The organism is Desulfovibrio sp. An276 (assembly GCF_002159665.1).
GTDB lineage: Bacteria > Desulfobacterota > Desulfovibrionia > Desulfovibrionales > Desulfovibrionaceae > Desulfovibrio > Desulfovibrio faecigallinarum.
The window spans coordinates 1-57,671 of sequence record NZ_NFJC01000011.1 but is presented as its reverse complement, the minus strand read 5'-3'; the positions used below and the strand labels follow the sequence as shown (position 1 = coordinate 57,671).

The 57,671-nt window shown below is 56.7% G+C and carries 46 protein-coding genes, 1 tRNA gene, 1 pseudogene and 1 riboswitch (1 of these 49 running past the window's edge); of the genes and pseudogenes, 31 read left to right on the top strand and 17 right to left on the bottom strand.

Annotation, left to right across the window (positions count from 1 at the left end; genetic code table 11):
• The 3 genes from B5F76_RS06420 to B5F76_RS06410 all read right to left on the bottom strand — a co-directional run.
• Positions 1 to 381: the beginning of an ABC transporter substrate-binding protein gene (locus B5F76_RS06420; RefSeq protein ID WP_162608727.1), read on the bottom strand. Its footprint begins 648 nt before the window's first position; 381 of the gene's 1,029 nt are visible here — the first part of the coding sequence; the start codon lies at positions 379 to 381; the stop codon falls past the left edge of the window.
• A 113-nt stretch (positions 382 to 494) separates the two neighbouring features.
• Positions 495 to 1,019, bottom strand: a complete 525-nt coding sequence (locus B5F76_RS06415; protein ID WP_162608726.1) for a C-GCAxxG-C-C family protein — start codon at positions 1,017 to 1,019, stop codon at positions 495 to 497.
• Between the two features lie 147 nt (positions 1,020 to 1,166).
• The gene (locus tag B5F76_RS06410) at positions 1,167 to 2,063 is read right to left on the bottom strand and encodes a glycyl-radical enzyme activating protein (protein WP_087352478.1); all 897 of its coding nucleotides are present in this window, start codon (positions 2,061 to 2,063) and stop codon (positions 1,167 to 1,169) included.
• Positions 2,064 to 2,737: 674 nt separating this feature from the next.
• On the opposite strand from B5F76_RS06410, the gene B5F76_RS06405 reads away from it, so the two are divergent.
• Positions 2,738 to 5,140 (top strand): glycyl radical protein, encoded by a 2,403-nt coding sequence (locus tag B5F76_RS06405; protein WP_087352476.1) that lies wholly within the window; start codon positions 2,738 to 2,740, stop codon positions 5,138 to 5,140.
• Between the two features lie 96 nt (positions 5,141 to 5,236).
• Here the strand turns inward: B5F76_RS06405 and B5F76_RS15335 are convergent, their stop codons facing one another.
• Positions 5,237 to 5,392, bottom strand: a complete 156-nt coding sequence (locus B5F76_RS15335) for a hypothetical protein (RefSeq protein WP_239406978.1) — start codon at positions 5,390 to 5,392, stop codon at positions 5,237 to 5,239.
• Between the two features lie 18 nt (positions 5,393 to 5,410).
• On the opposite strand from B5F76_RS15335, the gene B5F76_RS15330 reads away from it, so the two are divergent.
• From B5F76_RS15330 to B5F76_RS06305, 20 genes are all read left to right on the top strand, one after another.
• A complete protein-coding gene (locus B5F76_RS15330; protein ID WP_239406977.1) occupies positions 5,411 to 5,566 on the top strand; it encodes a hypothetical protein in 156 nt (51 codons plus the stop codon).
• Between the two features lie 73 nt (positions 5,567 to 5,639).
• Positions 5,640 to 5,936 carry an ErpA-related iron-sulfur cluster insertion protein gene (locus B5F76_RS06400; protein ID WP_087352474.1) on the top strand — a complete coding sequence of 99 codons (297 nt, stop codon included), beginning with the start codon at positions 5,640 to 5,642 and terminating at the stop codon, positions 5,934 to 5,936.
• 234 nt (positions 5,937 to 6,170) lie between these two features.
• Positions 6,171 to 6,983, top strand: coding sequence for a tetratricopeptide repeat protein (locus B5F76_RS06395; RefSeq protein ID WP_087352472.1), 813 nt, complete (start codon positions 6,171 to 6,173; stop codon positions 6,981 to 6,983).
• Positions 6,976 to 7,599, top strand: coding sequence for a DUF4125 family protein (locus B5F76_RS06390; RefSeq protein WP_087352470.1), 624 nt, complete (start codon positions 6,976 to 6,978; stop codon positions 7,597 to 7,599). The genes B5F76_RS06395 and B5F76_RS06390 overlap by 8 nt, the downstream gene beginning before the upstream one ends.
• Positions 7,600 to 7,673: 74 nt before the next feature.
• Positions 7,674 to 8,498: a DUF169 domain-containing protein gene (locus B5F76_RS06385; RefSeq protein ID WP_087352468.1), complete on the top strand. Its 825-nt coding sequence runs from the start codon at positions 7,674 to 7,676 to the stop codon at positions 8,496 to 8,498.
• Positions 8,499 to 8,727: 229 nt separating this feature from the next.
• Positions 8,728 to 10,158 (top strand): helix-turn-helix transcriptional regulator, encoded by a 1,431-nt coding sequence (locus B5F76_RS06380; protein ID WP_162608724.1) that lies wholly within the window; start codon positions 8,728 to 8,730, stop codon positions 10,156 to 10,158.
• A 592-nt stretch (positions 10,159 to 10,750) separates the two neighbouring features.
• Positions 10,751 to 10,944, top strand: a riboswitch (cobalamin riboswitch).
• 133 nt (positions 10,945 to 11,077) lie between these two features.
• Positions 11,078 to 11,965 (top strand): sirohydrochlorin cobaltochelatase, encoded by an 888-nt coding sequence (locus B5F76_RS06375; RefSeq protein ID WP_087352464.1) that lies wholly within the window; start codon positions 11,078 to 11,080, stop codon positions 11,963 to 11,965.
• 233 nt (positions 11,966 to 12,198) lie between these two features.
• Positions 12,199 to 12,903 carry a precorrin-2 C(20)-methyltransferase gene (gene cobI, locus B5F76_RS06370; RefSeq protein WP_087352462.1) on the top strand — a complete coding sequence of 235 codons (705 nt, stop codon included), beginning with the start codon at positions 12,199 to 12,201 and terminating at the stop codon, positions 12,901 to 12,903.
• Positions 12,904 to 12,958: 55 nt separating this feature from the next.
• Positions 12,959 to 14,209, top strand: a complete 1,251-nt coding sequence (locus B5F76_RS06365) for a hypothetical protein (RefSeq protein WP_087352460.1) — start codon at positions 12,959 to 12,961, stop codon at positions 14,207 to 14,209.
• A 57-nt stretch (positions 14,210 to 14,266) separates the two neighbouring features.
• Positions 14,267 to 14,956 (top strand): precorrin-8X methylmutase, encoded by a 690-nt coding sequence (locus B5F76_RS06360; RefSeq protein WP_239406976.1) that lies wholly within the window; start codon positions 14,267 to 14,269, stop codon positions 14,954 to 14,956.
• Positions 14,957 to 14,961: 5 nt separating this feature from the next.
• A complete protein-coding gene (gene cbiD / locus B5F76_RS06355; RefSeq protein ID WP_087352458.1) occupies positions 14,962 to 16,281 on the top strand; it encodes a cobalt-precorrin-5B (C(1))-methyltransferase CbiD in 1,320 nt (439 codons plus the stop codon).
• Positions 16,282 to 16,362: 81 nt separating this feature from the next.
• Positions 16,363 to 17,643 (top strand): precorrin-6Y C5,15-methyltransferase (decarboxylating) subunit CbiT, encoded by a 1,281-nt coding sequence (gene cbiT / locus B5F76_RS06350; protein WP_087352456.1) that lies wholly within the window; start codon positions 16,363 to 16,365, stop codon positions 17,641 to 17,643.
• 32 nt (positions 17,644 to 17,675) lie between these two features.
• Positions 17,676 to 20,330 carry a precorrin-4 C(11)-methyltransferase gene (gene cobM, locus B5F76_RS06345; protein ID WP_087352454.1) on the top strand — a complete coding sequence of 885 codons (2,655 nt, stop codon included), beginning with the start codon at positions 17,676 to 17,678 and terminating at the stop codon, positions 20,328 to 20,330.
• Positions 20,323 to 22,392, top strand: a complete 2,070-nt coding sequence (locus tag B5F76_RS06340; RefSeq protein ID WP_162608723.1) for a cobyrinate a,c-diamide synthase — start codon at positions 20,323 to 20,325, stop codon at positions 22,390 to 22,392. The genes cobM and B5F76_RS06340 overlap by 8 nt, the downstream gene beginning before the upstream one ends.
• A gap of 102 nt (positions 22,393 to 22,494) precedes the next feature.
• Positions 22,495 to 25,209 carry a cobyric acid synthase gene (locus tag B5F76_RS06335; protein WP_087352446.1) on the top strand — a complete coding sequence of 905 codons (2,715 nt, stop codon included), beginning with the start codon at positions 22,495 to 22,497 and terminating at the stop codon, positions 25,207 to 25,209.
• Positions 25,206 to 26,204 (top strand): adenosylcobinamide-phosphate synthase CbiB, encoded by a 999-nt coding sequence (cbiB, locus tag B5F76_RS06330; protein ID WP_239406975.1) that lies wholly within the window; start codon positions 25,206 to 25,208, stop codon positions 26,202 to 26,204. Before B5F76_RS06335 ends, cbiB begins: the two co-directional genes overlap by 4 nt.
• A gap of 90 nt (positions 26,205 to 26,294) precedes the next feature.
• On the top strand, positions 26,295 to 27,494 hold the full coding sequence (locus B5F76_RS06325) for an MFS transporter (RefSeq protein ID WP_087352444.1): 1,200 nt from the start codon (positions 26,295 to 26,297) through the stop codon (positions 27,492 to 27,494).
• Positions 27,495 to 27,561: 67 nt separating this feature from the next.
• Positions 27,562 to 27,882 carry a cysteine-rich small domain-containing protein gene (locus B5F76_RS06320; RefSeq protein WP_087352441.1) on the top strand — a complete coding sequence of 107 codons (321 nt, stop codon included), beginning with the start codon at positions 27,562 to 27,564 and terminating at the stop codon, positions 27,880 to 27,882.
• Positions 27,883 to 28,896: 1,014 nt separating this feature from the next.
• Positions 28,897 to 30,363 (top strand): sigma-54 interaction domain-containing protein, encoded by a 1,467-nt coding sequence (locus B5F76_RS06310; RefSeq protein ID WP_087352437.1) that lies wholly within the window; start codon positions 28,897 to 28,899, stop codon positions 30,361 to 30,363.
• A gap of 133 nt (positions 30,364 to 30,496) precedes the next feature.
• Positions 30,497 to 31,822, top strand: a complete 1,326-nt coding sequence (locus B5F76_RS06305) for an NCS2 family permease (protein ID WP_087352435.1) — start codon at positions 30,497 to 30,499, stop codon at positions 31,820 to 31,822.
• A gap of 130 nt (positions 31,823 to 31,952) precedes the next feature.
• Here B5F76_RS06305 and B5F76_RS06300 read toward each other — a convergent pair whose 3' ends face one another.
• From B5F76_RS06300 to B5F76_RS06255, 10 genes are all read right to left on the bottom strand, one after another.
• A complete protein-coding gene (locus B5F76_RS06300) occupies positions 31,953 to 33,446 on the bottom strand; it encodes a sigma-54 interaction domain-containing protein (protein WP_087352433.1) in 1,494 nt (497 codons plus the stop codon).
• Positions 33,447 to 33,736: 290 nt separating this feature from the next.
• On the bottom strand, positions 33,737 to 34,858 hold the full coding sequence (locus B5F76_RS06295) for a glycosyltransferase (protein ID WP_162608722.1): 1,122 nt from the start codon (positions 34,856 to 34,858) through the stop codon (positions 33,737 to 33,739).
• Positions 34,859 to 34,993: 135 nt separating this feature from the next.
• Positions 34,994 to 36,874: an NAD(+) synthase gene (locus B5F76_RS06290; RefSeq protein WP_087352429.1), complete on the bottom strand. Its 1,881-nt coding sequence runs from the start codon at positions 36,872 to 36,874 to the stop codon at positions 34,994 to 34,996.
• A gap of 15 nt (positions 36,875 to 36,889) precedes the next feature.
• Positions 36,890 to 38,356, bottom strand: a complete 1,467-nt coding sequence (locus B5F76_RS06285) for a nicotinate phosphoribosyltransferase (protein WP_087352427.1) — start codon at positions 38,354 to 38,356, stop codon at positions 36,890 to 36,892.
• A 57-nt stretch (positions 38,357 to 38,413) separates the two neighbouring features.
• On the bottom strand, positions 38,414 to 38,953 hold the full coding sequence (locus B5F76_RS06280) for a cysteine hydrolase family protein (protein WP_087352425.1): 540 nt from the start codon (positions 38,951 to 38,953) through the stop codon (positions 38,414 to 38,416).
• A gap of 257 nt (positions 38,954 to 39,210) precedes the next feature.
• A complete protein-coding gene (locus tag B5F76_RS06275; RefSeq protein WP_204218343.1) occupies positions 39,211 to 40,254 on the bottom strand; it encodes an NAD(P)-dependent oxidoreductase in 1,044 nt (347 codons plus the stop codon).
• 86 nt (positions 40,255 to 40,340) lie between these two features.
• Positions 40,341 to 40,416 (bottom strand) — tRNA-Lys (locus tag B5F76_RS06270).
• 137 nt (positions 40,417 to 40,553) lie between these two features.
• On the bottom strand, positions 40,554 to 41,483 hold the full coding sequence (locus B5F76_RS06265) for a serine hydrolase (protein ID WP_087352423.1): 930 nt from the start codon (positions 41,481 to 41,483) through the stop codon (positions 40,554 to 40,556).
• A 96-nt stretch (positions 41,484 to 41,579) separates the two neighbouring features.
• Positions 41,580 to 42,500, bottom strand: coding sequence for a manganese-dependent inorganic pyrophosphatase (locus tag B5F76_RS06260; protein ID WP_087352421.1), 921 nt, complete (start codon positions 42,498 to 42,500; stop codon positions 41,580 to 41,582).
• 363 nt (positions 42,501 to 42,863) lie between these two features.
• Positions 42,864 to 43,925, bottom strand: a complete 1,062-nt coding sequence (locus B5F76_RS06255; RefSeq protein ID WP_087352419.1) for a tyrosine recombinase XerC — start codon at positions 43,923 to 43,925, stop codon at positions 42,864 to 42,866.
• A gap of 212 nt (positions 43,926 to 44,137) precedes the next feature.
• Between B5F76_RS06255 and B5F76_RS06245 the strand changes: the two genes are divergently transcribed.
• From B5F76_RS06245 to B5F76_RS06230, 4 genes are all read left to right on the top strand, one after another.
• Positions 44,138 to 45,094 (top strand): hypothetical protein, encoded by a 957-nt coding sequence (locus tag B5F76_RS06245; RefSeq protein ID WP_087352415.1) that lies wholly within the window; start codon positions 44,138 to 44,140, stop codon positions 45,092 to 45,094.
• Between the two features lie 400 nt (positions 45,095 to 45,494).
• Positions 45,495 to 47,306, top strand: a complete 1,812-nt coding sequence (locus B5F76_RS06240; RefSeq protein ID WP_087352413.1) for a lysophospholipid acyltransferase family protein — start codon at positions 45,495 to 45,497, stop codon at positions 47,304 to 47,306.
• Positions 47,307 to 47,555: 249 nt separating this feature from the next.
• A complete protein-coding gene (locus tag B5F76_RS06235) occupies positions 47,556 to 48,482 on the top strand; it encodes a UDP-2,3-diacylglucosamine diphosphatase (RefSeq protein WP_087352411.1) in 927 nt (308 codons plus the stop codon).
• A 9-nt stretch (positions 48,483 to 48,491) separates the two neighbouring features.
• On the top strand, positions 48,492 to 49,670 hold the full coding sequence (locus B5F76_RS06230; RefSeq protein ID WP_087352409.1) for an MGDG synthase family glycosyltransferase: 1,179 nt from the start codon (positions 48,492 to 48,494) through the stop codon (positions 49,668 to 49,670).
• 87 nt (positions 49,671 to 49,757) lie between these two features.
• Here B5F76_RS06230 and B5F76_RS06225 read toward each other — a convergent pair whose 3' ends face one another.
• The 3 genes from B5F76_RS06225 to B5F76_RS06215 all read right to left on the bottom strand — a co-directional run bounded on the left by B5F76_RS06225 (position 49,758) and on the right by B5F76_RS06215 (position 52,352).
• Positions 49,758 to 50,552, bottom strand: coding sequence for a MetQ/NlpA family ABC transporter substrate-binding protein (locus B5F76_RS06225; protein WP_087352407.1), 795 nt, complete (start codon positions 50,550 to 50,552; stop codon positions 49,758 to 49,760).
• Positions 50,553 to 50,662: 110 nt separating this feature from the next.
• A complete protein-coding gene (locus B5F76_RS06220; RefSeq protein ID WP_087352405.1) occupies positions 50,663 to 51,325 on the bottom strand; it encodes a methionine ABC transporter permease in 663 nt (220 codons plus the stop codon).
• Positions 51,318 to 52,352: a methionine ABC transporter ATP-binding protein gene (locus B5F76_RS06215; protein WP_087352403.1), complete on the bottom strand. Its 1,035-nt coding sequence runs from the start codon at positions 52,350 to 52,352 to the stop codon at positions 51,318 to 51,320. The genes B5F76_RS06220 and B5F76_RS06215 overlap by 8 nt, the downstream gene beginning before the upstream one ends.
• Positions 52,353 to 52,884: 532 nt before the next feature.
• On the opposite strand from B5F76_RS06215, the gene B5F76_RS06205 reads away from it, so the two are divergent.
• From B5F76_RS06205 to B5F76_RS15110, 6 genes and pseudogenes are all read left to right on the top strand, one after another.
• Positions 52,885 to 53,613: a precorrin-2 dehydrogenase/sirohydrochlorin ferrochelatase family protein gene (locus B5F76_RS06205; RefSeq protein ID WP_087352399.1), complete on the top strand. Its 729-nt coding sequence runs from the start codon at positions 52,885 to 52,887 to the stop codon at positions 53,611 to 53,613.
• A gap of 15 nt (positions 53,614 to 53,628) precedes the next feature.
• Positions 53,629 to 54,459 carry a cytochrome C assembly family protein gene (locus B5F76_RS06200; RefSeq protein WP_087352397.1) on the top strand — a complete coding sequence of 277 codons (831 nt, stop codon included), beginning with the start codon at positions 53,629 to 53,631 and terminating at the stop codon, positions 54,457 to 54,459.
• Between the two features lie 11 nt (positions 54,460 to 54,470).
• Positions 54,471 to 55,724, top strand: a pseudogene (gene hemA, locus B5F76_RS06195) (glutamyl-tRNA reductase); the annotation flags it as partial.
• 233 nt (positions 55,725 to 55,957) lie between these two features.
• Entirely contained in the window at positions 55,958 to 56,284 is a 327-nt protein-coding gene (locus B5F76_RS06190) for a hypothetical protein (RefSeq protein WP_087352393.1), read from the top strand.
• Entirely contained in the window at positions 56,274 to 57,392 is a 1,119-nt protein-coding gene (gene tilS, locus B5F76_RS06185) for a tRNA lysidine(34) synthetase TilS (protein ID WP_162608721.1), read from the top strand. The genes B5F76_RS06190 and tilS overlap by 11 nt, the downstream gene beginning before the upstream one ends.
• Before the next feature lie 83 nt (positions 57,393 to 57,475).
• Positions 57,476 to 57,671, top strand: a 196-nt coding sequence (locus B5F76_RS15110) for a hypothetical protein (RefSeq protein WP_204218342.1), incomplete at its 3' end; no start/stop codon positions are given.

Below are 57,671 nucleotides of genomic sequence, written 5' to 3'. Positions count from 1 at the left end.
CTCCAGGGTGGAAAATTCCCTGGCCCGCTGCGGGAGCGTCACGCAGGCGCTGCCCTCGGAGATGGTGCCGCCAAAAATGGTGAGCTTCGCGCCCTGGGCAACAAAGCTGCACGTGGGGATGACGCCATAGGGCAGGATGTCCATCTTGCCCAGGGTCAGGGCTACCATGGCGTCGTTGAAACCGGAAAACTGCGCAAGGGTGACGTTCAGGCCCTCGTCGCGGTAGTAGCCAAGCTTCCAGGCCAGCAGCACCATGGACGGTTTCAGGTTTGTACCCATCTGCCCCACGCGCAGATTCCAGGTTTTCTCCTGCGCAGGATCGCCTGCGGAGGCTGCCCCGGGCGTGCCCGGGGCAAGGCACGAGAGACCTGCGACAAGCAAGGCGGCACAAACAGCGAAAAAGAGGTACTTTTTTGATTTCATTGGCATTCTGGCGCACAAGGCTCCGCAGCCAGGCACGCCCCTCCCGTATACCCCCCGAAGGGGTCCGCTTCCTAATGACCTCCTATCTGACAGCAGGCGCCGGAAAACCATTCGCGCTCCACTATGGTCCCCAACATGGCAGCCGCGTCCGCACAATACAGAGCGCAACGTTCCTCACGCTCCGGGCTTCCGTCTGCCAAACCTTCCACAAGAGCACAGCAGATGGCACTGCCATGCTTTTTGACAAAGACATCGTGCAGTTCCCCTGCCAGTTTCTGGCAGCGATCGACTTTCGCATCTCCAGGCTTGTCCCGTCCGAACAGCATGCCCAGCACAAGGACACCACCGGCAAGGGCACCGCAGAGACTTCTGGAATTCTCCATGCCCACGCCAAAGCCGGAAGCCATGGCTACCAGGGGGCGCAGCTGCTTCTGGTCCGTAACATCTATAAAGGAGCGCACCACAGCCTCGGCACAGCGAAATCTGCCGGACTTGTACATTTTCTCCGCTCTGCCATGCAAAACTGTGGCAAAGTGATCCGGGATCGCGACATTCTCTTCGCGTAGCACAAGCTTGTTATCCTCTATGTACAGCATACTTCCTCCTTCACGCTGCCGGCACAGCCCCACCTTTTGCAACGCCATGGGCCGCTCCGGTTACGAGGGACAAGCCTTTCGCATCCAGAGCGGCCTGCGGGTGAGGAGTTCTCCCGACTACGTGGCATGTTTCTCTGTGCAATGCATCTATTTGATAAGTTCCACCTTGAGATTGTTTTTGGCAAAGCGTTCGAGGGCTGCGGAAAGCTCTTCCGGCTTGTAGGGCACCATGGTGGGAGCGGGCAGCTTGAGTGCCCCGTACTTGCTCAGCCCAAACGTGTGACAGGGCAGCACATCAACCTCGTATTTGCCGTGGGCATGCAGAAATTCCGCCATGGCAGCAATGTTCTTCTCCGTATCGTTGATGCCCGGCATAAGCGGAATTCTGATGTGCACATCCTTTTTTGAATTCAGGGCCGTTGCCAGATTCTCCAGAATAATCTTGTTGTCACGTCCGGTCAGACGCTTGTGTTCCTCGGGATCCATGTGCTTGCAGTCAAAGAGGAACATATCCACTCTGGGCAACACCTTGGCAAACATTTCATGCGAACAGACACCACAGGTATCAAGGCAGATATGGTAGCCGCGCCTGATGGAGGCATCCAGAAGTTCCAGCAAAAAATCCCCGGCTGCGGTTGGCTCGCCTCCGCCAAAGGTCACGCCACCGTCGGAATTGTTGTAGAACAGACTGTCGGAATCAACCACCTTCATGACTTCTTCCACAGTCATGTACTCGCCGGACATTTCGCGCGCCTTGGAAGGACACACCTTGGCGCATTCGCCACAGTTGGTACACTTTGCAAGATCCCTGTTGTACTTGCCGTCTTCATCCTGCTCGACAGCGCCGTTGGGACAGATCGCGGCACAGGCGCCACACGCGACACACAGATTGGTGAACACCATGAGCTGGGGCTTGAAGCTCTGGGATTCGGGATTGCTGCACCAGGGGCAGTGCAGGGGACAGCCCTTGAGAAAAACAGTGGTGCGCAGACCCGGGCCGTCCTTGGTGGACATGCGCTGAATATTGTAGACGATTCCTTTCATGGGTGCTCCTTTTCCATCTTCGTGTGCCGGCTGCAGGTGCTGACCGGTCTTTTTAGGGTATCATGCAATTTGCGTACCTGTTTTGAGAGCGCCTTCTGCAACCGCAGAATGTCATCCTGAGGCAGCCAGAGGCAAATGGCTGGCGCCTTTTGGAAGTACTCTTCCCCTTCTCCCAAAAAACTCAGGCAAACATGTGCATCATGCCCTGTAATCCTGCCTTGTACTTTCCGGTATGCGACAAGGACAAAAACAGCCCCAAAAACAGCGCATCATCCACCCTCGCCTGTTCCCTTCCATCAGGCAAAATGCACGGGACAAACGGGGACCCATTTGTGAAAAAGTATCCTATCTGTGCTGCCAAACAAAAACTTTGCTCGTTATTTTCGCTGGTTGGTCAGAGAACGTCGCACAGAAAAGACAGAAATATTGTCACCAAATCAACACATTTTGTCTGATTTGACACATTTTGTCTCCCCAAAAACAGCTCAGAGACAAGCAAAAACTCTGGAAAATTCCCATTTTTCGTAAATAATAGTTATTTTCAATTGGTTATTAAACTGTTCCCGGATTGGCAAGCTTCTTGCAACTTACCAGACAAGACAAGCTGCCATACGTCCACAATGGCAAATTCGCAGCATAGCATCCGACCCTATATTATACATATGGAGACCAATATGGCTTACGCAATCAACTGGGAAACCCTGGACGAACGCATCAACACCCAGAAGCAGGCCCTTCTAGATACCGATCAGAAGATGGATCCGGAGCGTCTGAAGTTCCTTGCCGAAACCTACGACGAGTGCAAGGGCGAAAGCGTATTCATCACCCGCGCCCGCCTCTTCGAGAAGGTCCTGACCAACAAGAAGATTTACCTTGACGGCAATCCCATTGTCGGCAGCCTGGCAGGCGGCATGGCCATGATCTATGCCTACCCCGAATGGCAGTGCAACTGGATCAAGGACGACCTGGATTCCGAAAAGCTCGCTCTGTCCTCTCTCGGTGAAGTCCGCTTCTCCGACGAGACCAAGGCCATTCTGAAGCAGGTCTACAAGACCTGGAAGGGCAAGACTACCTACGATCGCGCCAACAAGCTCTACAAGGAACTGTATGGCGGCAATGCCGAACTGCTCGTAAAGTGCGGCTGGATCTACCCTGTGAACGACAACTCTACGGGTTCCGGCGTTGCCAACTATCCTACGGTCCTCAACAAGGGTCTGCGCGGCATTCTGGAGGAAGTTGACGCTGCCTACAAGGCCCTGCCCAAGCACGCCACCAACTGGACCAAGATAGAATTCTACCGTGCCTGCAAGATTGCTCTGAATGCGGTCATCACCTACGCCCACCGTTACGCCGATCTGGCCGAAGAAACGGCCGCCAAGGAAACGGATCCCAAGATGAAGGCCGAGCTTCTGGAAATCGCCGAAGTCTGCCGCCGTGTTCCCGAGTATCCTGCCCGCAACTTCCGTGAAGCCGTGCAGTCCTTCTGGTTCACCCACTGCTGCATCGAAATCGAGCAGTGTGGCTGCGGTCACTCTCTTGGTCGCTACGGCCAGTACATGTATCCCTTCTACAAGAAGGACATTGACGAAGGCACCCTGACCAAGGAACAGGTCCTCTCCCTGCTGAAGTGCCAGTGGGTGAAGCATCTTGAAATCGCGGTCTACCAGGGCGATGCCTACGCCAAGGCCTTCTCCGGCCACACCGGCCAGACCATCTCCCTTGGTGGCTACACTGCCGATGGTGACGACGCTTCCAACGATCTGGAAATGCTGCTGATGGATACCCAGATCGCCATGCACAACATCCAGCCCACCCTGGCCCTCTTCTACACTCCGAAGATGAAGCCCGAATACCTCGAAAAGGCTGTGGACGTTGTGCGCGGCGGCTCCGGTCAGCCCCAGTTCATGAACATGGACGCAGCAGTGGCCCGCTCCCTGGTTCGCTTCGCCTCTCGTGGCATCACCCTGGACGAAGCCCGCACCAAGCCCGTCATCTTCGGCTGCGTGGGCACAGGCATGCAGGGTTGCGGCTCCTACGTGACCTTCGAAGGTCAGCCAAATCTGGCCAAGCTTGTGGAATTCACCATGTACAATGGCTACGATCCGCATACCCGCAAGCAGGTCTTCCCCGAAGTGAAGCCTGTCGAAGAATGCGATACCTTTGAGGAAGTCTACCAGGCCCTGCTGCAGCACATGGATCACGCCTATGACGCCCAGCGCAAGATAAGCGATCTCGGCAACAGTACCCGCGAACAGATTGTTCCCAACATCTTCCGCTCCTGCCTGCTTGACGGCTGCATCGAATCCGGCCTGTGCGAGGAAGCCGGCGGTCCCAAGTACTCCCAGTCCCTGTGCATCACTGCTACCGGTATTGACGCTGTCAACTCCCTCTACGCCATCAAGTACCTCATCTACGACACCAAGAAGCTGACCTGGGATATGCTCAAGGAAGCCCTGGCCGCCAACTTCGAGGGCCACGAAGACATCGAAAAGATGTGCTACGAGGCACCCAAGCACGGCAACGACATCGAGGATGTTGACCAGCTGACCCGCCGCTTCTTCCGTGACGTCGAGCGCACCTATCGCTCTCACGGCCCGGACTACTTCGGCTACGAAGCACACATGGATCCCTTCTCCCTGTCCTACCACAACTACTTCGCACCCATGACAGGTGCGCTGCCCAACGGCCGCAGAAAGGGCGTTGCCCTGACCGACGCCAGCGTGTCTGCAATGCCCGGCACAGATACCCATGGCAGCACGGCTCTCATCAAGTCCGCTGCCCAGGCCATTGATACAGTCCGGAACAACTGCAACCACATGAACATGAAGTTCCTGCCCGAGGCTCTCGAAGGCCCCAAGGGAACGCGCATGCTGCTCAATCTTGTCAAGACCTACTTCGACCTTGGGGGCGGCCATATCCAGTTCAACTGCGTTTCTTCCGAAACCCTCAAGGATGCCCAGGTCAAGCCGCAGAACTACAAGGATCTGGTTGTGCGCGTGGCTGGCTTCTCCTCCTACTTCACCCGTCTGTACAAGGGTGTGCAGGACGAAATCATCAAGCGTACCGAATACAATTAAACCCTGCTCTTTCTGAGTAGCATTCTTTCCTTCTGGCAACGATTGCGGGTTTTTTCCCTGAAATTTCCCGCAATCGTTCGTTCGTAACTTCAAACCTCAGGTGGAAAACTCCACCAGGAGATATCTATGCTCAAGATCGGTATAGAACCTGAAATCGTCGAGAGATTCAAGGCTCTCTTCGAGGAAGAAGACAATGATGAGGCTCTCTTTCGTATAAAGGAAGTCAAGGTAGGAGGTGGATGAAAAAGCCATCTCGAGCTTCGTGTAAGCTTGGATGAAGCAGAAGATCCCGATGAAGAAGTCTACATCAAGGTAGAAGGACTGCCCTTTGTGGTCTCCAATGATGTTATAGATTCCTACGGCGAAACTTTCGAAATTTATACTGACAAAGAGCATAACATTCCTGGCGTTCGAGCATTAAACTGATTCCCAAGCCAGTAACATAAATTTGTCGCTGGCCGGGGATCATGAACATCCAACCATTCTTCAAGGAGCACTCATGGTTTCCATCAAGATTGTTGATCCCGCCATTGTGGAAAAGTTCAGGCAGATCCTGGCCAGCGAAAACGATGAAGACGCAGTCTTCCGTATCAAGGAAACAAAGGTAGGCGGTGGCTGCAAAAGCCACATGGAACTTCTGGTAGGCATTGACGAAGTCGAGGACGAAGATCAGCAGCTGCAGGTTGACGGTCTGCCCTTCGTCATTTCAGAGGACGTCATTGACTCCTACGGTTCCTCCTATGAAATCTACACAGACACGGACAAGGGAATGCCCGCAGTTCGTGCTCTGGGCTAATCTGGCTGCTCCGGTCTGCCGGGGAAACCCGGCAGACCCTTTTTCTGTCATGGGCCATGTGAAAAGTGGCAGTCGTCTCTCCCGGCTGTCCTATCAGGCCTTGCCGATTCAGAGGCAAGGCCTACACGCGAGAAAAAACAGTGCCAACGAGCGTCAGGGCATACCCGACATTCCGGCAAGCTAAGGAGGACAGCGTTTTCTGGCCTTGTGCCAGACATCCATCGCTGACACAAAATGGACGCATCACAGCTTCTCAACAAGGCAGAGGAACTCATGTCTTCGGAGCACCCCGAGGAAGCTGCCGCCATATACGCAGATCTCTGCGCCATGGAGCATTTGACGGACGAAGAGCGCGCCAACAGTCTCTTTGGGCTCGGCACCTGCGAATTTCTTGCAGGCAAAGCCAGCAAGGCCGCAGCCTCTTTGCAGAGGTCCTGGGAAATTCTCTATGCTTCCGTCGGCATGCAGCATCCCTTCACAGCCAGGGTCATGGTCATGTTGTCCCGTGCCCTCTTTGCCATGGGCAGCATGGACACGGGCATGGAAGTAGGACGCAGTGCCCTGAAAACCCTTGAAAGCCTCTACGGGAAAAATCACGATCAGACAGCAACGGCAGCATTCTTTCTGGCTGGTGGTGCGCAGGCCTCCGAACGTCTGGCAGAATCGGAGGATCTGGTCCGTCAGGCCATGGATGCCTGGACCGAACTGCATGGCCGCAATTCTCTTCAGGTCGCCATGTGTCTTGATGCCCTTGGTGTCCTGCGCAACCTGTGTGGCGAACACCGCGAGGGGACTGACTTCCATACTGATGCACTGGAAATCAAGCTGGAGCTTTTGGGAGAACGTCTCGACACAGCACTTGCCTGTGGTGCCGTAGGAATAGCCGAGACAAAGCAGGAAAACTGGTCTGTTGCCAGCGAGCGCCTTGCCCAGGCTTTGCGCATACTGGAACAGTGCGGAGATGAAGCCAGACCGGACAGGGCAACCTTTCTCCAGTATATGGACGAATGCCGCAAACATCTGAGCGGAGGAGACAACAATGTCTAGCCGTACGCAACTTGTCCAGGACATCATTGGCATTGAATGGGACATGTTTTCCAATGTGCACAACACAGGTGGCAAGGCCAGCTGCCAGAATGATAGGGAAGACTTTGTCATCATGCGCAAGAGCCAGTTTTCCATCTGGGGGGACGACACGCTGGCCAGCTATCTTGCCGATCTTGTCAAGGCACAGCAGGATCGCCGCAACCTCATGAGCGAAAAATACGGCTTCATGATGGAATCAACCTTTCCGGACGAATTCGCAGGCATTGCGGACCAGCTGCCCACAGTCTCCCCGGCAAGCATGCAGCTGATTGAAGACATTGTTACCCAGCATGTACTCTGGAAGGAAGAGCTGAACAGCAAATACCCTGTACTTGGAACACTTGGACGTGCCGCACGTTCCACGGGAGACAGGATGGGCATGCCTTCTCTTGAGACCTACATGCGTGCCGAACTCAAGACCTACTCTCCTGCCACCATTGCTCTTGTACACGAGGATACAATGCAGCACAAAAAACAGGGGCGAAACGATGCCATGGCCACACTGCTTGCCCAAGTACAGCAGTGCGGCTTCTCGAGCCTTGAAGAAGCTGAAGAGTATCAGAAAAAAATGGTGTAGGCAGCTTTGCTCGGCCAGTCCCCAACGTGAGGTGAGCCATATTTTCTCCAGAAAACCGAACGCCGGAGTCTTTCATGACCTTTTCCTACGCAGAAATGGATGCACTGCTGTATGAGGAACTGAGGCTTTACCATCACCCGATAGCAGTAACCTTCCTCTGCACGCCAGAAGAAGTCGAAAACTACAAAAGGAACAACGAGTTTCTCGAACCAGTCAAACCACTCACCTTCTGCCAGTGGGAAATAGCCGCACGCATGCAGGGCAAAAACGTGCTCGGCACAGCGGAAAAACTTGCCTGTTCGAGTGCCCGCATTGGCTTTGGATGGCAGAAAATAGACGAGCAGGAAATAGCCTCGCACCTGAAATACTGCACTGACAGAGAGCAGACCATACGCTTTCTTGAAAGCAAGCCGCGTCTGCCAGCAAACAGCGTGCTTGCCGTTGCCGTCGGTCCACTGGGAAAGGCTGTCCTTCCGCCATCTGTTGTGCACATGTACTGCGATTCCATGCAGGCCTACCACCTTGCCTGCGACTACATGGCGGCAACGAATACACATCCCCTGCCGACACAGCTTTTGATGAGTTCATCCGCCTGTGGCGGCAGCATCTGGAGCTGGCAAAACACGGCCTTCAACTTCTGCACCCCCTGCTCCGGTTCCTACAACGCAGGCAAAACCGAACGCGGGGAAAGCAACGTCTTTATTCCCGGCGCGCGTATCGAAGCCGTTGTCAAACGACTTGCTACCCGTGTGCACACTGCCTCGTCTTCCATCACCCGTCCGGGAGACTGCTTCCCCGGCAGTGACATCTGCAAGAACTGTCCGCTTATCATTTTCAAAAAAGGCACATCCTGCTCGAATTGTCCCAAGACAAAACAAGCGGACAAAAGCCAAACGTGAAGCTGCATTTCTGTCCCTCCTCTCCAACCTGGATTAGCATGAGGAAGCAGTCTCCTTCTTTGGGCCCTGCCGCACACCTTCTTCGGATACATATCCTTGCGCAGGGCTTTTTTTTCACTTCTCTATTGGTGCATATCCATTAGACAGGTACGCCAGGTGTGTCTGTCTCTTTCCCTTTTCATTTCCTGCAGTCATCACTTTACCCGTTCATATGGGAACCGGAGGCCCTATGTCCAAGCTTGACTCTTGTCCCTGCACCGGCGCGAATCTGCCCCGTTATGTTCAGCCTATTCTGCTGGCTTTGCTGGCAAGGGAACCCATGTATGGCTACAGCCTGATTCAGACAATGTCCGATCTGAACCTTTTTTCCGGAGGAACGCCAGATGTCACGGGTATCTATCGCAAGCTGCGCGAAATGGAGCGCAGCGGCGTACTTGCTACAAAAACAGAAAACAGCGCCATAGGGCCATCCAGAAAAATCTATTCCGTGACAGAACTTGGCATGCAGTGCATTGAACGCTGGCAAAGCTCGCTTGCAAGCTCTGTAGAGCACCTGGAAAGTGTCATTGCCTTCATCCGGGAAACGGGAAAGTGCAGTGCTCCAGAAAAGGTAATCCGGCTGAACATGGCCCCGGCGCCTGCCTGCAGCTGTCGAAACTCCTGTGATCCGGACTTTGCGGCATTTGTGCAAACAGTAAAAAAAAGAGGTCTGGCAGGGCTCCCGGCTCGCAAAGAGGACATTCTGCGACTTTTGGCAGTTGATCCCGATTCTGCAGAAGCAGCCGAATTGGGACGTCAGGCCAGGGATGTGGCTACCCGTGTCAGCGGCAATGCCGCCACCATATGGGCCGCCATTGGCGTCGACTGCGTGCCCTGTACCATGAACTGTTCCTTCTGCGCCTTTGGTGACAAATGGGGAGTCATTACCAGACCACATGAATGGTCTCAGGAAGAAATAGTAAAGGAAGTCAAGCATTTTGTGGACGATGGAGCTGCCTGGATTATTTTGCGCACTACGGAGCACTACGGAGAAGAAAGACTGCGTGTGCTTATGCGCCAGGTCAGTACCATGCTGCCAGAGGGCTGCATTCTGGTTGCCAACACGAGCCAGCTCTCTCTTGATGCCCTGACATCGCTCAAGGAAACCGGTGTGCAGGGGATCTACCACGCCCTGAGGCTTGGCGAGGGCAGGGACACGCCCTTTGTAGCGGAAAAACGCCGCAAGGCGCTGGCTCGTATTCCAAGGGCCGGACTCGTGCTGGCACATCTGGTTGAGCCCTTGGGCATCGAACACAGCAACGAGGAAATTGCAGCCTGCTTCATGGCCGCCCAGGCCGCGGGAGCAGGCGTGTGCGGCGTTATGGCTCGCAACAACGTGCCAGGCACTCCCTTTGAAAAAAGTCCCACCCTGCCAGACAAGCGCCTGGCACAGGTTGCCGCTGTCACCCGCTTGTGCGGTGGATTGAAAATGCCCTGGATCTGCGTGCATCCTCCTGTGCCCCAGGCGCTTGCGTGGGGTGCCAATGTCGTTGTTGTCGAGACCGGTGCAGTGCCAAGAGACAGCGAAGAAGCCCATACCGAGTGGAAAAACTTTACCATTGCCGATGCTCGCAAACTGCTTGCCGCGCAGGGCTACAGCGTGCACAAGACTGTCTACTAGTATAGCGTTCTGAAAGTTCGTTAACTAGTCAAAAACTCCCTATAGGGAAGGGAAAATTGGATTTTTAGCATCCTTTGGCTGTTAACGAATCTCAAAATCGGAGTACTAGACTGTCTAAGACTCAGCCTCCCTCTTCCCAAAACCTGTTCCCCGATATGAGGCACTCCGGCCTTTTGGCAAGACAGGGTTCCTCATATCCGGGGCCTTGCGTTCTTTTGTGAAAAAGAGAACATGCTAACAATGTATACAAATGCGGACAATCTGTACGCCAAGCCATTCACTGCTGTACGACGTGTCATGAAAACAGAACACTTCCTTTTGACACACTTTGTCTCGCAAAATTTTCTCAACTATTTGTAATTACACAATATTTTATGATCACCTTTCTTTTGCCAGCAAAATGTGGCACACTCTGTGCCACTTCCTGTAGAGAGAACTCGACTTCCCTCTTCCGTGTTCGGAGTTGAACTTTGTGATTTTTTATGGATTACACAAGCTTGGCACCGTTGTTTGTGAAAATGGTACAAATCTTGAAATAGGTTTTCAGTAGAATTCCCTTGCGGGAGTTCTACTCAGGGAAGAAGTTTTTCTTCCTGTCTCGGAGTGGTCAGGTTCAGGCAGCATTTGGGCTGCCTTGGGAAGCCGGTGCAAGACCGGCACGGACCCGCCGCCGTAACCGGTGACGACACCAGCACCATGTCACTGCCGTTCATCCAAGAACAGTGGGAAGACGCTGGTGAAGACAGACCCGGAAGTCGGAAGACCGACCTGATCGCCCTTGCTGGCTGCACCCACGGGTTTCTGGGCCGCTGCACCTTCGTCGACTTTAGCCGTACGTAGACTACTGTAGCCAAGAAAGCGCATCGCGTTTTCACCTGCGGGTGCCTCATGTTCCCTTCATTTTTTTTGGAGAGTTTCCATGAGACATCTTGCTTCACTCCTTGTTTCTACCCTCCTCATCCTGTGCTGTGCCGCTGCAGTACAGGCAGCATCCGCAAGCGGCATCCTGCTCGTAGCCTTTGGCACCACCATGGAATCAGCCGAACCGGCGCTGCAGAGCATAGACAAGGCCTACCGGAAAGCCTATCCGGACAAGCCCATAGTCTGGGCGTACACATCAGACATTATTCGCAAAAAACTGAACAAGCAGGGAAGCAGGGTCCTGTCGGTCAAGCAGGCTCTGGACGAATGTGCAAGACTGGGCATTGTCGACCTGCGTGTTCAGAGCCTCCATGTTACCGGAGCGGAAGAATACGCCATGACTCAGCGCATGCTGGTGCGGGATCTGAGCAGATTCCCCAACCGTTTCGACCATGTCTGGCTGGGAGCGCCCCTGCTGGAATCCGGCCAGGACCTGCAGGATGTCATGGACGCGATTTTTGCCAGCTTTCCGAAAGAACGCAAGTCAAATGAAGCTGTCGTGCTCATGGGCCATGGCAACAACAGAGGCCCGGGCGATTTGGCCATTGCCCAGGTAGCGACAGCCTTCAATCAGAGAGATCCCCTGGTCTTCCTGGCCGCAGTCGAGGGCTCCAATACCTTTGACAGCATTATTCCCGAGCTCAAAAAGCGCAATGTCACAAAAGTGTACCTTCAGCCCTTCATGATCGTGGCAGGAGATCATGCCATCAACGATCTTGCAGGACCCGAGCCGGACTCCTGGGCTTCCCAGCTCAAGGCCGCCGGCATGCAGGTTGAAGCCCAGTTGACGGGACTGGGGTCTCTTGACGGCATTCAGAAGGTTTTTCTGCGCCATACAAGGGACACCAGGGATGACCTTGCCAATCCCAAAAAGACAGACGACTAGGCTCTGAAAGGAGTATTGCCTTCTCCAGGGTATCCGCGTTGTGCGGATACAGCGCAGGGAGTGGTGCCTTTTGGCTGAGCAACACATGCAAAACGCACCATCACCAACAGGCACCACCCCATATGCAATCATTTCCTGTCAGGCGCCTTCCTGGCATAGAGCCAAAGCCGGAAAACAAATCCCGGATTCGTTTCATACGTCACCCTTTACACCATTCTTTAGGAGAGACCTTCATGCAACCAGGCGTTTTTTATGGAATTGGCCTTGGCCCGGGAGATCCGGAACTTCTGACTCTCAAGGCAGCACGCATCCTGCGGTCCTGTGATGTTATCTTCACTGTGGTCTCTGCCAATGTCCAGGACAGCGTTTCCGAAAATATTGTGAAACCGCTGCAGCCCAGAGGCCGCATAGTGCGCCTGGTCTTCAGTATGTCCAAAGACAGGGAAAAACGCCGCCAACAGGTCCAGGATAACGCGGACACCATCGCAGCAGAACTGAAACAGGGACACTCCTGCGTCTTCACCACCCTGGGCGATGCTCTCTCCTACTCCACCTTTGGCTACGTGTTGCCCCTGCTGCGCAAGGCAATACCCGGACTCAGCATTGAAATTGTTCCAGGTATCACTTCCTGGAGTACCCTTGCGGCAAAAGCCGGCGAGGTTTTGGTAGAAAACAGGCAGAATCTGCGTATCATCCCGTCCTTTACAGAAGACATGGCCGAAAAGATTGTGCTTGAACCCGACACCACACATGTTCTGCTCAAGACCTATCGCAGCAGAAACGCTCTGCTTGCCAGGCTGCGCAGGGAAAAGGACATCGAGGTTGTCTACGGCGAAAAGCTGACCCAGGAAGGCGAATTCGTCTCCTCCTCCCTGGATGACATTGAAAAACGACCCGACACCTATCTTTCACTCATGATGATCAAGACAAAAAAATAGCCTCGTTGTCCCCTGACGGACATTGCCAACCGCTTTCAGTGCAAGAGGTTCGCCCATGCAAGCAGCTCTCACTCTTTCCAAGGAACAGGTACGCCCGCGCAGGCGTCATGGCGAGCGCAAACTGCCATGGAAGAACCCGTACTATTGCGTGTGGTTCGTGATAGCCCTGCTGCTTTCGGGATGGCTGACCGTCAATATGCCCAATTACAGGCCTCCTGCCAGAGCAACTGTCCAGACACAGACAGTAAAGGCCTCCCCTTCCCTGCAAACCAGCGATGCGCATCTTCAGCAGGCCAAAAGTGCCATGCACAGCCCCAAAAAGGAGCAGACTGCTCTCTCAAGGCTTGAGCACCGTGCCAGAATCTTTGGCAAGCTGTTCTTCTTTGTTGGCGTAGGCGCGCTGCTTGGCACAGTCATCGAAGGACGCTGCTGGTACAGGGTTTTCACCAACTCTCTTGGCCGTATTGCCCGTGCTGCCCGCCTGCCCAACATAGTTGGCATAGCCATGCCCACGGCCTTTGCCTCCTCTGCCGCTGCGGACAGCATGCTTGTTGCCAGCCACGGAAGGGGAGAAATTTCCAATACCGCCCTTATAGCGGGCGGTATGCTCAACAGCTTTTTCTCCCACCTCTCCCATTCCTTGCGTGTCATGTACCCAGTCATTGCAGCCATAGGTCTGCCTGGCGTCGTCTACTTTCTCATTCAGCTCGGAGGAGGAGCACTCACTGCCTTCGGCGTGCTTTTGTGGCACAGACTGATTGTTGCCAAAAAGGAAGGGATGCTGCAGGACACTTCTCCCGCATCCCTTCAGCTGGCCGGCGGCTCACATACTCCCCTTCCCTGGAACAAGACCCTGCACAAGGGTATCCTCCGGGCCCTGTCCCTCCTCTTCCGTCTTTCCTGCGTCTCCGTGCCCATGATTCTGGCCATGGAATGGATTATCCGTTCTGGCGCCCTGGATTTCTGGGATCAGATGATGCCCCAGATTGTCAGCCAGTTCATTCCGGAACAGCTTTTGACCATCATGGCTGCCCAGATAGGCGGTCTTATCCAGTCAGCCACTGTTTCCGCTGGCCTATTGGCCGAAAACCTCATCACCGGCCCCCAGGTGCTGCTTGCAATGCTCATCTCCAGCGCTGCCAGCAGCCCCATCCGCACCCTTCGTCGCAACCTGCCGACTGCCCTAGCCATTTTCCCGATGCGCACAGCTCTCATCATTGTCCTTGGCATGCAGCTGGCCCGCTTCATCATTGTGGTGACGGCAGCCATATTGCTCATGGTCTGGATGCAGATAAACATTGCCTAACGAACAAAACCAACGAGCGAAAAAATTATGTCCCTATCCTCTTCCCAACCGAAACACATGCTTTCTCCACAGATGGAACAGGCGCTTGCCCGCATCAGCTGGGACTTGCCCGGCATCGCAGTCGAAAAGGAGAGTTTTCGACGCATCGAGGAAGAATGCGCAGATGTGAAGCGCTCCATGTCGCCCGAGTGCTGGTTTGTGGCTCGCAGGCTCATACACACTACGGCAGACACCGGCATTGCCCCACTCCTGGCCTTCCGCAACGATGCCATCGCAAAGGGCGTGCAGGCCCTGAAAAGCGGCGCACGCATCCTGAGCGATTCGCGCATGATTCAGGCAGGTCTTTCCGTGCCCAAACTTGCACGCTGCAATGCCTCCTACTCCAGGGAGAGCATCGTCTGCCACATTGCCGATACGGACGTTGCGGAAAAAGCCAGGCAGACAGGCCGTACCCGTGCCCTGTGTGCCATGGAAAAGGCAAGAGACCTGGATGAATTGAACGGAGCAATCGTGCTGATAGGCAACGCACCTCTGGCGCTGGCGCAACTTGTGCGCTTCATTTTCGAAGGCGCAGTCGAGCCGGCACTCATCGTCGGCATGCCAGTAGGTTTCGTCAATGTCTGCGAATCCAAAGAACTTTTGGCATTGTGCCAGACGCCACACATTGTACTGGAAGGTCGGCGTGGAGGCTCTCCCCTGGCTGTTGCCACAGTGCATGCACTCATCGAAATCGCACTCAGGGACTAGATACCATGCAAAAGCAGGATGCTTCACCAACGCTGCAGAGCGCCGAATCAGCCGCCGACGGGCACAGGGGACTGGCTCCTGTCCCTGACGTCTGGGAGTACTGGGATGGTACGCCCCAGCCCAGAACAGATCTTCTGCGCTGGGGCTATACGACCGGCGCCTGCGCTGCCGGAGCACTTGTGGCCTCGTTGCTTTCAATGAACGACACAGGAGCCCTGGGACTTTCCCCGGATCAGCGGGCCAGTTCAGTTTCCCTGCTCTTTGGGGATGGCAGGGTGCGATCCCTGCCCCTTGGCCCTGAAATGGCAGAGTTTCCCGGCTTCAGTGTCATTCGCAAAAACGGAGGAGACGATCCGGACTGCACCCACGGCATCCTCATTGCCGCCCGCCTTCGTCGCGCAATGCCCAACGAGGCCATCGATTCAAAAGATGTGCTCTGTCGCGTGGGGGAAGCTGACATATACCTGCACGCCCTGTGCGGTGTGGGCCTTGTCACCCTGGACGGTCTTGACTGCGCAAAAGGGCACTGGGCCATCAACCCGGGTGTTGTGCGCATGATAGCTGCCAATCTTGAACGTGCAGGCTTGTCCGGGGGAACCTGGATTGCGGAAATCGCCATTCCCGACGGCGAGTCCCTGGCTTCCAGGACCCTCAACAAGACTCTTGGCGTCAAGGGTGGACTCTCCCTTCTGGGCACTACAGGACTTGTGCGCCCCTTCAGTCATGAAGCCTATATTGCCAGTGTGCGCCTTGCCCTGCGCTGTGCAGCCAAGCTTGCCAAGACTGCCTTCCTGTGCACAGGGACCAGGACCATGGCCGCAGCAAGGCAGTGGGTTGCCAACTCCGGCATGAAGGCCGTTCCTGCAGATCTTCCTGCAGAATGTTTTGTGTCCATAGCCGATTTTCTGGGCGACAGCCTGCGTGAGGCAAGTAAATGCCGCATGGAACGCGTCATTGTCTGCTGCATGCCGGGCAAGCTTTTGAAATACGCCGCAGGATACGACAATACGCACGCACACAAGGTCGCCCAGGCAATGGAGCTGCTGCTCAAGGCCATTGTGAACCTTTTTCCGGAACGCCAAAATCTGGAAAGGGAGCTGGCAGATCTCCCCAGCATGCGCGCCATGCTGCCCTTCTTCTCAAGGGAGGAGCAGACAAGACTCTTCACCAGTCTTGCCAAAGCCTCCCTGCAGAATTTCGCGGCTCTTGCGGCTGCCTCAGATACAAGAACCCCTCCTGCCTTTGCCATTCTTCTTACTGACTTCAACGGGACGCCCGAACACTTTTTTCCCGACACCCGCTTTTCCTCCCTGCTCCAGGACTGATATCCTGTCTGTCAGCAAACACCACTCAAGGTTCTATTTCCAGCCTCCATTGCCGTCATCCCATTCCCATCCGGATACCCTATGCCCCAAACACCCGTTTTTTGCCAATCCCATGCCAAAGGCACTCTGGACGTCTATTCCTGTGGCACCAAAGTTTCCCGCCACGTGCTCGACGCCTGTCAAAAGAGCGACCATGTCTTTGCGTCGGACAAGCTGCTGAGCGCCCTTGGCGACACAAATGCTGTTTGCCACAATCTCGCCCCCTCGCCGCGCAAGGCTCTGCAGTTCGCCATGGAACTGGCAGCCCAAGGATCCCATGTTGCTCTCCTTTCCACGGGCGATGCCCTCTACCATGGACTCGGCAGCACACTTCTGGATCTCCTTTCCAAGACCTTTCCGGACAAGCAAAGGGACGACCTTCCCTTTGCACTCAACTTCCACCCGGGAATCACAGCATTTCAGAGTCTGTGCCACAAGGCAGGCATAGTCTGGAGCGAGGCACAGCTTTTCAGTGCGCACCACAAGGACATCCAGCCTCTGCGCATACTGCAGGCCAAAACCGCCATCATCTATGCGGGCCTCCCCCTCACTGCTCCGCTCATTGCCCGCAGACTGTGCAACGCGGATCCCCGATCCGGATCACGCTCCTGCATAGTTGCAGAAAATATCGACACAAAGGACGAGCGCATTGTCCTTTGTACCCTGCAGGAGGCCTGCGACTGCCAGATGGGGCCCACCAGCATTCTGGTGCTGCTGCCCCATGGCGCACAACAGGTTTCCTTGCCACTGGGGCTTGCAGACGAACACTTTCACTTTGAAAACCACTGTCTGACCAACCGCTATGTCCGTCCGGTGGTTCTTTCCTGCCTGCGTCTGCCAAGCTTCGGTGTACTCTGGGATCTGGGTGCCGGTTCTGGCTCTGTAGGTCTGGAGGCTGCCCTGCTGCAACAGGATCTTGCTGTGCACGCGGTCGAACAGTTTCCTGATCGCTGCGCCAATATCAGGGCCAATGCCGAGCGCCTTGGCGTCCCCAACCTCACATTGCACGAAGGAAACATCCTCGATGCCATGCCGAACCTGCCAGACCCTGCCCGCATCTTCGTGGGTGGCGGAGGCAAGGATTTGCAGTACATCCTGGATCAGGCGCTGGCGCGTCTTGATGCCGCAGACCCGGACGCCAGTCTGGTGGTTACCGCCATCACCATGGAAACCGTTGCCCTGCTGACCCAGTACACCGGCGGCGTCTGCGAGGAAGCCCTTTCCCTGGACATTGCCGTGCGCACGGACATGATTGCCGGCAGATACTCCCATCTTGCACCCCTGAACCGTATACACATTTTCTCGTTTCGTCCCAGAGTCTAAGCCCTCAAGCTCCATCCCCAGAGGTTTTGCTCATGCCCACTCACGCATCCCAGTCTTGTTCTTCCTCCCAGGCCCCGAAAGTCGTCTTTGCAGGCGCAGGCCCGGGAGCCCCGGACCTTATCACACTGCGCGGCCGCCGCGCTCTGGACAACGCAGATCTCGTGGTCTACGCAGGCTCCCTGGTCAATCCCGAACTTCTCGCACCCTGCAAAAAGAGCTGCCGCTTCGAAGATTCCTCGCACATGAATCTTGAGGAACAGGTCGATGTCATGACAAGGGCTGCCAGGGAAGGTCTGAATGTGGTGCGCCTGCATTCCGGCGATCCCTCGCTGTACGGTGCCATTCGCGAACAGATCCAGGGACTGGAAAGAGCAGGCGTGAGCTGCGAGGTCATTCCCGGTGTGACCAGCGCCTTTGCTGCAGCCGCAGCCCTGGCGCTCGAGTATACGGTGCCCAATGTCACCCAGAGCCTTGTCTTCACGCGCTCCAGAGGCAGAACACCCCTGCCAGAATCCCAGTGTCCGGCAGCCTTTGCCAAGACAGGAGCAAGCCTTGTGTTCTACTTAAGCTCCGCGCACTTTGGGGAGCTCACCCGCGAACTGCGGGAAGAAGGCGGCCTTGCGCCCGATACGCCCTGTGCCATAGTCAGCAGGGCCAGCTGGGACGATCAGCGCATCCTGCGTGGTACACTTCAAGACATAGCGGCTCAGGCCGAGGCGGCCGGCATCCAGCGTCAGGCATTGCTGCTTGTCGGTCAGGCTCTGGCAGATGCCAACGACACAAAATCCCTTCTCTATGCGGCTCCCTTCTCGCACGGCTACCGCAACACCCTGGAAGACGAGAGCTTCACGGGATCTGTGGCCATTCTGGCCTACTCTTCCCAGGGGCGCATCAAGGCAGAGGAATTGCGGCAGGGGCTTGGCGATCAGGCAAGACTCATGCCTGCGGGCACAAGGCTTGCCGACTGCTGGGGCAAATACGCGGGCATTGTCTGCGTAGGCGCAACCGGCATTGCCATGCGCCTTGCAGCGCCGCTTCTGACCAGCAAGGCAACGGATCCGGCCCTTGTAAGCATTGACGATCGCGGCCGCTTTGCCGTCAGCCTGTGCAGCGGCCATCTCGGTGGCGCCAACAGGCTTGCCAGACGAGTTGCCCGCATCACCGGTGGGCAGGCAGTAGTGAGCACTGCAACAGATGGGGGCGGCCTTGTTGCCTTCGATGAAGCTGCAGCCAGGGAAGGAGCCCGTATTCTGGACACCTCTGCCATCATGCCCTGCAACAGGGGCCTTTTGGAAGGAAGGGCAATAGATTTCCACGGCCCGGAAGGAATCTGGAAAAAATACTGGTCACAGACGGACAATGTCCGCCTGTGTGCTGGCGAGTCGGCTCCAGCCGACCCTGTCCGTATCAGGGTGTACTGGGATGTGCCTGCACCAGAGAAAAGCCACGCTCTTGTCATCACCTCGCGCTGCCTTGTGCTGGGTGTAGGCTGCCACAATGGCCTGGATCCCAAGGTTTTCACAAGGGAAGCCATGAACTTCCTTGCGGCGCACAACATTGCCCCCGGACGCGTGACCGCAGTGGCAAGCCTCACTTCCAAGGGCAGCGAGCTTTCCGTGCAGGCCCTTGCAGACAAGCTCGACTGTCCCTTCATGGGCTTTGAAAGCGATGAGCTGGCCGCAACCGAAGGTGTCGTAACCACATCCTCCACTGTGGCAAAGTATATGGGCACGCCTTCGGTCAGCGAGGCTGCCGCCCTTGCGGCAGCCCGCAGTGTCGGCAGCAGCGGCACACTGGAAATCCCCAGGGAAACAAGGGAAAGGGTCATGACCTTTGCCCTGGCACGCATAGGACACAATGCCTCTCAAGCCTCGCACAGGGGTATTGTGGTTGTGGCAGGACTTGGGTCCGGACAGCCCGAGAGCATCACGCCCGAAGTGCACGAGGCTTTGCTTCGCGCAGACGTCATTGTGGGCTACACTGCCTACACCGACTTTGTCCGTCCCCTGCTGGAAAGGGCCGGTGTGCACAAGGAATTTGTGCAAAGCGGCATGCGCAGCGAAATAGAACGCTGCCGCAAGGCGCTGGAACTGGCAAAGGCCGGCAAAAATGTCTGCCTTGTGTGCAGCGGCGACCCAGGCCTTTTGGCCATGGCAGGTCTGGTGCTGGAGATGCGCACAATGCTTGAGGAATTTTCCGGGGTGCCTGTCCGGGTGCTGCCCGGTGTTTCGGCTGCCCTGCTTGCCGCGGCAAGCCTTGGCGCTCCATTGCAAAATGGCGCCATTCTTCTCAGTCTCTCGGATCAGCTTGTTCCGGCAGAGGAAGTGCGCAGCAACCTTGCTGCAACACTTTCAAGCGAATTGTCCGTTGCTCTCTACAACCCTGCCGGCCGCAAGCGCCGCGAATTGCTGCACGAAGCACTCGTCATTGCAATGCAAAAGCGTGGCGGCGACACGTGGTGCGCCATGGTGCGCCACGCAGGCAGACCGGAACAGAGTGTCTGGGTTGGCCATCTGAAGGATCTGCCCGAAGACAGGGTCGATATGTCAACACTGCTTATCATAGGCGGCAGGCGGACACAGTACGTTGACGGCTACCTGTTTGAAACCCGTGGCTATGCGGACAAGTATGCCGACAAGCTTGCTGACCAGGCCGGGACCGCCAGGGAGAACACGGCTCATGCCTAGAACACCGCTCGCGTTTGTGCTTGCCGCCCCGCATTCCGGCGGCGGCAAGACAACAGCCTCTCTGGCACTTGCCGTTGCGCTTGGGCGTCTTGGCTACACTGTGCACGGCTGCAAATGCGGACCGGACTATGTTGATCCCACCTTCATGAGCCAGGCCTGCGGCCATCCCTGCCTCAACCTTGATACCTGGCTTATGGGCGAGGAAGGCGTACGCAATGTCTTTCAAAGGCAGGCCGAAGGCGCAGACATTGTCCTGATCGAGGGAGTCATGGGGCTTTTGGACGGCAGAGATCCCGAATCCCTTGCCGGCAGCACCCTGGATGTGGCCCGAGTGCTCGGGCTTCCAGTTGTGCTTGTGGTCAGGGCAAGGGGGCTTGCCAGATCCATTGCCCCCCTTGTCGACGGCTTCACCAGAGCCTGCGCGGCAGAGAGCGTGCGCCTTGCCGGTGTCATTGCCACCTGTACAGGCTCGGACTCGCACCGCAGGGTGTTGCAAGGCAGTCTTGAACACAACAACCTTCCCCCACTGCTGCTCAGCCTGCAGCGAAACGACGATTTGGCTCTTCCGTCAAGGCAGCTTGGTCTTGTGCCGGCAGAGGAGGTCTCTTCCTTTGCCGCGACCCTGCAAAGACTGGGCGAGGCACTCCCCCAAAAGGACGTGCAGGCCTTTGTCGACTATCTGCAAGGCCTGCCCCAGCCCGATGATGGAAGTCCTTCACTGCAACAATCGGCAACACAGTGCGCGGACGTACAAAAAGAGGCAGCAACGGCATCCTCTCCCCTGCTCAAAACATCTCCGGGGCGCCTTGCCATAGCAAGGGACGAGGCCTTCTGCTTCTACTACGAGGAAAACTTCAGGCTTTTCCAAAAGCTTGGTTGGGAACTGATCTTTTTCTCGCCCATGCGTGACAGGGATTTGCCTGCCGCCGAGGCACTCTACCTTGGCGGCGGCTACCCCGAGGTCTTTGCAAGAGACCTTTCCGCAAACAAAGGCATGTGTTCCCAGATACACAAGGCTGCCCAAGAGGGGCTCCCCATATACGCGGAATGTGGCGGATACATGTACCTTGCAAAAGCCCTGGAAACACCCGAGGGAGATATCTTCCCCCTGGCAGGTGTTGTCGATGGCCTTGCCCGCATGGGCACAAGTCTGCACTCTCTGGGCTACAGGGAAGCGACCTTCCTTACGCCTCTGCCCTTCGGACTGGATGCCTTCTCGCCCGATGGACGCGTTGTGCGCGGACACGAGTTCCACTGGTCCGGCATGGAGCTTTCAGGAAACCTTCCCCCGCTCTACAGCATGACAGACCGCAAGGGAGAAGCTGTGACTGCCGGTGTGCTCACAGGCCCCTGCAACAATGTACAGGCAAGCTATTTACACGCCTACTTTCCCTCGCTTGCCTTTCTCAATGGCAGGCACAAGACCGATCAGGCTCCCGGGCAGGGACTGGAGGAATCTGCGCCCTTGGCCCTGTCCCGGGAAAAAACCGGAAAGCAGGCCCGGCCCTCAGGCGGACATGTCATTGTGCTCACGGGGCCTTCCAGTGTCGGCAAAACCAGCCTTGGCAGGGCCTTGGCCAGGGAGCTTGGCACGCGCAATATCGATCATGTCCTGATTAGCCTGGACGGCCTTCTGGCCAGCTTCCGCAGGGACAATCACGCCTGTTTCACGCTGGAAGAGGCAGAGAAGCAGGGCATGTGGAGCGCGCACAGCTACCATTGCCTGCTTAAGGAGGCTGCCAAATCAAGCAGCCTTGTGATCTGCGATCATGTCCTGTGCGGACGCAGGGACTGGATCGAGGACTTGCGCGCGACTCTGGGCGAGACTTCTGTCATCCCCGTAGAGCTCTCCTGCGCAGAGGAAACCCTGATACTCAGGGAAATCAACCGCACGGATAGGCCCGCGGCAACAGAACACGCCCTGGTGCAGGCCCGAGCCCAGAAGAACAACCGCCTGCCTCTGGCTGGCACCACGCAGCTGTCCTCCCAAGAGGAAAATCCCCTGCAATTGTGTCAGGAGCTGATGCAGCTCCTTGCGCAACGGCATATTCTTTCAGTCTGAAACCAGGGGCACACGTCCCTTTTCCCTCTTTCCCCTGTCCTGCACGTCCTAAGAATCTCGCTGGTGCACATTTCCCTCCCACTTCTGCCCAAGGAAGAACGCATGTACGATCAAGCTCCATTCCTGCCACAGCACGGTGGCGACAAGCTGGCCATGGCCGCATTTTGCGGCACCAAGGTACAGGATATCTGTGATTTCAGCGTCAATGTCCGCCCGGATGGACCTCCGGACTACATCCGTCTCTCCCTTGTCCAGACCCTGTGCGCGGCAGACACCTATCCGTCTCCCTGTGCCGAGGAGGCAAGAGCTGCCTGTGCAAGGCGCTATGGTCTTCCGGAAAACTGCCTTGTCTTTGGCAACGGCACAAGCGAACTCTTTGTCGCCCTTGCCCGTGCGCTCAAGGAAAGCGGCTGCCCTGTGGCTGCCATAGCAGAACCAGCCTTTGGCGATTACGCCGCAGCCTGCCACAAGGCTGGCCTTGCGACTGTGCATCCGGCCTGTGTCCTGAAGGACTCCAAACGACGCTACGCTCCATCAGGCAGGCGTACCCTGCTTGACTGGGAGCTACCGGTAGACGCCTTGATGGCTCTTCCCGGAGGCGCTGCCGTATTTTTGGCCAATCCCGGCAATCCAGCTGGCACCTTCCTGGCCCCGGGTCAGCTGGTAGCCCTTATGAACAAGAGGCTGGACATTGTCTGGATCCTGGACGAAGCCTTCCTGCTCTATGTTGCCAGGGACAATCTGGTCTCCTTTTTGCCACAGCTTGGCGCCCATCTGCGCACCCCCGCCCATTCGCCCCTGCCGACCGGGCTGCGCTGCGTTGTGGTGCGCTCGCTCACCAAATTCCATGCTCTGGCAGGAGTTCGTGCCGGATTTATGGCCGCGACTCCGGATCTTGCAGGAAAAGTTCAGCAGGAAGTGCCACTGTGGAACGTTAACTGCTTTGCCATAGCCGCATCCTGCGCAGTTCTCACACCTTCGAGAGCCAATACAGCCGACGAGCGTGCGACAAGGGCCAGCAACAGGAAAAACCGCCGTGAGCTGCTCGAAATGCTGGCTTATCTGGCACTGACTCCATGCCGCTCCTGTGCCAATTATCTTCTGCTGCGTCTGGATACGCCCATGCCGGATCTGGCAAGAATGCTTCTTAAAAAGTACGGCATTGCCATCCGGGACTGTGCGACCTATCCGACCCTGCAGGACGGCACATGGTTCCGCGTAGCCGTACGCACCCGCGAGGACAATGTTCGTCTGGCAAGGGCCCTGCAAGAAACAGTGGGCCTTGCCAGGGATGTCCCGAAATCCGCACCGGCATTTTTGCAGGAAAAACCCGTCCCTGCCCTCATGCTGCAGGGAACGAGCTCTGGCGCAGGCAAGACACTCATGGCAGCGGCCTTTTGCCGCATTTTCCGACAGGATGGCTACAATGTGGCCCCCTTCAAGGCACAAAACATGTCGCTCAATTCCGGCGTCACCTGGGACGAGATGGAAATGAGCCGTGCGCAGATCCTGCAGGCACGTGCTGCAGGCATAGCGCCTGACGTGCGCATGAATCCTGTGCTCCTGAAGCCCCTCTCCGACAGGGGCTCCCAAGTCATCCTCATGGGCAAGCCCCATGCCGTGCTGGACGCCAGGGCCTTTCTGGAAGCAAGGACCCATCTGCGCGAGCCCATCTGCGAAGCATACCACTCTCTTGCAAGAGAGCACGACATCATGGTGCTGGAAGGTGCCGGGTCCCCTGGCGAGGTCAACCTGAAAACCTCGGACCTTGTCAACATGAATATGGCCATGGAAGCAAAAGCCAGGGTACTGCTTGTGGGCGACATTGACCGCGGTGGCGTCTACGCCTCCTTCCTCGGCACCTGGCTCACCTTTACCGCGCGGGAACGCAGCCTGCTTTCCGGATTCCTGGTCAATCGCTTCCGCGGAGACGCATCGCTTTTGCAGCCGGCGCACGAGTACGTCGAACAGGCTACGGGCGTGCCTGTCCTCGGTGTTGTGCCCTTTGTACCGCACCTGGATCTGCCCGAAGAAGACAGCCTGTCCCTTTCCACCTCCATGGTGCATGCGGCAACCATGCCGGATTCCCTGGATGTGGCCCTGATCGTGCTTGGCCGTACATCCAACTTCACGGACATGGCCCCTCTGGCCCTGGAACCGGACGTGACCCTGCGTCCAGTGCATTCTGTCGAAGAATGGGGAAATCCGGACATTATTATCCTTCCGGGCTCCCGTTCGGTCGCGCTGGACGCCAGGAAGCTGGACGAAAAGGGACTGACTGAGAAAATCCTTGAACACGCCCACAAGGGAGGCTGGCTCGTGGGCATCTGCGGCGGCATGCAGATGCTGGGCGAGGAAGTCTGCGATCCCCTGCACATGGAGTCGGAATTCGACACCATGCCGGGTCTGGGGCTATTGCCCCTGCGCACGACCCTGGAACCAGGCAAGGCCCTGCACTACCGCGAACACGTCCTCACCCCCCTGGGTGTTCCCTGCCAGGGGTACGAGATCCATCATGGCCAGACCACGCTGCTTGGCAGTGAACCGGCACTGTTCCGGCTTGCCGAAGAAGAAGGAAGCACTGGCTTCCTTGGCGTGCTCCATGGGCACGTTCTTGGCACCTATCTGCACGGCCTCTTTGACAACGACGCCTTCCGCAGACGCTTCCTGGATCTGGTGAGAACAAGTCTTGGCAAAAAGCCACAGGGACGCATTCTGGCAACCTGGGATATAGATACGTCTCTGGACAAGCTGGCTGCCACAGTCCGCGAGCACGTTGACATGAACACCATTTACCGCCTGCTGGGGATCAAATGATCACGATGCTTTTGCCAGTGCTGCTGCTTGCCGCTGCCCTTGTTTTGGACAGGCTTTTCGAGGAACCAAGGCCAGCCCTCCATCCTGTGTGCTGGATGGGGCAGGCGGCCGATTTCTGGGAGCGGACCCTGCGCAGAGACAAAAACTCGCCTGTGGGCATGCGGTTACGGGGCCTTGCCGCCCTCCTCTGCATGGAAGCCTGCTTTGTACTCCCCGCACTTATCCTGGTAGTGCTTTGCCAAAATCTGTGGCTGCCGCTGGGATGGTGCGCAGCTGCTATATGTATCTGGCTCTGTCTTGCGCCACATTCCCTTGCAAGGCACGCAAGGGCTGTCCTTGCACCGCTGCACAGGGGCAACCTGGAAACAGCGAGGCTTAAGCTCTCCTGGATTGTGGGCAGAAACACAAACGTGCTGGACGAGGCAGGTATTGCCAGGGCAAGCGTGGAATCCGTTGCGGAAAACTGCACGGACGGCGTGCTCTCGACACTGTTCTGGGCCTTTGCGGGCTACCTTCTGGGGGGACTGCCCCTGGCAGCAGCTCTTCCCGTTGCCCAGCGCGTTGCCAACACCCTGGATGCCATGTGGGGCAAAAAAAACGAACGCTACATCTATTTTGGCTGCTGTGCTGCCAGACTGGACGATGTCTTCAACTACCTGCCGGCAAGAGTGTCCCTCTTTTGCATTGCTCTTGCCTGTCTTTTTGTAAAGGGTACGGATGCGGCACAGGCCTTGCGTATTGGCTATCGCTTTCACGCAGCCCACGAAAGCCCCAACAGCGCCTGGAGCGAAGCGGCCTTTGCAGGAGCACTCCATTTGAAACTGGGAGGGCCAGCCATCTACGCTGGCAGAACAGTCAACCACCCCTTGCTTGGAACAGGCACTCCCAATGCCACACCGGCAGACATTTCCGTAGCCATTGACCTCATGTTTGCCACAACATGGACCTGTGCCACCCTCTTCTCACTCATTGTGGCCATGGGCATTGTGCTCTGAGAGCCTCAAGTTGGAACGCTTCTTGCTGAACAACGGATATGGAAGTGACGGTGCGCAAGCCGGAAACCACCCAAGACAAGGAGCGAGGCTATGGCAAAGCAGAAATGTCCAGGCACGACATTTGTCCTGTGTACCCTGTGCGGTACATTCCTGTATGCAATTTGTGCAGGATTCAGGGACAACTTTGGCATCATGCTGCCAGCCATAGTGGCTGAGCGAGGACTGTCCTACGCAACGGTCAGCTTCATCATTGCCCTGGGACAGCTGTTTTTCGGGCTGATGCAGCCTGTTTTCGGCTTTCTGTCTGTACGCAAGTCACCGCGCTTTGTGCTGTTCAGCGGCATATTCCTCATGCTGGCAGGCCTTGCCACAAGTGCTGTGACACACTCCGCCACCCTGCTGACCATCGCCATGGGGATTCTCTTGCCCTCGGGCACGGCAGCCGCATCCTTTGGCATCATCATGAGCTGCCTCCTGCCGGTATTTTCTGACAGACAGGCCCATACTGCATCGGGATTCATTGCCGCAGGCATAGGTCTCAGCATCTGTCTGCTGGCGCCTCTCCTCCAGTACAGCCTTGCATCCAGGGGGCTTGTGACAACGCTGTTCCTACTTTCCACGCCCATCATTCTTCTGGTACCGGTCGCCATCTTCCTGACCCATGTCGGCAAGGCTGCCATGAAGGTTGTGGAGAGCACGAGAGAAAGCTTTGCGGACATGCTGCGCCTTGCAGCAGCTTCCCCTGCGTACAGACGTGTATCCTTCGGCTTTTTCACCTGCGGATTTCATATGGCCCTCATCCAGACGCATCTTTTCTCTCAGCTGACTGCCTTCGGAATTCCGGACAGGCTGGCTTCCTGGGGGCTTTCCGTATACGGGCTGGGTGTCATAGCAGGCTCCATCAGCAGCGGCATGGCCTGTCGCTACTTCCCCATGGAACGCATACTTGGCTGTCTGTACAGTTCTCGCTGTCTGTGGGTAGCCCTGATGTTGCTCCCCCTGCCGTACTGGGCGCTGTTTGCTGTCATCTTCTGTCTGGGGCTGACCGGTGTTGCGACAGTTGCCCCCACATCCAACCTTATCGGCACCCTGTTCGGCCCTCGCCGCCTGGCAACGCTGTTCGGTTTCACCTACCTGCTTCACCAGCTGGGGGCTTTTTGCAGCGCATGGAGCGGTGGCCTCTGCCTCAGGTACACAGGAGACTACAGCGGTATCTGGTATGCCGACATCGCCTTGTGCTTCCTCGCCGGCGCAGCCTGTCTGACGCTGCGACGTGCCAGGAAAATCTGAACATTCCGTACCCGCATTTTCTAACATTGCAACAGAGGCTCACCGGATGAGGCCACCCGGAGGAAACATGTCCGACAGGGAACACGCAGGAAAACAGTACGCCTTTTTCACAAACAAGGATTGCGAATATTTTCCCTGCCACACTGGAGTGGCAGAAGAAAACTTCAACTGCCTGTTCTGCTATTGCCCCCTGTATATTCTGGGCAACAAATGTGGAGGAAACTTCTTCTACACGGAAAGAGGCATCAAGGTATGCAAGCACTGTTCCTTTCCGCACCACAAAGACAACTACAGCATGATACTGCAAAAAATCCGCAGCCATGTCCTGCCCAGGGCAAGGGACTGCCCGACGGACAGACCAGACAAGTTCCCCCCGGATCAGGACTGAGCCTTCATGGCAAGGCAAGCTCCTTCCATCTCATCCTGTACATGCCTGACAGCCGACAGTCCCCTGTCGGTTTTTTTTCGGACTGACTGTAAGCAAAAAGGCAGAAAGGACACTTTGTCATGATTTTGATACAGTTTTACAACAAAATGTTCCAACTCCGACATAGTTTCCCTTTTGTCTCAGCAGGCACACTTAACCCTCAATTGCCTTTTTTTGTCACCCTACAATTTTGTGTCACGATATCGAGACATAACGTGTCATGAGCATCAAAGAGCGCTTGTAATCAAGCAACTTTCTGGAAATGCGATAAAAAAAATCTGTTTCCTTTTTCTTTTTCCTCTCGGTGTCGCACAATATGCACCCGAAATGGTACAGATTTTGAAAGGGAGCATTTGTGTCATCATGCAAGTTTCCCGGTATAATCTCCCTCTCCTCTCCTGTCCTGTTTGTCCAGCTTTTGTCAAACATGAATCAGGCGAGACTTGCATCACGTGATCCGAGGAGCGTAGTGCATCATATGAACTCTGTATAACCTAGCCTGTTTCCGATCTATCACTCGGCAGATACTTTTTTCAACATTCCCGATATCTTCTGGAAAACATTGGATTGATATAGGAAGTCACACAACATATTTTAATAATATCAATATATTATAAGGGGGGGGGGTAGCTTACAGTACACTGCATTAGTACAATTTCATCTTTTATGCCAATTTTCTAATTGCCGTGTATTGATTTAAAAATAAATTATGTGTATCATTGTCTAAATTTTTCTGCGTTTTTTTATATCTGAACAGTATTTAATAAATTTTTTTTGCAAATACTGTCTTTTCCTTAATACAGGAGATACTTGCCTATATTATAACTAAACTGGCTTGTTCCCCCACTGTTATCCAACAGATGCCATTTTTATATTCATATTTTTCAATATATTTCTACACAAAATTTATTCTTTCATATAAATTTGAACAGGCCATACCCATACTTTGTATATAGGAGAGACAAAGGAGGGACAATGAGATCCGGTATCCAGATAGACAAAATTTCCTATGAGCGCATCAAGAGCAGTATCGAAGTAGGAATATTTGATAAACTGCACATGGGTGTGGCACTTATTTCGGAAAATCTGGACATCATCTACTGCAATGACTCCTTTGCAAGAATGTATGATCTTCCTGACAATGTTACAGGAAAAAAAATAGACAACCTTATCCTGCCATTCAGAAAATGCATGCTTGCAAGTCTGAAGCAGCCAAAGGTTGTGGCCTGTATAAGCCAGCCACAAAAGGATGTGTACTGCATCTTCATGAGCTACCCGGTCTATGACAGCAGTCAACGCTACCGCGGAGCCTTTATCGAAGTGTTGCCCATGGCAAGTGGCAAGGAAACAATTGCCGAGCTAATGGACAGCATGCGCACTGTAGAGATGAAGACCTACGCGCCGGACAAAAAGCACAACGAAAAGGGAAAGCATGGATCACTACACACCTTTGACTCTATCATTGGAAATTCCCTGCAGATGAGGACCATGATCAGCATGGGCCGCAAGATTGCACGCAGCAATGAACCGGTTCTTGTCTACGGCGAATCCGGAACAGGCAAGGAACTGGTTGCCCAGGCCATACACATGGCAAGTCCACGTGCCGAAGAAGCCTTTGTCTGTGTGAACTGTGCTGCCCTGCCTGCCGATCTCATGGAGTCGGAACTGTTCGGCTACGAATCTGGTTCCTTTACGGGCGCCAGGGCCACGGGCATGAAGGGCAAGTTTGAAGAAGCCAACAACGGCACCATTTTCCTTGACGAAATAGGGGAAATGCCTCTTGCCGTACAGGCCAAGCTCCTGCGCGTACTGGAAAGCGGCGAGATCCAGAAAATAGGACACAAGGGACGTCTGAGCTCAAATTTCCGCCTGGTTGCTGCCACCAACAAGAACCTGCTGGACATGGTACGCCACGGCCAGTTCCGCGAGGATCTGTACCACCGCCTCAACGTCTTCGAACTAACCATTCCCCCATTGCGCGAGCGGGGAGACGACCTGTATCTGCTTATCAAATACTTTATGGAAACCTCCATTGGCATGGAGCGTGCGCTCAAGGTAAAGCTGGAAGACAGCCTGATTGCCGCATTGCACAGCTATTCGTGGCCAGGAAACGTGCGCGAGCTCAAAAACATCATGACGCATGCGCTCTTCCTCATGGACGACTCTGAAATGACGCTCGGCATACACCTTTTACCACCCAGATTCCAGAGAACCATGCATCCCACGCATACATATACCACTGTGCAGCAGCCTGTACCACCTGTCGTTTCCGAAACACAGCTGCACAGCACCCTTCCACCCCAGAATGAACGCGAGGCTTTGCAGGAAGCGCTCATCCGCTGTCAGTACAACAAGGTACGCGTCACCAAGGAACTGGGTATCTCGCGCAGCAAGCTCTACCGCGACCTGCGCAAATACGGCCTCCTCACCGCAGACAAGTAGTGCGTTTCACTGTCGGGCATTCCTCGCCAAGAGGAAAGCGCACAGGAAAGACCGGTATCCGGACTTCCCTGTACGTCTGCCCGACTTTTTGTATGTCAACAACACTTCTCCAAAACCGGGAAAATGGTGCAGTATGACCAGGGCGCAAACCATTGTTGAACGGATGTTCAAAATCAGGGAAAGAGGCAGCTGCGTCCAGACAGAACTTGCAGCAGGACTCACCACCTTTGTGACCATGTCCTACATCATCTTTGTGAATCCGAGTATCATGGCCGATGCCGGCATTCCCAAAGAGGCAGCCTTTGCAGCCACCATATACGCTACCGTGCTGGGCAACCTGCTCATGGGGCTGTGGGTGAACTATCCCATAGCCCTGGCGCCGGGCATGGGACTGAATGCCTTTTTTGCCTACTACGTCTGCGGCACCCTTGGCCTGCACTGGACTGTGGCCCTGGGTGCGGTTTTCATTTCCGGAGTGATTTTCCTGATCCTGACTTTGACAAAGGTGCGAGAATTCCTCTTCAATGGCGTGCCCATGAGCATCAAGTACGCGCTGGTAGCAGGCGTAGGCATGTTCATTGCCATGATAGGTCTCAAAAATGCCGGTATCATTGCTTATAATGAAGCAACGCTGGTGACACTGGGCGATTTGTCCTCTCCAGCTCCACTGCTTGCCTGTTTTGGCATCGTCGTAAGTTGTGGGCTCATGGCGCGCAAGGTGCCAGCTGCGATCCTTTTCGGCATTGTGGCAACAACCCTGGTTTCCATGTGCTGCGGCGCAAGTCCAGCTCCTGCCGGGCTTCAGAGCCTTGTCAGCCTGGAAATTCCAAGCATTGCCCCTGTACTCATGCAGCTTGATATACGCGGTGCCCTGCACTACGGCCTCATCTCCATTGTACTGACCTTCACCATTGTGGAGCTTTTTGACAACATGGGTGCTCTCATAGGGCTTTCCCGCAAAGCTGGCTTTATGGACGCAGACGGTCGCATCAGGGGGCTTGAACGGGCTCTGACTACAGATTCCACAGGTACCATTGTCAGCAGTTTTCTCGGCACTTCGACCATCACCACCTACATAGAAAGCGCTGCCGGCATAGCTCAGGGTGGCAGAACAGGACTTACGAGCATCACAGTGGCTCTCCTTTTTGCACTGTCCCTGTTTTTTTCACCCCTGATCGGCCTTGTACCTGCTTGTGCCACTGCACCGGCTCTGTTGATTGTCGGCGCCAATATGATGACAGAAGTAGCCAACATCAACTTTAACGACTACACCGAGGGCTTTCCTGCCTTTCTGACCATTATCATGATGCCCATGACCTGCAGCGTTGCCAGTGGTTTCGGTTTCGGCTTCATAAGCTATGTCATCATCAAGACACTGGCAGGCAGAGCCAGGGAGGTTACAGCCTGCACCTGGATTATTGCGGCACTCTTCGGACTCAACTTCTTCATGCGGGCCTGACGCTCAGCCTTTTCCTGACGTCTCCTTGGTGATCCAGTCTTCCTGTAGCCGCAAACAAAACGCGAACACCAGCGAAAGAACAATGCAGGATCCGGGTACAGGAAGTAGAATTTCCGTGCCAGAGCCCGTACTATTTGTCCAACAAATTGTAATCGTGGAGTTTTTTGTACAATTTGTTACGCGATATTCCCAGAAACTTGGCCACAAGAGACTTGTTGTAGTGAAATCTGTCAAGCGCCTGTTCAATGGCTTCCTTTTCTGCCTGGGCGCTTACTTCAGAGAGCTTCTTGTTCTTGGCTGCAACACGTGGTGCTGTAGCAGCAGACGGCTGTGCCTGTTGATATGCCTGCTTTCCGGCTCTTTCATGTTCTGCCACGTGGGAATTGTCCAATCCCTTGATAAAGCGCATGGGTAGTCCAGAGGATGTCAGAACATTGCTCTCTGGGGGCAGTGAATAGAGCGAATAGGTCAGCACATTCTTGAGTTCGCGAATGTTGCCGGGCCAATGGTATTTGTTGAAAAGCTCAAAGACCTCACGGCTAACATAGAAATCCTTGGCCCTGCTTCCCCCAAGGATCTGCTCGACAAAATAGCGGACCAGCAGAGGCAAGTCTTCCAGTCTGTCCCGCAGAGGGGGAATGCGAATCTCGAAAATATTGATCCTGTGGTACAGATCCTCGCGGAACTTGCCATCCTGCACCATTTGCTGCAGGTTTCTGTTGGTCGCTCCTATGAGTCTGAAATTCGAAAACAGGGGTCCTCTATGAGCAATTTTCTGGATCTCGCCAGTTTCCAGTACACGCAGGAGCTTTGCCTGCACAAAAAGAGGCAATTCTCCTATTTCATCCAGGAAAAGAGTTCCGCCATTGGCAAGTTCAAACTTGCCCACAAGGCCACCTGAACGAGCCCCGGTAAAGGCACCCGCATCATAGCCAAACAGCTCTGATTCAATAAGATCCGGTGGCAGTGCAGCACAGTTGACAGCCACAAATGGTTTTGCGGATCTGGGACTGGCCATATGCAATGCCTGGGCAGCCAGCTCCTTGCCGCTGCCAGACTCGCCCCACAAAAGAATGGGTTCGTTGCTTTGAGCAAAACGCTGTCCCAGCTGCTTCATATGCATAAGCGCAGCACTTTCACCCACAATGTCCGCAAAGGTAAAGAGCCTGCCCACATGCTTGGAACGTGCCTGCTCAAAGTGCTGGGCTGCCTCTTCCAGATTGTGAATCGTATCCATGAGCATCTGCAGCTTTTCCTTGCCCAGGGAAAGAGGGATGCTTTCTATGACGACGCCGCAAAGCTCTCCACTTTTGCTGTGAATGGGATACCTGAAGGAAATCCCCTGCTCGTTGTTGACTGTGAGTGATGAGGAAATCACAGGTTTTTCTGTCCGTATGACGTCCATGACGCCACGCTCGCCGGTAATGAACACATCCGTGACGCTTTTGCCTATGACGCCGTTGGTAAAGCCGAACATTTCCAGAAAGGCCTTGTTGCAGTACAAAAAGACGCCCTTGTTGGACAAAAGCGCGACACCGGTATGCAGCAGGTCAAAAAGCCCAACATGCAACCCCTCCGCAAAGCGTTCAAAATCTTCACAAAATTTGAAGGGTTCATGTGTCATGCGAAACCTCCGAGCTTCTTCAAATTTTCTGCAATTCTCTGAGAAGACATGGACAGGAGGGTGAGAAGAGCGTGGGAAGAAGCGGCATCCCCCAAGTCAGACAGGGAGCAGGGTCTTTTTGTCCTTGCACAGGCTGAAAACAAATCCAGTCAGGATGCCTTTTGTACGTAGTGTAGCCAATTTGTTCCCTGAAAGGCAAGGTTTTCACCTGTGATATTCAGGAGCATCCCACTTCAACGTGGCAGGGCTGACAGAAGCCCTTTTGGGAGATGAATTACAGCAATCCTGAATTATTGCAGGTGCTCTTCACGGCATAGCGTCTTGTTCCTGGCACCAGCCGCTTGCGCTGTTCGCAAAAGCTCCATCCAGCGGGGCATCTGATTCTCAAGGGAAAAAGCTTCTGCCCTGTGCACCCTGCCCTGGTGCTCTTCCACCTCTTCCCGAGTGAGCAAAGTCTCCTTCAGGGAGCTGGCAATCCTTGTGGCGTCAGCCTCGACCAAGCGGCCAAAGCGTCCCTGCTCCAGCACTTCGGCGGGCCCACTCGGACAATCCACAGCCACAATGGGCAGTCCAAGTGCAAGGCCTTCCGCAAGCACCAGCGAAAATCCCTCATAACGGGACGTCAGCGTCAGCACCGATGATGCGCGCATGAGAGGATATGGAGTCACAAGACCCGGCATGAAGACCTCGACTCCGAGGGTGCGCGCCCTTTCTTCCAGCATGCGCCTCTGACTACCCTCACCGGCAATACACAGGGCGACATCAGGCATTTCTCGTTTCAGGATGGCAAAGCCCTCAAGCAACAGGACAAAATTCTTCTGATCTTCGAGCCTCCCCACTGCGAGAACGACCTTTTTGTGTTTCGCAAAGAAGTCCGCCACGTCTTGTCGCATCTCTTCCAGGGAAAGCCTCTCTATCTCTCCTGTGTCCAATGGATTGTAGATGCGCACAAAGTGCTGCGCGTACCCAGGCCAAAGCGCCCTCGAAGAGGCAACTATGCCATCGCTCACGCAGACAATGCATTGGCTGCGCCTGACAGCAAACGTCATCAAGGCCTTGTACAGGCGAACAAACCGCCGAGATCTGGTGGCAAAATAACCCTGAAGATCCTTGTGGAGCCAGCCTATGGCCCTGCCCGGGGCAAGGAGCGCAGCCACAAAAAGGCTCTGCAGCTCAAGGGTACCAACGACAACGGACGACTGCCGAACGATTGTCCGGAGCCTGCCAAGAAAGCGCAGGCTGGCAAGGCGTCCCGGACCTGCAGGCATGAAGAGCCTCACGGCCGCGGGAACATGCCTGGCAAGCTCGCTGCTTTTGCGCAGACAGGCAATACTGACGGCCCAGCCGCGCAAGACAAGCTCGCGGGCAAGCAGCAGGGCCACCTTTTCCGCGCCACCTCCAAAGCTGTGCATCACAAGGCAAATCCGGCAAACGGGAGCCGTACACTCCTTCCCAATTGCCTTTCTGTTCTCCCTCTGCACCATTATGGTCTGTCAAGCAAAAGACGTCTTGTCCTGTTCCCCAAAACGGTATTCCAGCATCAGGTCTCACATGCTGCAGTCCATGTCCGAGGGCATGCGCCAGTCCCCGCGCGGGGACAGGGACACCGTCCCCACCTTGGGGCCATCCGGCAGGCAGCTGCGCTTGAACTGCTGGGCAAAGAAGCGCCTGAAAAACGTGTCCAGGGTCCGCTCCACCATCTCTTCCTCTCCCGGGAAGGCAATCCTTGCCAGGGCCAGGATCTTCTCCCTGGCAAAGCCGTTGCGCACAAAGTGGTAGAGGAAGAAGTCGTGCAGGACGTACTTGCCTATGGTGCCTTCCGTAGACTGGCGATTGCCCTGGGCGTCCGGGGGCAAAAGCTCTGGACTAATCTCCGTTGCGGCAATGGAGAGGAGCACGTCGCGCACTTCCTCGTGCATCCTCGCATACTCCTCCACCAGGAAGCGGACCAGGGTCTTCGGGACACCGGCGTTGACGCCGTACATGGACATGTGATCGCCGTTGTAGGTCGCCCAGCCAAGGGCCAGTTCGGACATGTCGCCTGTGCCCACCACAAGGCCGTCCTCGCTGTTGGCAAGATCCATGAGGATCTGGGTGCGCTCGCGCGCCTGGGCATTCTCGTAGGTCACGTCGTAACAGGTGCTGTCGTGGCCTATGTCCCTGAAATGCCCAAGGCAGGCCTCCCTGATATCAATGGTCTTCTGCCGCACCCCAAGCTGTGTCATTAGGGTCAGGGCATTGTCCTTCGTGTGATTTGTTGTGCCAAAGCCCGGCATGGTCACTGCCAGGATGTGGCTGCGATCAAGCCCCAGCCTGTCGCAGGCAGAGGCTGCCACAAGCAGGGCGAGTGTGCTGTCTAGTCCCCCGGAGATCCCAAGGACCATGCATTTGGCCCTAGCTCTGGCATAGCGCCTTGCAAGGCCCGCAGCCTGCAGGCGCAGTATTTCCCTGCAGCGCTCGTCGAGCTCTGCCCCCTTGGGTACAAAGGGCGAGGGATCCACCTGCTCCGGCATGATCCCTGTTTCCGGAAGGGGCAGGGCCCTCACACGGAGATAGGATTTTCTTGCTTCTTCGTCCACGGGGCTTTGCGCAAAGCAGGGGTCCTTCAGGCGATCGTTTGCAAGGCGCTCAAGGTCGATGACGGCCGAGGTCAGGCCCATCCTGTCCCTGCTCTCTGCTGCCAGGCGGGCGTTTTCGGCAATGAGGCAGTGGCCGCTGAAGACAAGGTCCGTTGTGCTCTCGCCTGCCCCGGAGGAGGCGTAGGCATAGGCGCACAGACACCTTCCGGACTGCATGCGCACAAGGTCTCTCCTGTAGCGGGCCTTGGTTGCCACCTCGTTGGAGGCCGAGGGGTTGAGGACAAGGTTTGCTCCAAAGGCCGTGTGCCGCGAGCTCGGAGGCATGTTGACCCACAGATCCTCACAGATTTCGCAGGCAAGGACCAGGTCCCCTGCCTCCACCAGAAGATTCGGGGTAAAGGGCACAGTCTGTCCGCACAAGCAAATCTCGTTCGCTGTCCTTGCGTAGGAAGGGGCAAACCAGCGCCTTTCGTAGAATTCCTGGCTGTTGGGGACAAAGGTCTTTGGCACGACACCCAGGATGGTCCGCCCCTGGAAGAAGACGGCAGCATTGAAAAGGGTCCCGTTTTGCACAACGGGCATGCCGAGGCAGACGATGCGCCGTTCATCCCCAGCGCGCTCAAGAAGTGTGGCCAGGGCTTTTTCGCAGCGTACATGCAGGCTTTTTTGCAGGAAGAGATCGCCGCAGGTGTAGCCTGTGAGGGCAAGCTCCGGCAAAAGGAGGACGTCCGCCTCCTTCTCTGCACAAGCAAGAAGTTCCGCAACCCTTGCCCCGTTGACTTCGGGATTTCCTATCTCCACGTCGATGAGGCCGCACGCTACCCGCACAAGGCCGAATTTGCTGTTCATTGCCTCTCCCCTGCCCTAGATTTTCGGCGAAAAGTCTTCGCCCATCTTGTAGAGCAAATCCATCTTGGCCTCGTAGTAGGCAGGGCTCATGACGAGCTTGTGCAGGTGGGGATTGTCGAAGCGCTGCTCTTCCTCCCAGATTTCCTGAGTAAGCTGCCTGTGCACGTAGTCGCGGATCTCCCTTAAGGAGGGACTTTTTCCCACGCGCTTTCCCCTGCGCATGACAGGATGCTGCAGGGCGCGCACGGTCACGTCCTGGTAGCATCTGCTGCGCCAGGGCTTCATGGGGTTCACATAACGGTAGGGCTGCGACATGTCCACGCTTTCCCCTTGCAGGGTGATGAGATCGGAAATGGCGTGGCCGGACTGGTTGTAGACGCGGTACACGCACTTTCTGCCGGGGTTGGTGATTTTCTCCACTGTTTCGGAAATCTTGATGCGCGGCTCGGCCCTGCCGGCCTCATCCACGGACACGAGCTTGTACACGGCACCAAAGACAGGCTCGCTTCTGGCAGTGATGAGCCTTTCGCCCACGCCAAAGCTGTCTATGCAGCCACCCTGGTCGATGAGAGAATTGATGGTGTACTCGTCGAGGCTGTTGGACACGGAGATCTTGCAGTCCTTAAGGCCTGCCTCGTCGAGCATGGCGCGGGCCCGCTTCGAGAGATAGGCGAGGTCGCCAGAGTCTATGCGCACGCCCTTCAGGCGCTTGCCCATGGGCTCGAGCACTTCCCTGGCTGTACGGATGGCGTTGGGAATGCCGGAGTGGAGCACGTTGTAGGTGTCCACAAGGAGTACAGCCCCGTCCGGGTAGGCCTCGGCAAAGTGCTTGAAGGCGGAAAACTCGTCCTTGTGGTACATGACCCAACTGTGGGCCATGGTGCCGGTGACCGGGATGCCGAACATCTTGCCTGCGAGAAGCGTTGCAGTGCTCACAATGCCGCCTATGTAGGCGGCCCTGGCCCCGTAGACGGCAGCGTCGGCGTTGTGGGCGCGCCGTGCGCCAAAGTCCGCGACGCTCCGGCCCCTGGCAGCGTGCACGATGCGCTGGGCCTTGGTGGCGATGAGGGACTGGTGGTTGATCTGGTTCAGGATGGCGGTTTCCACGAGCTGCGCGTCCACCAGGGGGGCGTTGACTGTCAGGACCGGCTCGTTGGGATACATGATGGTGCCTTCGGGGAAGGCGTCGATGTCGCCCGAAAAGCGGAAGGAGGCGAGCCTTTGCAAAAAGTCGTCGGGAAAGATGCCGAGCGAGCGCAGATACTCTATGTCGTCCGGATCGAAGTGCAGGTTTTCGAGGAATTCGAGCACCTGCTCAAGACCCGCGAAGATGGAAAAGCCGCCGTTGTCCGGATTGTGGCGAAAAAAGACGTCGAAGGTCACATTGGTATTGCCGGTCACAAGGCCGTGATAGCCGTTGGCCATGGTCATTTCATAGAGATCCATGATCATGGAGAGGTTGCGCTCATCAAATTGACTCATGTTTTTTCTCCCGGACCGTGCCCTGCGGCGTGCGGCCTAAAGGACAGGCGATGGCGTTCAGCAGGCTTCGATGACTTCGACCTGGCAGCTTTTCATGGTGGCAAGGGCAGCCCTGTGCAGCTCGGGTGTCGAGCCTGCGCACAGGCTGGCGTTTACGACAACGCGCGCCTGGGGGGCAAAGCTTCGCGCAAGCAGGGCGTTGCTGACAACGCAGATGTCCGTACACAGGCCGACAAATTCCACGCTTGCGACCTCGCCCCTGGAAGCCGCCTCGCCAAGCGCCCTTGCAAGGGCTGCGCTGCCAAAGGTTTCCTTGTCAAAGACCCTGAAGTCACGCGCAGCTCGCAGGGCCTCGAGTTCTGGCACGAACTGCCAACCCTCGCTTCCCTCCACGCAGTGCACCACGGGAAGAAGCTGTCCCTCCCTGGTGGAAAGATAGTCCGCGTAGTGCGTGTCGCGGGTGAGAAAAACCGTGCCTGAAAAATCCCGTGCTCTGGCAACGATCCCGGGCACAATGGCCCTGGCCTCGCTGCTTCCCAAAGCTCCGGTGACAAAGTCGTTTTGCACATCCACCACGACAAGATAGTTTTGCGCCATTTGAAAAATTCCTGAAAGAAAGCCGGGCAAGGCTAAAGCTCCCGGAAGGGGACAGGCTGCCCGGGCCAAGGTACAATGAATTCGGAGTATACTAGTTCTTCTCTTGGCTTCTTGGCAAGGGGGCAGAAAAAAAAGAAGTAAAATCGGTAGGGTGAAGTATCCGATTTTGCGGAAAAAAACACTTTTGCAAAAGGAAAGGCCCCTCGCGGGACAAAAAGCGCGCGAAGGGCCCTATGATGATTCAGAGGCAGAAAGAACTAGCAGATGACGTTTTGCTGCTTGCCTTCGAGCCAGGAGAAGAGGTTATCAAAAACGATGTCGCAGCGGGCTTCCATGGACTCCACGCTTGCAAAGGCCATGTGCGGGGTCACGATGCAGTTGGGAGCCTTGAGCAGCACGTGGTCTGTGGGCAGCGGGGGCTCGATGTCGAAGACGTCGAGGGCAGCGCCTGCGATGACGCCATCCTCCAGGGCCTTCGCCAGAGCCTCGCCATCCACGACCGGTCCTCTGGCCGTGTTGATGAGGTAGGCGGTCTTCTTCATGAGCTTCAGGGCATCGGCGTTGATGAGGTTGCGCGTGCCGTCGTTCAGGGGGCAGTGCAGGGACACGATGTCGGATTCCTTAAGAAGCTCTTCGAGGCTCACCTGCCTGTCGAAGACGGGATCGGTCACCTTGGAGCGATTGTAGGCCAGAAGCCTGCAGCCGAAGGCCTTGCACAGGGCAGCGGTCTTCTTGCCGATGTGGCCGGCACCTACGATGCCCACGGTCTTGCCCTGAAGAAGTCTTCCGGGAAGCTTGGTGCCGCCCTGACGCACGCTCTTTTCCTGGCCGGGAACGTTGCGCAGAAGATCGATCATGAAGCCTATGGCAAGCTCTGCCACGCCGGTGTCCGCGTAGCCGGAGGCGTTGCTCACGGCAATGCCGCGGGCCTTGGCCTCGGCCACGGGAATGTGGTCAACACCAGTGAAGGCAACATCTATGAACTTCAGGTTGGGGCACTCTTCCACTACTTTCTTGGCCAGGGGCATGTTGGCGATCATGATCACGTCCGCGTCCTTCGCTTCTTCAAGCTGAACTTCCGGATCCGTGTTCTTGGCAAATTCCTGGAAGGTGTGGCCCATGCTCTCGAGTTTCTGCACCTTTGAGGCAACAAGGGCTGCGTCAACGCCAAGGCCTTCGAGCAAAACAATCTTCACTGTTATATCCCCCTGGATACTTTGAGGTGAAAGGAAGGAAAAGTACATCCGTGCTGCTTCCGGCTTCTCCATTGTCAGGGTGATCTTGCGGAAGAGTTTCTGCAAGGCCCGGGGCAGGTAGAAGCGAGGCAGGCACAATATACCTACAAAAAAAGCCTGCACAATAGCTTGTACAGGCCTTATTTGAAAAATGGTGGGCCATCGGAGACTCGAACTCCAAACCAATTGATTAAGAGTCAACTGCTCTACCAATTGAGCTAATGGCCCGTGAAGTGAAAATGTGTCTACGCTTGAAGCCCCGTCTTGTCAACAACTTTTTTGCAAAAAGAAACATTTCCTGCAAAAGAAGTTCTGCCACCCCAAAAGAACAGCCCAAAAGAGCGGGGAAATCCGATACCCTGGCCTCACATTCCCAGATATTCCAGCACTGTCCAGACAGCCTCGGACATAGCCCTTTCCTGGCGGGCAACGCGCCCTGCCTGATCCTCTTTCTCCACGTTTTGGGTGTTTTTCGTGAAGATCACAAGAAGACACTCCCTTCCGTTTGGGTATCGCACAAGGGCAAGGTCGTGCACGTTGCCAAAGCCCGTGCCAGTCTTGTGGAAGAGGGTAGCCCCCTTTGGCAGGGAAGCCTGGATGCGACCAGTCCCTGTCCTTGTTTTGCCTGCGAGCTGCAGGAGAAGATTGCGCGAAAAATCCGGATAGGATCTATCAAACAACAGGGTGCGCATGGCCTGCAAAAAGCCTGCGGCTGTTGCGGTGTTGGCCTGGGGCAAACGATTTTCCCCGCGGTTTGCAAGCTCTGTCCCTGTGTAGTTGAGCCTGGGCTCGTAGTCGCACAAGAGAAAGTCCCTGTCCCCGAGGGCACGCATGCATTTTGTCATGGCAAAAGGCCCCCCAAGAAGGCGCAAGAGAAGGTTGGCAGCAGTATTGTCGCTCAAGGTCATGGCTGCCTCGCACAAAGCGATCACACTCATGCCTTCCCCTCCTCTGCCCCTGGTTGCGGGAGACCACTCCTGCTCTTCGTTCTCCTTCCAGAAAAGCCTTTTCCCAACAAGGCTTCTGTCCGCATCTGCCTTTCTCAAGACCTCTGCCACAAGGAAGAACTTGAAGGTGCTGCAAAAGGCAAAGCGATTGTCTGCACGATAGAGGACCTTTTGTCCGCCCTGCACATCAAGGGCAGCCAGAGAGATGTCGCAGGCGAACCTGCGCTCCAGGTCGGCAAGAGTTGGGGCAATTTCGGAACAATGGGCCCCCTTTGCCGGGCAGGCTGTCCCAAGAAGAACACAAAGGAGAGGAAACAGGAACAAAAAGACGCGCGAAATGGGGGGCATGCATGTCTCCCGGGGTAATGACGCAGGAAAAGCCGCCCGGGGCCACTTGGGCACGAGGGCGGCTTTGAAATTCAAGAGGATGCTGCTTCGAGCAGACTATTCCTTGAAGGCCTTCTCAAAGTTGGGCACAACCTGCTTCTTGCGGCTCATGACGCCGTCCAGCCACACATGGGTGCCTTCTGGGGCCTTGCCGAAAGCCTTCTCGACGATGGCGGGATCGTCGGAGGCGATGAGCATGTCGGAGCCTTCTTTCATGATGTCGGTGAGGAGCAGGAACACGCTGTGGCGACCCTCGCCCTTGATCTTCTCGATCTCGGCCTGCAGACCATCGCGGTACTTGTCGAGCATGGACAGATCAACAACTTCCAGCTGGCCGATGCCAACCTTGTTGCCGTTCATGTTGAAGTCCTTGTAGTCGCGATGGACCAGCTCGTCCATGGTGGCGCCTTCGAGAGCGCTCTTCACCTTGAACATCTCGAGGCCCAGGGCCTTCACATCGTCAACACCGGCAATCTTGGCGAGATCGGCCACGGCCTTCTTGTCTTCCTCGGTGCAGGTGACGGACTTGAAGATAACGGTGTCGGAGAGGATGGCGCAGAGCATGCCGCCGGCGATGGAAGCAGGAATTTCCACGCCGTAGAAGTCGTACATGTTCTTGATCACAGTACAGGAGCAGCCCACGGGCCAGATCCAGCACAGAAGGGGGCTGGAGGTGGTGATGTCACCCAGCTTGTGGTGGTCGGCAATGCCGAGCACGTTGGCCTGGTCGATGCCCTTGGGGGCCTGGGCGAGGTCGGAGAAGTCAACGAGATAGATGTCCTGGCCGGCGACGTCGTCCACCACTTCGGGAGCGGTGAGGCCGAACTTCTGCAGCACGAATTCGCTTTCGGGGGTGGGTTTGCCCTGGGCAGCGGCCTTCACGTCCAGACCGCGTTTCTTGTACAGGTCGGCAACTGCAATGGCAGCCATGATGCTGTCCGTATCGGGATTCATATGACCAAGAACAAGAGCAGACATACTATCATTCCTCCAGGAATAGGATTTTGTGTTCCCTTGGGGCACGCGCTGGCGGCCCGGGAGCATTTTTTGCAATTTTGGGCAGAAAATTTTCTGCAAACCGGTCTCACCAAAAGACCTTGTTCGGGATAGCACAAGCAACAAGTTTTGCCAAGTCCCCCCTGACAACTTTTTGCGCCGGGATTGCCCACACTTTCCGAAACAGGGCGCGACAACAACCCTTCCCAGGCAGAAAAACCTCTTGAAATCACCAATCTTTTCTCAACACTCTGCTCATTGCACCTGTCCTTTTGCTGCCCCACAAAAGGCAGGATTTCACATGCGCATTTTTTCTCAAGGGCTTCAAGAGAGCGCATTGCGGGCCTAGGGCTTTTCCTTTTTGCCCTTCTCGTCAGAGAGGGGATGGGCCGCATCGTAGGTCGCGACAAGGTGGCCAAGGCTCACCTGGGTGTAGCGCTGGGTGGTTGAAAGACGCCTGTGCCCCAGAAGTTCCTGTACGGCACGCAAATCCGCACCTGCAGCCAGAAGGTGGGTTGCAAAGGAGTGGCGCAAAACGTGCGGAGACACAGTGCGGGACAGCCCTGCCCGCTCGCACAGGCTCTCGATGATGCGCCTGGCTTCCCTGCGGTCGAGGCGCTTGCCGCGAGCCCCTGTGAAGAGCGCAGGCTCACCCTCCAGGGCCACGAGAGGGCGCACCATCAGCCAGGCCTCAAGGGCTACGATACAGGTGTCCGAAAGCGGCGCCAGACGCTCGCGACTGCCCTTGCCCATGACACGCACATAGCCGGCCCTGGGGCTTGTCTCGCGAGCGTTTAGGGAAAGCGCCTCGGAGATGCGCAAACCGGAACCGTAGAGAAGTTCCGCAAGGGCCAGATCCCTGCGCTCAAGAGCCCTGGCCTTTGCCTCATCCGTCCCCCTGGCTCTTGGCTTGGGTGTTTCTGCTGCCCTGTCAAGCAAGTCGCAGGCTTCGTCCACGTTGAGGGCCTCGGGTGTACGCTGCTCCTGCTTTGGATTGCGTATCTGTATGACAGCAAGGGAGGAAATTTCCCCCCTCTCGTTAAGAAAGCGGAAAAAGCCCCGTGCGGAGGAAAGGCGCCGCGCCATGGAGGAGCGGGCAAGACCCTTGCGAAAGAGCGAGGCAAGCCAGGCCTGCAGATCGCCGCGCCCAATGTCCCCTGGTCTTTCCAGGGAGAGTCCCAGGGATTCAAGGAATGCTTCAAGATCTTGAAGGTCGTTTCTGTAGGAGGCAATTGTCGCAGGCGAAGCGTTCTTCGCTGCGCGAAGGTCCTCAAGATAGGCAGCAACAGCAGAAATTTCCCCTCTTTTTTGTGGCAGCTCCCCTAGGGTTTCCCCCCTTTGCGCGATACCTTCCTGTCCACCCTTCCCTTCGTTTGTGTCTTGCCCCTTTTTTCTTCCCCAGAGCATGCTTTCTCTCCCAAAAAATCTTCAAGTTCTCCTTCAAGTTCTTGCAGACCTTCCCCGCACCCAAAAGCACATACCGGGCCATGCACCCGGCTCAAAGGCCCGGGCCAAAAGAGAACACTTGCCTTGCCCTGCCTTTTGGGGCAAAAAGGCCCCTGCGGCAAACACTCCCCAAATGCCCCTTGTTTGCTGAAAATGCAAGGATTGAGAATTCTATGGACAAATTTGAGATACTCTTCGGCTCAAACCCCGTCCTGCAGGTGCTTGTGCCCTTCATAACAGTGGCGCTCCCCATGCTCTTTCTGTTCGCCTACGCGACCTTCGGCTTCATGGTGGGCTCGCTCGAAATCAAGGGCGCGCGCAGCGGCAGAGCCCTGTTCGACAGGGCTGCAAAACAGCTCGCCACGGCAGGCCTTGTCCTTGGCTGGACACTGCTCATCGGCAGCCGCGTCTGGCTCTTCGTCCAGTCCGAGGGCTATGTTCCCCAGTCCTTTCTTGCAGTGGTGGTCGAACTGAGCTGGGGTGTGTTCGGCTTTGCAGTCATTGCCTCGAGCATACATTTTGCCGTGTGGAAGCCCCTTGCGAACCACAAGATAGGGCACGCCTTCCTGGCCTATTTTTCCGGCATCAACGGCCTTTTCGCCCTCTTTGCCCTCATGGGCGCAATCCGCCTCATGGCAGCTGCAGAGCTTCCCAACGCGGCCCAGCTCTCCTTAAACGACATCTACAACTTCTCCCAGGTGCCTTCGCCGCAGATAGCCGCCCTTGCGCTCATCCTGCCCCTGGGGCTTGCCGTGCCGCCGCTTGCAGCCATCTGCTGGATTTTCGTGCGCCGCCAGAAGGAAGACTACGGCCGTGACTACTACAACGCACTGGTCAAGTGGTGCGCCTCTTGGGGCCTTGTCTTCTGGCCCCTGGTAACACTTGTGCTTGCCGGAACTGCCTGGATGGACATCCGTCCTCTCCTTGGAGCTGCGACACCCGTGGCCCCCATGGCCCTTGTCGAGCCCACAGTGCGCGTCCTTTTGCCCCTCGTTATCTGCCTTGTCCTTTGGCTGACCAAGAGGGCTGAGCTTCCCATGCGCATGAAGCCCTACCTTATCGTCTGCTTCTTCCTGGCCCTGGGCGCATCACACTACCTCTATACCTGTGCGACAGGCTTCGTTTTCTAGCTATTCCAGATACAGGACATGCTCAAGGCCCCGCCTTTCCCACAAGGGACAGGCGGGGCCTTTTCTCTTGCTCAAAGTCAGATGTTGTGTACACCCCAGTTGGGTCAAAGGAAAAAATTCGGCTTTGTTTACAAAAAACGGGCGTTTTTTGTAAACAAACTTCGTTGTCCCAACTGGCGTGTACACAAAAGTATGCGGCACGTGCAGGGCGGAGGCCTGCGAACGAAAGGCAGCCTCCAACAACCGATCGATCTTCACAAAAGTGTCACGCGAGACAACACATTTGCCACGGGAAATACCGGGAATTGTGAAGCTTGCGCCATCAGTCTGTCGCTTGCGCCCAGGAGTATGCGGACCGTCAGAAAACCATCAGACATACGGTCAGCATGAGGAGGACGTCATGTCGCAGCAGGTCTCTGCCCTTCCCCTTTCCCTGTCCCTTGAGGGTGGTCAGCGCCTTGTGGCTGCCCTGTTCGAGGCAAGCAATGTCTCCCTGCCGGCGCCGGTTGCCCAGCTTGCTTCAGGGCTGCTCGGCCTGAATGCCCTGGGCGAGATATACTGCCAGGTTCAGGACAGCCTGAGAGCAGAGGAACTGGCCCAAAGGACACTCCAGGCCCTGGACATCACAGTCGAGGCCGACTTCTCCGCCATCCCCAAGGAAGGCCCCCTGCTCCTTGTCTCCAACCACCCCTTTGGCATGCTGGAAGGCCTGGTCCTCATGGCGCATCTTGCAAAAGCGCGCCCCGATGTGCGCATCCTTGCCAACAACATTCTGGACCGCATGGCCTCCCTTGCGGAGCTTAAGGTGCTTGCAGAGCGCCTTGTGCCCATCGACGTTGCCGAAGGCGCAGGTGCTGCCAACAATCTCCCCGGCCTGCGCGCCTCGCTGCGCCACCTTGAAAAGGGCGGGGCAGTCGTTGTCTTTCCTGCAGGGACTGTCTCCCACTGGCAAAGGGGGCAGGGGGTATGCGATCCCCGCTGGCACACCACAGCACTGCGCTTGAGCGAAAAAAGCAAGGCGCAGGTTGTGCCCATTTTCTTTGAGGGCAGAAACTCCCTTGCCTTCAATCTGGCTGGCCTTGTGAACCCTGCCCTTCGCACATTCCTTCTCCCAAGACAGCTCCTGAACAAGAGGGGCTCGACAGTCACGGTGCGTACGGGAAGCCCCATGGACGCCGAGACCCTGGCCTTCCTGCCCTCGCAGAGGCTGCGCAACGCCTGTCTGCGCATGAGCTGCTACGCCCTGAAGGATAACGTTCAGGGAGGCAAGACAAGGACATACGAAAAGCCCATAGCTCCCCACGCCGAATCTGCCGCAGTGGAACGGGCCCTGAAGGCCCTGCCTGAATCGAGCCTTCTCGCAAGCCAGGGCGACTACGCGGTCCATGTCTTCAAGGGAAGCGAGCAGGAATTTCTGCTTTCGGAAATAGGCATAGCCCGCGAGGAGACCTTCAGACCCTGCGACGAGGGGAGCGGAAAGGAGCGCGACCTCGACGAATATGATCCCCACTACTACCACCTGCTGCTCTGGAACTCAAAGGACAGGGCCATTGCAGGCGCCTACCGTCTGGGGAAAGTCGGGGAAATCCTTGAAACGCAGGGCGTGCAGGGCCTCTACAGCTCAACCCTCTTCCAGATGGACGAGAACTTTCTCGCAACCTGTGGCAGGGAAGGGCTTGAACTTGGCAGGGCACTTGTCACAGCCCCCTACCAGCGCGACTTCTACCCCCTGCTCCTTTTGTGGAAGGGCATAGCCACCTTCATCTACAGGCACAACCTGCGCCACCTCTTCGGCCCAGCCAGCCTGAGCCTTGCGGCATCAAATGCAAGCCTTGAGCTTGTCACCACCCTGCTCGCAAGCCAGTACGCATCCGAAAGCCTTGAAGGCCACATCCAGGGCCGCAACACCCCCTCCTTCGGCAAGCCGGACAGGGCAAGGGCCATGATTCTTGCTGCCATAGAGCGAGGGGAAATAGACTTCCGCTGCGTGGACAGGATAGTACGCGGCCTGGACATGGGCCGCGGCATCCCGGTGCTCTTCAGGCACTACCTGCAGCTCAACGGAAAGATAGCGGCCTTCCACGAGGACAAGGACTTCAACTCCCTCGACGCCTTCCTCTTCGTGGATCTGCCGAAGGCCCCCAGGGCAAAGCTTCGCCGCTACATGGGCGATGAGGCAGCAAAGGACTACCTCGCACGCATGGCTGCCTGAGAGAAACTTCCTCTGGCCAGGGGCCGGACCTTCCCGAGGACAAGCCGGGGAAGATCCGGCCCTTTTTTTCGCCCCGGTACAGGGCGTTGTCGGTCACAGGATCTTCACCTCTTCTTCATCCCTTCTCCATCTCTTCTCAACCTGTCCGCAAAGAGTGACCGCTATTTTGCACACAAGACAAAAGGAACCTGTCATCCTGGGGGAAAATGCTTGCCCCCATACCAAGCTTGAGCTGCAGGAGGCACTGCCGTGGATTGCTACCGCTCGGTCTTTCTCTCCGATCTGCACCTGGGTTCCCCCTGGTGCAGGGCCAGGAATCTCTTGAATTTCCTGGAAAACGTGACCTTCGAGAAACTCTATCTGGCAGGAGATGTCCTGGACAACTGGCACCTTCGCCGCGGCCACAGGCTGAGCAGAAACCAGCTTCTGGTCTGGGAGAGGCTTTTAGAAATCTCAAGGACCAGGGACGTCTACTACCTTGTCGGCAACCACGACGCCTTCCTGGACGAGGGTCAGCCCTACTACGCGGTCTTTCGCCAGGCCTTTGCCGGCATGCATGTCTGCAGGCGCGCCATCCACACTGCAGCCAACGGCAAGCGCTACCTCGTAGAGCACGGCGACGCCTACGACGCTGCCCTCAAATCCCGCACCCTCACCTGTGCAGCTACCCTGTGCTACGAGGTCGGCCGCAATATCCTGAGCCGCATCAGCGCAGCCACCTCGGGGCGTATCTTAAGCCCAGCCCGCACCGAAGCCAGGGTGTTGCGCTGGCAGACATGGTTCACGGACTTTTTGAGCGATTCCCGCAACGCCATCCTTGCCGAGGCCAGGCGCCTTGGGCTCGACGGCGCCATCTGCGGACACACCCACCTGGCTTCCCTGCAGGAATGCGACGGCATGCTCTACGCCAACTGCGGCTACTGGACAGGGCCCTGCCACGCCCTGCTTGAGACCATGGATGGGTCCTTCCAGCTGAGACTCTGGGGGCAGGCCTGGGAGCAGGCAGACAAGGCCCTCGAAGCCGGCCAGGCAAGCCTGCAAAACGCCTCCTCCCTGGTTGCCCAGATAGGCGCGCAACTAGGTGCACAGATTGGTTCGCAGATAGGCTCGCAGGTCGAGGCGCATGTTGAGGCCCGCAAGGAAAAGGCTGCCCAGCCCTGTCCCAGGGAGGCCTAGCAAAGAGCAATGGACAGAGTTCTCATCCTCCACGCCTCGGCCGGAAGCGGCCACCGCTCTGTGGCAAGGGCCATAGCAGATGCCATGCCCGATACGGCACAGGCCCTTGTCGCGGACATCCTGAGCTTTGGCTCCCCTCTTTTTCGCACACTCTACGGCAGAGGCTACGAGTTCAGCGCCAAGTACATGCGCTGGTTCGTGCACATGGTCTTTGCCCTCACGGATCACCCCTGCACCCAAAGCCGTCTTGTCAACTTCAGCGAGGAAGCGACCTGTGCTGCCGTGCAGGAAGTGTTCTCCCTTGTGCGGGACAACGGGGTAAACACAGTCCTTTGCACCCACTTTCTGCCTGTTGCCCTCATGTGCAGGCTGCGCAGAAAGAGCCTCTACCACGGCAGTATCCATGTGTGCGTGACCGACTACGACGTGCACGGCTTCTGGTTCGACCCGGACGTGGATCTCTACCATGTGGCCTCGCAAAGGGCTGTGGAAAAACTGGCATCCCTTGGCGTGGAAAGAAGCAGGATACATTTGAGCGGCATACCCGTGCGCAGGGATTTTTGCGCTGAAAAAAGAGGCAATTGCCAGGCAGACGCAGAAAGGACAGACAAGAAGGGCACACTCTCGGTGCTCTTCATGGCAAGCTCCCTGCGCCATGGGGAGTGCCTGAACATGCTTTCCGAGATGGACCAGTGCGGAGTCTCCTGCACGGTGCACCTTGTGACAGGCAGAAACACAGGTCTTTGCAGGCAGCTTGAGCGCAATCCCCCGAAGGCACAAAACATCACTCTCGTTCCCCACGGGTTTGTGCGGGATGTGGCAGCCCTCATGCGGGCCTGCGACCTCATGATCACAAAGCCCGGCGGCATCACAGTGACCGAGGGCCTTGTGCAGCATATTCCCATGCTTTTTGTGGCTCCCATCCCCCTGCACGAGGTGCAAAACGCTCGCATTCTCGAAGAGGCAGGGGCAGGCCTTGCCTGCTTTGCGAAGGGAAGCCTTGGCAGCAGTCTGCACGCGCTTGCCTGCGAGCCATCGCGCCTTGAACGCATGCGCATGGCCTGCAAAAACCTTGCAAGGCCCAATGCCGCAAGGGACATAGGCGAGCTTGCGGTGCGCGCAACCAAAAGTCCCATGGCAAGCTGCGCAAAGGCTTCTCCCTTTGCCAGGGTCCTGCGCATGGGCTGAAGCCTTTTCCCTTCCCCCAAAACGAGAAGGCCCGATCCGGCCCACACTGGGCCGAATCGGGCCTTTTCGACTTTGGTTGCGGCGCAACTACTTGGGCAGGACAGCGCCCTTGTAGGTCTTGATCATGTAGTCCTTCACAGCATCGCTCTTGAGGGCCTTGGCAAGGGCCACCAGTTCGGGACGCTGCTCGTCGCCCTTGCGCACCACAAGGACGTTGGCATAGGCATTGGCAGCCTCGGAATCGGAAGCTTCCACAGCCAGGGCGTCGGCAGCGTTCAGGCCGCCGAGCAGGGCGTAGTTGCCGTTGATGGTGGCAATGTCCACGTCAGGCAGGGAGCGCACAAGCTGGGCAGCCTCGAGCTCCTCGATCTTGAGCTTCAGGGGATTTTCCACGATGTCGAGCCTGGTCGCGGAGAGGCTGGTGTTCTTCAGCTTGATAAGGCCGTTTGCCTGGAGCAGGAGCAGGCCGCGGGCCTCGTTGGTGGTGTCGTTGGGAACAGAGACAATGGCACCCTTCTTGAGGTCCTTCAGGGACTTGGTGCGGCCGGCGTAGATGCCGAAGGGCTCGTAGTGCACGAAGGCAATGGGCACAAGGTGCGTGCCCTTCTGGGCGTTGAAGTCGTCGAGGTAGGGCTTGTGCTGGAAGTAGTTGGCGTCAAGCTCGCCGCTTTCCAGGGCCACGTTGGGCTGCACGTAGTCCGCGTATTCGACGATTTCCAGGGTATAGCCCTGCTCTTTCAGGATAGGCTCGCAGGCGCGCAGGATTTCGGCATGGGGCGTAGGCGAGGCGCCGACGCGTATGGTTTTGTCTGCAGCTTCGGCAGAGGTACCCACAGCCAGGCCAAGGCACAGGGCGGCAAGGGCAAAGAGAAGTTTGCGCATGATGTTTCCCCCTAAGGAAAGGGGCGCGTGGGCGCCCGGTATATGTCCCCCCAAGGGCCCGAGCCTCGGGCTCTGCAAGGGGTGTTTGATGTCGTTTGGGATTCGCAGGATTAGCCGTTCCTCTTGTCCGACTTGCGTGTTGCCCAGTCGCCAAAGCTTTGCAGAAGCTGGACTACGATGATGAGCAAAACGACTGTCGCGAACATGATGTCCGTCTGGTAGCGGTTGTAGCCGTACATGATGGCGAGCTTGCCAAGACCGCCGCCGCCAACAGCGCCGGACATGGCGGAATAGCCGAGGATGGTGGTGGCCGCAATGGCCGAGCCGTTCACAAGGCTTGGCCTGGCCTCGGGGATGTAGACCTTGTACATGATCTGCCAGGTGCTGGCGCCCATGGACTGGGCAGCCTCGATGACGCCCTTGTCCACCTCAAGCAGGGACTGCTCAATGAGCCTTGCCACAAAGGGTGCTGCGGCAATGACCAGGGGCACGACTGTGGCGTTGTTGCCTATGGTTGTGCCCACAAGGAAGCGAGTGAAGGGTATCACGGCAATCATGAGGATGAGGAAGGGAAAGGATCTTGTCAGATTCACCACCACGTCGAGGACGCGGTAGACCACGGGCATGGGGTGGATGCCGTCCCCGCGGGTGATGACCAGTACCATGGCCATGATCATGCCGAAGACATAGGAAAAGAAGGTGGAGACCAGGGTCATGTAGAGCGTGTCCAGGGTCCCTTCCCACAAGAGATCCACAAGCGCCTCGTTAAACACGGGTGAATTCCTCCATGTAGATCAGGTTTTCTGCAGCGTAGTCCAGGATCTTCTGTCTGGCTTCGGGATCCTCGGGCAGTTTCAGCACCATCTGGCCAAAGGCAAGGCCGCCAATGTCCCTGGTGCTCGCGTACATGACGTTGACTGGCTGGCCGCAGGCAAGGACAAGGTTCGCAAGGACAGGCTCGTAGCTCGACTGGCCATCGAAGATGAGGCGGTAGAGGCGATCTTCGGTCATCTTGTCCGGATGCAGAGCCTCGGGCACAACCAGTCTGCGGGCAATGTCCGACTGGGGATGGAAGAAGACCTGGTTGACGCGCCCTGTCTCGGCGATAACACCCTTGCTGATGATGGCGACCTTGTGACAGATCTTTTCGATGACATCCATTTCGTGGGTGATGACCACGGCCGTAATGCCCATGTCGCGGTTGATCTGGCGGATGAGGTTCAGGATGGAGTCCGTTGTCTCGGGGTCAAGGGCTGAGGTTGCCTCGTCGCACAAGAGGGCCTTGGGATTTGGGGCAAGGGCGCGGGCAATGGCTACGCGCTGCTTCTGGCCGCCCGAGAGCTGGGCAGGATAGGCATTGGCCCTGTTGGCTAGGCCCACGAGCTCCAGCATTTCAAGGCCGCGCTTTTTGGCAGCGTCGCGCTTCATGCCGGCAAGCTCCAGGGGAAAGGTCACGTTGTCCAGGGCAGTGCGCTGCATGAGCAGATTGAACTGCTGGAAGATCATGCCCATGGATCTGCGCACAATGTTGAGCTCGCTCTTGGAAAGTTTTGTCACGTCCCGGCCTTCGAAGAGGACGCGGCCTTCCGTTGGGGGCTCCAGCATGTTGATGCAGCGAACAAGCGTGCTCTTGCCGGCACCGCTGCGGCCAATGATGCCGTAGATCTCCCCCCGCTCAATAGTCAGATTGATATCGCGCAGGGCATGCACCTCTGTCTTGCCCTGCATGAACTTCTTGCCCAGATTCTCGATGACAATGATGGGAGAAGTGGATGTGTTGTCTTTCGTCTGTTCGCTCATGCCGAAAATTGACTCCGTCGCCTCCCGGATCTTTGCCCGCAAGGCGCAAGTGAAAGGAAGTATCGTGCGCCCCGGAAAGCCTGGCTTGGCCGTGAGCGGCACGTTTGTATCCCGCAGGCCCTCAAAAAAGCCTGCAAAACGAGTTTATCCTTGTACCATGGACAGGCGAGGGAAACAAGGGCGGAAAAAAGGCGCGAAATCTGACGGAGTACGAGAGGCGAATCTGGAGCGTCTCTTTTTTTTGCCCTGAGCACACCACGAGCAATTTGGGAGAAAAAACTCCAGTTGCGCATACAACCACTAGACCGCAAACAGAGCCCCAAAGGACAGGCAAAATCCCCAAAAGTCCCTGTCCCGCAAAAGCCGGAAAGCAGGGAAAGGTCGGTCATTCTCAATTGGTAGACTCCCCGGTTTCAGCAAGACTTCCTCTTTGCAAATCAGACGCCAATAGGGCATACTTCGCCCCGGTCCCCTTAACATCTCCCGAGTTTCGGGGCATGAAGGGACCAGGATTTTCAGACAAGGAGAAGGCATGCACGTCCCAAGCTACCCCATATTTTTGAGCCTTGAGGAGCAGCATATCCTCATCGCCGGTTTTGGCCGGGTGGGCATGCGCAAGCTCGCCATGCTTCTTCCCTGCAGGCCAGGCCACGTACACATCGTGGATCCCTTCCCTCCGTCCGCGGAAGGGAAACGGCTTCTCGAAAGGGCAAGGCAGGAGCATGTCTCCTGTTCCTTCAGCCAGAGAAACCCTCACGATGCGGATTTGGATGGCATGAATCTTGTCTTCCTTGCGGGAAGCGATCATGAGCTCAACGCACACCTGGCAAGCCTTTGCCGCGAGCGCCACATCCTGTGCAACTGCGCGGACAACCCGTCGCTCGGATCCTTCCATGTTCCTGCAGTTGCGCGCACGCCCTCCCTTGCAGCAGCCCTTTCCACGGAAAGGGCAAGCCCTGCTCTTGCACGGCGCTGGAAGGAGGAGCTTTGCGCCTTTCTTGAGCCAAAGGAAGCCATGGCACAGCTCATGGGCGACCTTCGCCCCCTGATCCTTGCCCAAAACCTTCCCTCCGACCAGAATGCCAAGCTTTTCCGCGCCCTCGCTGCAAGCGGCCTCGAGCAGGCCCTTGCCAGCAATGACACAGGGAAGGCAGGCCACATTCTTGTCTCCCTCCTGCCCCCCTCTCTTCATGAGCGGGCCCTTGCCCTTGTAGATTCCACCGGCCCGGGGCAGCCTGAAAGTCACAATCAGGATGCATAGCCCAACGAGGTTTCAATGCTTATCACACCCGAAATATCCACTCTCATGACACTTGTGCTCTACGCTTTTGCCGGCGTGGCAGGCCTTGTGGGCATGATGGTCAAGAACAGGACATTGCGCGCACTTGCTGCCAGCGTTGCGGCCTGCGGCTTCATTTTGCAGACAGTCATCCTGTTCATGGGCTTCCACACCCAGGCAGCTGGCGGACTCTCGGTCGGCGCCTATCTGCAGATGCTCGCCTGGTTTCTCATGCTCTGCGGTCTTGTGCTGTGGGTTGTGGTCCATCAGGAAATCCCCCTGCTCTTCGGCTCCCTCCTTGCCCTCATCCTCTTCGGCATCTCGGCAAGGCAGCTCGAGATGGTGGTGGCAGTACCAAAGGGCCTTGCCGCGCCCTTCTATGCCCTGCACGTGGGCGCGCTCTACATCTCCCTTGCGCTCATAGCCATCAGCTTTGTGTCAGGCCTGCTCTTCCTCTATCTCGACACGCGCCTGAAGAACAAAAGGCACTTGCCGCGCGTTCTCTCCGACATCCCGGCCCTCAACATTCTTGACTCCATCAACAACTGGGGCACACTGGCAGGCTTTCCGCTCTTCACCATTGGCATTGTCTGCGGGCTTTTCTACGCCAAGCCCGTCTACGGCAGCACCATGAACGGCGACCCCAAGGAAATCATCAGCATCCTCATCTGGGTGTGCTTTGCCTTCCTCTTCTACAAGAGAATCGCCCAGGGTTGGCGCGGGCGCAAGCCCGCAAGGCTCATGGTGGCCATCTTTGCCTTGAGCCTCTTCTCCATTGTTGTCGTCAACCTGTTCATGAACAGCCACCATGCCTTTGTGCGCATCTAGAGGGGGATACCGTGGATTGTGAAATTGTACTTGTTGGTCTGAACCACCGCACGGCCCAGGTGAATGTGCGCGAACGCTTTGCTCTCGTGAACCACACCTCTCCCGAGGAATGGGCACTGCCCCTGGGCGGCCCCATCCAGGAGGCGCTCATCCTCTCCACCTGCAACAGGGTGGAACTGCTCGCCATGGGCACAGGGGACGTCAGATCCCGCATGCTTGAGCTGTGGGCCAGCGCCAGGAACGCCTCCCCCAGGGATCTCGAGCCCTACGTCTACACCTACCACAACGACGATGCTGTGCGGCACCTCTTCTCGGTTGCCTCGAGCCTGGACTCCATGGTCCTTGGCGAGCCCCAGATCCTGGGCCAGCTCAAGGACGCCTACAGGAAGGCCGCAGCAAGCCACGCCACAGGTGTCATCCTGAACCACCTTCTGCACAAGGCCTTCAGCGTGGCAAAGCGCGTGCGCACGGAAACGGCAGTGGCCTCCTCTGCAGTGTCCATCAGCTACGCGGCAGTGGAGCTTGCAAAGCGCATCTTCGGCACCATGGAAAACCACAAGGCCATGCTGGTAGGCGCTGGCGAAATGGCAGAGCTTGCCGCAACCCACCTTGTGCAAAACGGCATCTCCGAAATCCTCGTGAGCAACAGGACCTATTCCAGGGCCGAGGATCTTGCCCGCTTCTACAACGGCAGGGCAGTGCCCTTCGAAAAGCTCTGCGAGGCCCTGCGCGAAGTGGACATTGTCATCACCTCCACGGGTGCTCCAGAGGCCATCATCCACGCAAACGACATAAAGGCAGTCCTGAAGGCCAGGCGCAACAGGCCCATGTTCTTCATCGACATCGCAGTGCCGAGGGACGTGGATCCGGATGTGAACAGCCTGGACAACATCTACCTCTACGACATCGACGATCTGAAGGAAGTTGTCGAGGAGAACCTGGCTGCCAGGCGCAGCGAGGCCATCAAGGCCCAGGCCATAGTGGAAGAGGAGATGCAGAACTTCCACTCCTGGGTGGAGAAATTGAGTGTTCAGCCCATCATCAAGCAGCTTGTGCACATAGGCCAGGAAACCATAGACGATGAGGTGGCGCGCACCATGCGCCGCCTTGGCACAGACGATGAGGCAGTGCGCGAGGCCCTTGAATGCATGGGCCAGGCCCTGGTCAAGAAATTTCTGCACGCGCCCATCTCCTACCTGAAGGAAGGGGACAGCGCCAATGCAAGCCGCAATATCCTAACCATACAGCAGGTCTTCAACCTCGACGGCCACAGCCAGAGCCGCTTTGCCCTCTCCCACCACGAACAGGCGGAGCAGGAGAAAAGGGCTCAGGCAGCTGTTCCCTCCTTCACCTGTCCCGGCGCTGCCAGGGCAGCTGCAAGGAACGCCGAGGTGACAAGGGATTTGGACGCAGCCATGGAAGAGGCGAAGAGCAGACAGTGCTCCGAGAACGACACAAGAAGCACAGACAGCAAGTCCTGTACGGACGGAGGAATGCCATGCGTGAGTACGTCATAAGCGAGTTGCGCGAAGGAGATGTCGCAAAACTTGAGCAGTATCTGGCAGACAGGGGCATGGGGGCAGGTATAGAGCATCTGTACTGGCTGCCCTGCCCGCTTCTTTCGCCTGTGCAGGAAAGGCACGCTGCCTGCGGCCCCCACGTGGCGGCCCTGGACGTGGACGGAACCACGCTGCGCATGGAACTTTTGGTGCGCGCACGCAACGCCCTGCGCTGCGAGTGCATAGCCATGGCGGACGCAAAACAGACGGCTGCGCTCATGCAAAGCCTGCACAACATCCTGCAGGAGCTCGATATTGCCTTCTAGCGCAGGGCAAAACCCGGGGGTGAACACACCCTCGGGCAGGGATTTGCCAGAGCATTTTCCCTCCCTGCACGAAGCTCCTTCCGCCTGTGCAAGGCTTGCACTTGCCTTGCAAAAGAGCCTTGAGGAACTGGGGGTACGGCGTGGGGAGAGGCTCCTTCTCGCAGTGTCCGGCGGAGCAGACTCTGTTGCCCTGGCTTCCTTGTGCGCACTTTTGCGGGAGCGCTTTCCCTTAAAGCTTGGCATGCTTGCCTGCGACCACGGCCTGCGCCCGGAAAGCGCTGCCGAGATTCGTTTTGTGCAGGCGCTGGGGGAGCTTTTGGACATCCCCTGCGAGACGTGCGCCCTGACGTTTCCAAAGGATGGCGCAGGCATCGAGGAGAGGGCACGCAAGGCGCGCTACGCGGCCCTTGAGGAAGCGCGAAAGAGAGTAAGTGCTCGCTACATGGTCCTTGCCCACCACGCAAAAGATCTTGCCGAGGACATTGTGATGCGCCTTTGTCGCGGCACAGGCTGGCCAGGGCTTGGCGGCATGGCGCAAAAAGATGAGGAGCGGCACATCCTGCGCCCACTGCTCTTTGTGGAGCCAGGGGAGCTGCGAAGCTTTTTGCTGGAACTTGGCATCCCCCACTGCGAGGATCCGAGCAATCAGGACACGCGCTATCTGCGCAACAGGGTACGCCACACGATCCTGCCCCTGCTTGAAAGGGAGAATCCGGGACTTCCAAAGTCCCTGCAAGGCCTTGCCCTGCTCGCAAGGGAGGATGCAGCGTTTTTTGAGGAGCAGCTTGCCCCTGTGCTTGCCCTGTGCAGGCTTGAGGAAAACTGCGGAACAGTGACCATGGCGCTGCCGGAAAAGGCAGTGAAGGGACTTGCCCCAAGCCTCAGCCTGCGCCTGTACTTGAAGCTTGTACACAGGATGAACAGGGAAGGTGTTGCCGGACAGGCGAGGTCCGGGACGCTCTTCGGGATAGATCAGGCCCTGCGAAAAGCCCAGAGGCCAAGGACGTTTCAGCTGCCGGGCGGAATTTCCCTGATCCTGACCGGGAAGGAAATTATTCTGCAGGGAAAAAAGAGCGGACAGGGGACACGCAAAACGGCCAGTGCCTGAACGCCCGGGTGCACCCAGACCAAAGTGCACCCAATCCAGGTGCATCCAAACAAGGTGCATCCCTGCACAGCCTGGACGAAAAAGTGGTTATTTCCATTTGGGAAATAACCACGCAACACGTTATCATCCCTGACAAAACAAAAGGCCTTCTTTGTGAAGCCATGCTGGCAACACAGAGGAAGGCCCTGCAACATCCAGAATCAGGTGCAGCCAAACGAGATGCATTCCGGCACAGCCTGGACGTAAAAGTGGTTATTTCCATTTTGGAAACAACCACAC

Coding starts and splice junctions, on each gene's coding strand:
- B5F76_RS06400 (WP_087352474.1), top strand. CDS start 5,640: ATGGTTTCCATCAAGATTGTTGATCCCGCCATTGTGGAAAAGTTCAGG.
- B5F76_RS06295 (WP_162608722.1), bottom strand. CDS start 34,858: ATGCACAGCTTTGGAGGTGGCGCGGAAAAGGTGGCCCTGCTGCTTGCC.
- B5F76_RS06415 (WP_162608726.1), bottom strand. CDS start 1,019: ATGCTGTACATAGAGGATAACAAGCTTGTGCTACGCGAAGAGAATGTC.
- B5F76_RS06390 (WP_087352470.1), top strand. CDS start 6,976: ATGTCTAGCCGTACGCAACTTGTCCAGGACATCATTGGCATTGAATGG.
- B5F76_RS06225 (WP_087352407.1), bottom strand. CDS start 50,552: ATGCGCAAACTTCTCTTTGCCCTTGCCGCCCTGTGCCTTGGCCTGGCT.
- B5F76_RS15335 (WP_239406978.1), bottom strand. CDS start 5,392: ATGGCTTTTTCATCCACCTCCTACCTTGACTTCCTTTATACGAAAGAG.
- B5F76_RS06255 (WP_087352419.1), bottom strand. CDS start 43,925: ATGCTCTGGGGAAGAAAAAAGGGGCAAGACACAAACGAAGGGAAGGGT.
- B5F76_RS06215 (WP_087352403.1), bottom strand. CDS start 52,352: ATGAGCGAACAGACGAAAGACAACACATCCACTTCTCCCATCATTGTC.
- B5F76_RS06260 (WP_087352421.1), bottom strand. CDS start 42,500: ATGTCTGCTCTTGTTCTTGGTCATATGAATCCCGATACGGACAGCATC.
- B5F76_RS06190 (WP_087352393.1), top strand. CDS start 55,958: ATGCGTGAGTACGTCATAAGCGAGTTGCGCGAAGGAGATGTCGCAAAA.
- B5F76_RS06310 (WP_087352437.1), top strand. CDS start 28,897: ATGAGATCCGGTATCCAGATAGACAAAATTTCCTATGAGCGCATCAAG.
- B5F76_RS06410 (WP_087352478.1), bottom strand. CDS start 2,063: ATGAAAGGAATCGTCTACAATATTCAGCGCATGTCCACCAAGGACGGC.
- B5F76_RS06205 (WP_087352399.1), top strand. CDS start 52,885: ATGCACGTCCCAAGCTACCCCATATTTTTGAGCCTTGAGGAGCAGCAT.
- B5F76_RS06360 (WP_239406976.1), top strand. CDS start 14,267: ATGCTTTCTCCACAGATGGAACAGGCGCTTGCCCGCATCAGCTGGGAC.
- B5F76_RS06245 (WP_087352415.1), top strand. CDS start 44,138: ATGGACAAATTTGAGATACTCTTCGGCTCAAACCCCGTCCTGCAGGTG.
- B5F76_RS06265 (WP_087352423.1), bottom strand. CDS start 41,483: ATGCCCCCCATTTCGCGCGTCTTTTTGTTCCTGTTTCCTCTCCTTTGT.
- B5F76_RS06375 (WP_087352464.1), top strand. CDS start 11,078: ATGAGACATCTTGCTTCACTCCTTGTTTCTACCCTCCTCATCCTGTGC.
- B5F76_RS06320 (WP_087352441.1), top strand. CDS start 27,562: ATGTCCGACAGGGAACACGCAGGAAAACAGTACGCCTTTTTCACAAAC.
- cbiB (WP_239406975.1), top strand. CDS start 25,206: ATGATCACGATGCTTTTGCCAGTGCTGCTGCTTGCCGCTGCCCTTGTT.
- B5F76_RS06240 (WP_087352413.1), top strand. CDS start 45,495: ATGTCGCAGCAGGTCTCTGCCCTTCCCCTTTCCCTGTCCCTTGAGGGT.
- B5F76_RS06385 (WP_087352468.1), top strand. CDS start 7,674: ATGACCTTTTCCTACGCAGAAATGGATGCACTGCTGTATGAGGAACTG.
- cbiT (WP_087352456.1), top strand. CDS start 16,363: ATGCCCCAAACACCCGTTTTTTGCCAATCCCATGCCAAAGGCACTCTG.
- B5F76_RS06335 (WP_087352446.1), top strand. CDS start 22,495: ATGTACGATCAAGCTCCATTCCTGCCACAGCACGGTGGCGACAAGCTG.
- B5F76_RS06305 (WP_087352435.1), top strand. CDS start 30,497: ATGACCAGGGCGCAAACCATTGTTGAACGGATGTTCAAAATCAGGGAA.
- cobM (WP_087352454.1), top strand. CDS start 17,676: ATGCCCACTCACGCATCCCAGTCTTGTTCTTCCTCCCAGGCCCCGAAA.
- B5F76_RS06325 (WP_087352444.1), top strand. CDS start 26,295: ATGGCAAAGCAGAAATGTCCAGGCACGACATTTGTCCTGTGTACCCTG.
- B5F76_RS06290 (WP_087352429.1), bottom strand. CDS start 36,874: ATGAACAGCAAATTCGGCCTTGTGCGGGTAGCGTGCGGCCTCATCGAC.
- cobI (WP_087352462.1), top strand. CDS start 12,199: ATGCAACCAGGCGTTTTTTATGGAATTGGCCTTGGCCCGGGAGATCCG.
- B5F76_RS06230 (WP_087352409.1), top strand. CDS start 48,492: ATGGACAGAGTTCTCATCCTCCACGCCTCGGCCGGAAGCGGCCACCGC.
- B5F76_RS06340 (WP_162608723.1), top strand. CDS start 20,323: ATGCCTAGAACACCGCTCGCGTTTGTGCTTGCCGCCCCGCATTCCGGC.
- cbiD (WP_087352458.1), top strand. CDS start 14,962: ATGCAAAAGCAGGATGCTTCACCAACGCTGCAGAGCGCCGAATCAGCC.
- B5F76_RS06365 (WP_087352460.1), top strand. CDS start 12,959: ATGCAAGCAGCTCTCACTCTTTCCAAGGAACAGGTACGCCCGCGCAGG.
- B5F76_RS06280 (WP_087352425.1), bottom strand. CDS start 38,953: ATGGCGCAAAACTATCTTGTCGTGGTGGATGTGCAAAACGACTTTGTC.
- B5F76_RS06200 (WP_087352397.1), top strand. CDS start 53,629: ATGCTTATCACACCCGAAATATCCACTCTCATGACACTTGTGCTCTAC.
- B5F76_RS06395 (WP_087352472.1), top strand. CDS start 6,171: ATGGACGCATCACAGCTTCTCAACAAGGCAGAGGAACTCATGTCTTCG.
- B5F76_RS06285 (WP_087352427.1), bottom strand. CDS start 38,356: ATGAGTCAATTTGATGAGCGCAACCTCTCCATGATCATGGATCTCTAT.
- B5F76_RS06380 (WP_162608724.1), top strand. CDS start 8,728: ATGTCCAAGCTTGACTCTTGTCCCTGCACCGGCGCGAATCTGCCCCGT.
- B5F76_RS06300 (WP_087352433.1), bottom strand. CDS start 33,446: ATGACACATGAACCCTTCAAATTTTGTGAAGATTTTGAACGCTTTGCG.
- B5F76_RS06405 (WP_087352476.1), top strand. CDS start 2,738: ATGGCTTACGCAATCAACTGGGAAACCCTGGACGAACGCATCAACACC.